A 57,671-nucleotide genomic window follows, 5' to 3' on the forward strand; every position below is an offset into this window, starting at 1 on the left:
GCGGGCGGGCGGGCCCGATACGCTACGATGCTGCCGGTCGGTCGGAAAGGTGTTTAGACGTGCATCACAGGGTGCGTTTCCGCGATGTACGAATAACAAGTATTGGGCGGCGCGGGGCCGGATAAAACCGGAGCGCCATGTCGCATAACGCGCACAGACTACGATGGCGGCCGTTGCGCGTCAATGACTTACGTTCCAGGCGCGTGTTTATCCGCCAGCGAGCCGCAGAATCCCTATGGCCACATCGACCCGCTCCCCCTTGCTCGACGCGGTGCGTACCGCCTGCCGCATCCGGCATTACTCCATCCGCACCGAGAGCGCCTACGTCTCCTGGGTCAAGCGCTTCTGTCTCTTCCACCGCGACGACGAGGGCAGGCCCCGCCACCCCAAGATGCTCGCCGAACCTGAGGTCGTGGCCTTCCTCGCGTATCTCGCCGAAGATCGCAACGTGGCCGCGTCGACCCAGAACCAGGCCCTCGCCGCCATCCTCTTCCTCTACGACGCGGTCCTGGAGCAGCCCCTCGGCGACGTGCGCGAGTTCCCGCGCGCCAAGCGACCCCGCCGGTTGCCCGTCGTCTTGACCCGTGCCGAGGTCGAGGCGGTCCTGGCCCGCCTCGGGGGCGTCGACCGCCTGATCGTCTCCCTGCTCTACGGGTCCGGGCTGCGGCTGCTCGAAGGGCTCCGCCTCCGGGTCAAAGATGTCGAACTCGATGCTGGACGCCTCGTCGTGCGAGAGGGGAAAGGCGACCGGGACCGAATCACCATGATCCCGTCGGCTGTCGAGGTCCCCCTCCGTGCCCAGTTGGATGTCGTCCGGGCCCGCCACGCCCGGGACCGGGCCGCCGGATTCGGATCGGTGTACCTGCCCTCGGCACTCGACCACAAGTACCCCGGCGCCGCCACCGAGGTCGGGTGGCAGTACGTCTTCCCGGCCGCGTCCCTCTCCGTCGACCCGCGCACAGGCGAGCGCCGTCGTCACCACCGGACCGAGTCCCCCGTTCAGCGGGCCGTCCGCAAGGCCTCGCGGGCAGCGGGGATCGAGAAGCCAGTCAGCCCCCACGCCTTCCGACACTCCTTCGCCACCCACATGCTCGAACGTGGCGCCGACATCCGCACCGTGCAGGAGCTGCTGGGCCATAAGGACGTGCGCACCACCGAGATCTACACGCACGTCCTGAATCGCGGGGTGCGGGGCGTCGTCAGTCCTCTCGATGGGCTGGCGGTCGGGTCCGCTGCTGTTCGCTGAGGAGTCGCTGGTATCCCTCGTTCCACCACCTTGAGCGCCGTTCTCACAGGCTAGAGCGCCGTTCTCACGGGCTAGAGCGCCGTTCTCACGGGCTAGAGCGCCGCTCCCACAGCCTGGACGGTCGATCTCACGACCCGAAGCCGCTTTCAAACCTTCAGACGCTGCGCTCTCACGGTCTGTAGGGCTGTTCTCACGAACGAGAGTCTCGGGATCACGGCGTGATGCACGGCTCCCACGACCCGTCGAGGCGGGGCCACGACCGGAAGGCGTCGCGGCGACCGCACCCGCGCCACCGCCCGCCCCGGACCTCCCGAGGCGGGCGGATCCAGGTCAGCCCGCCTCGGGCGCCGCCTCCGCCGCGTCAGGCGTCGCCGGGTCCGGAGAGGGCACCGCCTCGGCCGGCGTCTCCCCATCCGGAGCAGGGGAGAGGGGCGCCTCCTCGTCCTCGATCACCACCCGCGCCACGTCCGCGATCGCGTCGTTGTTCTTCAGGTTGATCACCCGCACGCCCTGCGTGTTGCGGCCGTACTCCGAGATCGCGTCCACCGCCATCCGGATCATGATGCCCGCCTCCGTCGCGATCATCAGCTGGTCGTCCGGCAGCACGCTCTTCAGCGCCACCAGCGCGCCCGTCTTGGACGTCGTCTGGTGCGCGATCACGCCCTGGCCGCCGCGCGACTGCAGCCGGAACGTGTAGTTCGAGATCGGCTCGCCGTCGTCGTCCAGCCGCTCGACCGGGCTCCGCTTGCCGTAGCCGTTCTCCGAGATCGTCAGCACCTGCGCGCCGTCGCGCTGCACCGCGATCATGCCCACCACCTGCTCGCCGTCCGGCAGCTTCATCCCGCGCACGCCGCGGCTCTTGCGCCCCATCGAGCGCACGTCCGACTCGTGGAACCGGATCGCCCGGCCCCCCGACGACCCCAGCAGCACCTCCGTGTCACCGTCCGTCAGCTTCGCCTCCAGCAGCTGGTCCCCGTCCACGATGTCGATCGCGATGATGCCCGTCACCAGCGGCCGCTTGAACGCCGCCAGCGCCGACTTCTTCACCAGCCCGCGCTTCGTCGCCATCAGCACGAAGTGGGTCTCCAGGAACGCGTCGTCGCGGAAGTCCTCCTTCTTGATCGCCAGCACCGCCCGGACCCGGTCCTCCGCGTCGATGCGGACGAGGTTGCGCACGGAGCGACCCTTCGCCGTCCGCGAGCCCTCCGGCACGTTGTACACCCGGAGCCAGTAGCACTGCCCGTGGTCGGTGAAGAAGAGCAGGTAGTCGTGGGCCGAGGCCGTGAAGAGGTGCTCCACGAAGTCCTCATCGCGCGTGCCCGTGCCCCGGTGGCCCGTCCCGCCCCGGTGCTGCGCGCGGTACTCGTCGATGGACGTCCGCTTCACCAGCCCCTGGTGCGTGATGGTGACCACCACGTGCTCGTCCTCGATCAGGTCCTCCAGGTCGATGTCGCCGCCGCCCATGATGTCGATCTCCGTCCGGCGCGGGTCGGCGTACTTCTCGGCCACCTCGCGCAGCTCCTCCGCGATGATCTGCATCCGCAGGTCGCGGGAGTTGAGGATCGACTGGAGCCGCTCGACCTCCTTCAGGATGTCCGCGTACTCGGCCGCGATCTTGTCGCGCTCCAGGCCCGTCAGGCGCGAGAGCCGCAGCGCCAGGATGGCCTCCGCCTGCGCCGCCGAGAGCCAGGGCTGCGGCGTGAAGTCCTCCCGCGTCATCGCGTAGCCGGTCGCCTCGCGCTCGCCCGTGATCGCCACCGGGTCCGCCTCGGGAAGCCCGAGGCGGGCCTTCTGCTCCGCCGTCAGGCGCTGCGGGTAGACGCCCCGCATCAGGTTCACCTTCGCCGCGTCCGTGTCCTCCGACTGGCGGATGATCGCGATGATGGCGTCCAGGTGGTCCAGCGCCAGCGTCAGGCCCTCCAGGATGTGCGCCCGCTCCTCCGCCTTGCGCAGCTCGAACTCCGTCCGCCGCACCACGATCTCGTGGCGGTGGTCCACGTAGTGGCGGATCATGTCCTTCAGGCCCAGGGTCTTCGGCCGGCCGCCCACCAGGGCGATCATGTTCATGCCGAAGGTCTGCTGGAGCTGGGTGTACTTGAAGAGCTGGTTCTTCGTCACCTCCACGACCGCGTCGCGGCGCAGCTCCAGCACGATCCGCATGCCGTCGCGGTCGGACTCGTCGCGCAGGTCCGCGATGCCCTCGATCTTCTTGTCGCGCACCGCATGCGCGATCTTCTCGATCAGCGTCGACTTGTTGACCTGGTACGGGATCTCGGTCACGACGAGCGCCTCGCGCCCGACGCCGTCGCCGCCGCGCCGCTTGATCTCCTCCTCGTGCATCTTCGCGCGCATCACCACGCGCCCCCGGCCCGTGCGGTACGCCTCGCGCACGCCCCCGACCCCGAAGATGACGCCGCCGGTCGGGAAGTCGGGCGCCGGGATGTGCTCCATCAGCGCGTCCAGCTCGATCTCCGGGTCCTCGATGGTCGCCACGATGCCCTCGACCAGCTCGCCGAGGTTGTGCGGCGGGATGTTGGTCGCCATGCCGACCGCGATGCCGCTCGCGCCGTTCATCAGCAGGTTCGGCAACGCCGCCGGCAGCACGCTCGGCTCGTTCAGCGACCCGTCGAAGTTGGGCGTGTAGTCGACCGTCTCCTTGTCGAGGTCGCGCAGCAGCTCCTCCGCCAGCCGCGTCAGGCGCGCCTCCGTGTACCGCATCGCCGCCGCCGAGTCGCCGTCGACCGAGCCGAAGTTGCCCTGCCCGTCCACCAGCGGCCCCCGGACGGCGAAGTCCTGCGCCATGCGCACGAGCGCGTCGTACACCGACTGGTCGCCGTGCGGGTGGTACTTGCCGAGGACCTCGCCCACGATGCGGGCGGACTTCTTGTGGGCCCGGCCCGCGGCCAGCCCCAGCTCTTGCATCCCGTAGAGCACGCGGCGCTGCACCGGCTTCAGGCCGTCGCGCACGTCGGGCAGCGCCCGGCTCACGATCACCGACATCGAGTAGTCGATGTAGGAGGACTTCATCTCCTCCTCGATGTTGATCGGGATGATCCGGGAAGCGCTGTCGGGGATCTCTGCCATGGGGGCCGGTGGGGGACGAAAAACGAGGTCGGGGGATCTCAGCGAAGATACCGCCGCCGGGCGTCGCCGACCGGCTCCAGACCCCCCTCAGACGCCTCCGTGCACCGGCTTCACCGGCTCCCCGCACTCCCGCAGCGGACATCCGGGATCGGGCACCGGCGACCGTCGATTCAGCCCCCCACGAGCCCATCTTCGCCGTATCTCCAGAGCACGCTCAGGCTTCCCGATGATGCGCCACCTGCTCTGGATCGACAGCGCCGCGGGCGCCCTCGTCGGCACCGTCGTGCTGCTGGCGAGTGAGGAGCTGAGCGGCTGGTACGGTCTGCCGCGCGGCCTCCTGCTGGTCACCGGCGCGGCGAACGTCCTCTACGCGGCATACTCGGGCTCGCTGGCCGTGCGCGCGGTGCGGCCCCGTGCCGGGATCGTGGCGCTGGTCGTCGCCAACGCCGCGTGGGCCGTCGTCTGCCTCGCCCTCGTGTGGGCGTATGCCGGGAGGGGCGGCGGGCTCGGCCTGCTCCACCTCGGTGCCGAGGCGGCCGTCGTCGGCGGGCTGGCGGCGCTGGAGTGGCGCCACCGCGACGCCCTGCGCGTGGCGTGACGGCTACGGCCGCGGGATCAGCAGCAGCGCCTCCTGGCGCGGGTCCAGGTAGCGGACCGTCTCGCCGTCGAACACCGCATCCTCCTCCAGCATGAAGCGGACCACCCGGTCGCCCCACTCGGGCACCGAGGCGGCCACGTTGAGCTCGATGGAGTGGGCCGTGTTGGGGAAGAGCGGGTAGTCGCCCCGGCCGGGGACGCCGCCCTGCTGGTCCCACAGGCCGATGGTCGGGCCCGCCCCGTGCCCGTGGAAGCCGATCGGGTGCGTGTAGATGGTCGCCGCGAGGCCTTCGGCGCGAGCCGCGTCGAGCGCTGCGGCCAGGATGGCGTTGCCCGTGCGCCCGGTCGCGAACTGATCCGTCAGCAGGTCCTGGAGCCGGTTGGCGGCGGCCAGCCCGGCGACGAGCCCGGCCGGGGCCTCGCGCTCGCCCGGGCGGAGGACGTAGGCCATCTGCTGGGTGTCGGTCTGGAGGCCGAGGTACGAGATCCCGAAGTCGACCCAGAGGAGGTCGCCCGGCAGGATGGTGCCCGCGTCGGGGCGGCCCGAGAAGTCGCCGTCGGTGCCCGGCGCGTCGGCGCGTTGGATGGAGACGCTGGGGTGGAACCACGCGGTCAGCCCGAGCGACCGGACGCGGTCCCGGTACCACCACGACAGGTCGTCGGTGGTGGTGACGCCGGGCGTGATCGCGGCCCCGGACAGCCCCTCGTGCAGGATGCCCCGCGCCAGGCGGACGATGGTGGGGTACGTCGCCAGCTCGGCCTCGGTACGGGTCTCCAGCCAGCCGACGGCGAGACGTTCGGCGGACACCAGCCGGTCGCGGTACGTCTCGGGAAGCGCGGCCCACAGTGCCTCGTACTCGGTGCTGGACAGCCCGTCGGCCGTCGCGAAGGTTTCGGACCGGTCGACGCCGATGCGCTGCGGATCGCGCTCGGCCACGATCTCGGCGACGCGCGCCCACTGGTCCGGCTGCGTCTCGGGGTCCCAGGCCCGTGGGAACGGCCCCACGTCGTAGCGGGCGACCGCCAGGCGCTCTACCGTGTCGCCATCGTCCCAGAACACGAGCGTGGTCCGGCGACGCGCGGCGAGCCAGGTCGCGGGCAGCATCGTCTCGATGACCGGGTCCTCGTCGTACTCGCGCGCCGACACGATCCACAGGTCGATGCCCTCGCGCCGCATCAGCGCCGGGACGACGGTCTCCAGGCGGTCCGCCAGCCACCGGTCCTGGACCTCCGCGCGCTCGCGCATCGGCAGCACCTCGGGCAGCGAGATCTGGGCCTGGACGGCCGAGGCGGACAGGACGAGGGCGAGGAGGACGAGGCGCATGGTCGGCGGGAAAAGCGGTGCGAGACGGTCCGGCCGTCGGCTACGGCCTCGGGCCGCCGCGAAAAACGACCCAGCCGAGGAGGAGGGCGAGGACCACCATCACGCCTCCGAGGATCGAGGCGACGAGAACGCTGGGCGACATGGCGGTCAGCTCTCGTCGGGGACCGGGTCCTCGTCTTCGTCGAGGTACGGCACGCGGGGCGGGGCAGAGGCCATCCTCGACTCTGTGTCGTAGGTGCAGCCTGCCGCCAGCACGTGGACGCTCAGGCCGATCAGCGAGACCGGCTCGCCGCGCCGCGCCGAGTCCATCGACGAGTAGATCAGGTCCGACGGGTCCACGACGGTCACCGTGCCGCTCCCGATGACCTCGAACACGTTGTCCGGATGGAGCACGAGCGCGGTGTCCTCGTCGATGCCGACGCCGGTCGCGAACGGGTTGAACGAGACGGCCGTCAGCAGGCGCCCGAGGCGGTCGCGCTGGCGGAAGTGCTGGTCAATGATCAGGCGGTTTGTCAGCCCCATGCCTGGTGCCAGCGTGACGCTCTCGGTGGTGGGCGTGGGGCCGGTGCTGCCGGACGCGATCATGTGCTCCGGGATGACGGCCGCCCCCGCCGACGTGCCCGCGACGACGGCGCCGGAGGCGTTGCGGCGCCGGATCGCCCGCGCCAGCTCGGTCCCGCCCAGGATGGTCGAGAGCCGGAGCTGGTTGCCGCCTGTCATGAAGATGCCCGTGGACCGCTCGACGGCATCGACGGCGCCGGGCACCCGGGCATGGGCTCGCTCGGCGATCTCCAGCACGCGCACCTCGGCCGCGCCGAGGTCCTTGAAGAGCGTCGCGTAGCGGTCGCCCGTGTCGGGCAGCTCCGAGGCGGTCGGGATGACGACGATCCGGGCGTCCGGGCCGCCGGCCAGCGCGAGCACGCGGCGCAGCACGTCGCGCGTGCCGGTCTTCGCCTCAGCCCCGCCGATGGGGACGATGGCGCCGCGCGGAGTGTCGGTCGTGGGGGAAGGCATACGGAAAGAGAAGGTCAGGCGGGAGATTCGAACGTGCCCCAGGCGACCGGCTGGCCGTCGCGGACGTGCCAGCGCCCCCGCGCCATCACGTCGGACGGACGGCCGTCGTCGCCGAGGACGACGAGGTCGGCCTGGAAGCCCTCGGCGAGGTGGCCGACGCCGGGCAGGCGGAGGTGCGCCGCCGGGGTGGCGGTGAAGGGAGGGAGGGCGTTCTCCAGCGGGACCTCGCGGGCGAGGAGGTCCGCCAGCAGGTCGGCCAGGGCGCCCGAGGTGGCGAAGTCCATCCGGACCAGCTCGCCGTCGCGGAAGTGCGGCAGGCACCCACCGCCGTCGGACGAGACGGTCAGCCGCGCCGGGTCGAGGCCGCTGTAGAGGAAGCGGACGATGGCGTCGGCCGCGGTCACCTCGTCCGACTCGGCGAAGTCGGGCGGGAACGCGGTCACGTCGATGGTGACGCCCGCGGCGGCCAGGTCGAAGGCCTCGTCCAGCAGACCGGTGCGGCGGTTGACGTGGGTCGGGTGGAGGGTCCGCGCCGGGATCTCGGTCTCGGCCAGGATCCGGCGCAGCAGATCGAGGCCGCGCGCGCCGTCGCCGAGGTGGCAGTGGAGGACGCCCGCCTTGCCCGTCATCAGCCCCGCGACGTGGCAGTCGGCCGCGACGCGAGCAACCTCCTCGAACGTGGGCTGGGACGAGCGGTGGTCGGAGAGCGCCAGCTCGCCGAACCCAATCAGGGGCTCGACGGTGGCGAGGTCGGTGCGGACCGACCCCGTAAGGGTAGTGGGGGGGAGGTGGTAGCCGCCCGTCCACGCCCAGGCGCTCAGGCCCTCGCGGCGAAGGCCGTAGACCTGCCGGAGGAGGCCTGCCGTGGTCCGGGTCGTGTCGTCGGTGCCGAGGAGGCCCACCACCGACGTGACGCCCGCCCGCGTGTAGGCTGTCAGCGCGGGCGCCGGGGCGGCCGTCTCGGGCCCCGCCTCGCCGCCGCCGCCGGTGACGTGGACGTGTGCGTCCACCAGACCGGGGATCAGGCGCCGGCCCTCCAGGTCGATCACGTCGAGGGGGACCCCCGCGATTTCGGGCCTGGCTTCCAGCAGTGCAGCGACGCGGTCTCCCGCGACGAGCACGTGGCGCCGCCCGAGGGCCGCGGGCGCGTACACGTCGGCGTTCAGGAGCAGGGTCAGCCGAGGGGGCAGCGAGGCCAGCACGGAGGGTCCGGGAGGGTGGCGCAAGCTACCGAGCGCACACCGTCGTGCGTCCGAAGGCCCGGTGAGGTCGGACCGGTGGCTCAGCCGCCTGCGTCCTTCACCAGCTGCAGCACCTCGTCACGCTGGGTGAGCGCGAGCAGGATCACGAGGTCGCCCGCCTCGGCCCAATCGAGGGCGAACGCGGTGCCGGAGGCGGGGTCGGCGCGCTGGACGAAGGCGTCCGAGGGGACGCCGCGCTCACGCAGGAGGCGTTCGAGCAGGGCCGGCACGGCGCCTGCCTCGCGGCCCCGGAGGTAGCCCGGGATCTCGACCAGCACGTAGCGGTCAGCTTGGAGGCGGGCCAGCACGTCGCACATGGCCGCGAGGTCGGCATCCGACCGATCGCCCGCGCTGCCGAACAGCACCAAGCGGCGGCGCGCGTCCCAGGTGGTCGCGAGGTCGGCGAGGGCGCTCAGCCCGTGCGCGTTGTGGGCGTAGTCGATCACCACGCGCGCTCCGTCCACGTCGAACTGGTTGGCGCGGCCGGGGTTGTCGGTCTCGTCGCTGCGGAAGGCGCGGAGCCCGGCCGCGATGGCGTCGTCGCGGAGTCCCAGCGCCTCGCCGAGCGCGGACGCCGTGAGGGCGTTGCGGACGACGTGGCGCGCGGCCCCGCCCAGCGCGGCGGGGATCTCCTCGACGCGGCAGAGAGGGCGCCAGCCGCCGTCGGTCTGCAACGAGATCGCGCCGTCCACGACCGAGGCGGCGAGGGGACCGGCGACGGCGTCCGTGGGGTCGAGGGCGGTCCAGCGGATGGCGACACCGCGGGCGGCCAGCGCGTCGGCCTGGCGCCGGACGGCGGCGGTGGCCTCTGGCTCGTCGGTCGGGGCGACCAGCACGCCGCCCGGCCCGAGCGCCTTGGCGACGACCAGCTTGGCGTCGGCGAGGGCCGGCACGGTCTCGACGCCGTAGTCGCCCAGGTGGTCGGCGGCGACGTTGGTGAGCGCGGCGGCGGTCACGAGCGGGACCGGCACGCCGCGCCGGAGCAGCCCGCCGCGGGCGCTTTCGCAGACGGCCAGCGTCACGCGCTCGTCGCGCATCACGGCGCGGGCGCCGAGGGGACCCGAGAAGTCACCCCGGTCGACCACCTCGTCGCCTACGGTGACGGCGTCGGTGGTCGAGAAGCCGACCGTGTGGCCGGCCGCCCGCGCCATCCCGGCCAGCATCCGCACCGTGGTCGACTTGCCGTTGGTGCCGGTCACCAGCGCCGTCGGAATCGGGCCGACGGCGTCCCAGTCGAAGGCGTCCGGGTCGGGGAGGGCATCGGGCGCGAATGTCTTCCCACGGCTCCCGAGGCCTACCGTGACGGCGTCGTCGTCCCAGACGACGGGCATCCCGCGCGCCTCGGCGGCGGCGAGCAGCGCCTTCAACGGCGGGTCGGCCTCCTCTGCGGCCTCACGCGTCAGCCGCTCGACGGTCTCCCCGAGGTCGGGCAGGTCGTTCCCCTCCACCTCGGCGCGCGCGCGGGCCCACGCGGCCTCGTTGACCTCGGTGGCCGTGTAGAGCAGATCGACTGGCGAGCCGAGCGCGAGCGACAGCCCGCGTGGGAACGGGCGGACCGTGAGCGGGGCGTCGGTCCAGCCGAGCGCGTCGCAGAGCGTCCGCGCGTGGCGGCGCCAGGCGTCGGCCGCGGCCTCGCGGAGAGGCTCGGGGACGTGCACCTCCAGCGCCGCGCCGGGGCCGTCGAGGAGGGACCCGGCGCCGGTCTGGCGGCGGCTGTCGTGGGGAGAGGAGAGCAAGAGCGTAGGGCGTGGTCCGTGAAACGTGGGATCGGCCGGGGCAGGGAGGTGGGGCCGAGCCCACGGTCCGCGCCCCGCCGTCCGACGCTAATCCGCCTCCTCGTCCGAGGCCAGGTGGACGCCGCGGCTGTCGCGCACGAGACGCTGGCCGTCCGGGAGCTCGACCACGCGCGGCGCGTCGTCCTCGTCGTCGTCGATAGGGGAGACGACCGGGGTCGCGGGAGTGGACGGCGCCATCGCGGTCGGGTGGTGCGGGGTCAGCATCGCCTGCCCGTCGCCCCCGGCCTCGCCGTGGTGGATGATCTGCTCCCAGCACCGCGAGATCTGGTCGCCAAAGACGACCACGAGGTCGCCGGGCTCGGCCAGCGACAGCGCGTGGGCGACCGCCTCGGTCTCGTCCGGGACCAGCTCGATGGCCCCGTCGGCGACGCCCGCCGCGAGGAGCGTGGCCCGCAGCATCTCCGGGACCTCCGTCTCGCCGCGCCCGCGGAGTCGGTCGTCGCGCTTGCAGACGAAGTGGTCGAAGTGGCCCGCGGCGGCGCGCGCGATGGCGTCGATGTCCTCGTCGCGGCGGTCGCCGGGGGCGGCCAGTGCCAGGATGCGGCGCCCCTGCACCTCCAGCCGGTCCACGAGGTCGGCCATGGCCTCGACGGCGGCCGGGTTGTGGGCGTAGTCGAGGATGACGCGGAAGGGGTGCCCGTCGAACACGTTGAGGCGGCCGGGGGCCTCGTAGAAGCTCGTCGAGAAGGTCTGCAGGCCGTGGCGGATCTGGTCGAGCGTCAGCTCGACGGGCCCGTTGCCGAGCGCGTAGGCGATGCCCGCCGCGAACATCGCGTTCTGGACGTTGTGGCGCGCCTTGCCGTCGATGGTGGCCGGGATCAGGTGGGTCCAGATGAGCGGCAGGTGGCGCCCGCCGTCGTGGATCGTGATCATCTCGCCCGCGACGCCGCGCTCCAGCACGACCGCCCGCCCGCCCTCGCGGACGTGCTCGCGGACGAGCGCGTGCTCGCCGTCCATCGTCACGTAGCAGATGTGCTTGGCCTTGGCGTGCTCGGCCATCGCCAGCACCAGCGGGTCGTCGGCGTTGAGCACGACGGTGTCCTCGGCGACCTCGATCGGGATGCGCTTGATCTCGGCGAGCTGCTCCAGCGTGTCGATGCGGCCCAGGCCGAGGTGGTCGGCGGAGACGTTGAGGCACGCGGCCACGTCGCAGCGGTTGACGCCGAGCCCGGCGCGGACGAGCCCGCCGCGGGCGACCTCCAGCACGGCGGCGTCCACCATCGGGTCGCGGAGGACGGTGCGTGCGCCCATCGGGCCGGTCATGTCGCCCTTGACGGTCAGCCGCCCGTCCACGAACACGCCGTCGGTGGACGTCATGCCGGGCACGAAGGCCGCCATCTGGAGGATGTGGGACACCATCCGCGTGGTCGTCGTCTTGCCGTTGGTGCCGGTCACGATGGCGACCGGGATCCGGCCGGGCGAGCCGGGCGGGAACAGCATGTCGATCACGGGCCGGGCCACGTCGCGCGGCGTACCCTCCGACGGCGCCACGTGCATGCGGAAGCCCGGCGCGGCGTTGACCTCCACGATGGCCCCGCCCACGTCGCGCCACGACTGCGTCACGTCGTCCGACAGGAAGTCGACCCCGCCCACGTCGAGGCCGACCGCGCGCACGGCGCGGACCGCCATGTCGCGGTTGTCCGGGTGGACCACGTCGGTCAGGTCGATGGCCGTGCCGCCGGTCGACAGGTTGGCGGTCGAGCGGAGGTAGAAGACTTCGCCCTCGGGCAGGACCGTCTCGGCGGAGTGGCCTGCCTCGGCGAGGAGGCGCTCGGCCTGGGCGTCGAACTGGAGCCGCGTGAGCACCTTCTCGTGGCCGACGCCGCGCCGAGGGTCCTCGTTGACGATCTCGACCAGCTCCTCGATCGTGTGCTCGCCGTCGCCCACGACGTGGCCGGGCACGCGCTTGGCGACCGCCACGAGGTGCCCGTCGACGACCAGCATCCGGTGGTCGAACCCGGTCACGAAGCTCTCCACGAGGACGCTCTTGCCGGAGCCGTGCGCCTGGGCGTGCTCGAAGCCGGTCACCACCTGCTCGTCGGACGTCAGGCGGATCGAGACCCCGCGGCCGTGGTTGGCGTTGAGCGGCTTCGTCACTACCGGGTAGCCGATGCTGCGCGCGGCGCGGACGGCGCTCTGGGGGCCGTACACCAGCCGCTGCTGCGGGACCGGCAGGCCGAGCGACTCCAGCAGCGTCCGCGTGTCCTCCTTGTCGCTCGCGATCTCGACCGCGATGTGCTTCGTCTGGCCCGTGACGGTCGCCTGGATGCGCTGCTGGTACTTGCCGTGGCCGAGCTGGACGAGCGAGTACTGGTTCAGGCGGATCCAGGGGATGTCGCGCTCGACGGCCGCGTCGATGATCGACTGCGTGCTCGGTCCGAAGGCGATGCGCTGGGCGCGCTTGATGAACGCGTCGCGCTCCTCCTCCCAGTCGTAGTCGGCCTCCTTCTCCTCGTCGATGCGGGCCTGTACGTCGTCCGGCAGCAGGCGCAGGATGAGGCGGCGGGCCAGCTCGGAGGCCTCCAGCCCCACGTCCTTCTGCTGGTACTGGAACACCATGTCGTACTCGCCGACGGCGCGGCCGGTCGAGCGCGTCTTGCCGAACGTGACCTCGTGGCCCGCGATGCTCTGCAACTCCAGGGCGACGTGCTCCCAGACGTGGCCGAGCCACGTCCCCTCGTCCTCGACCATCCGCCGGATGAAGCCGCCGGGCGTGCGGTACGAGCAGCCGTGCTCCTGGAGCCCCGGCAGCGCCTCCACGAGTCGCTCGGCGAACCCGTCCAGCTTCGCCGTCGGGTAGTCCTCCAGCGGGCCGAGGTCGATGGTGTGCCGGATGACCGGGAAGTGGGCGTACGGGTTGGGACCGACGTAGACGTTGGTCGAGACGACGCGCATGGGAGAGCGGGGAGGGGAGGAGCGTCCAGAAGTGAACGGGCCGTTAAGGTCCGCACCGCCGGACCGATGGCGCAAGCGCCTCCCGCGGTAGACCGACGTGGCTCCGAAAAAACCCCGCCCGGCGGAAGCCGGGCGGGGCAGTCGCGGACGCGGAGCGGTGGTGGACGCCTCGGGTCTCGGCGTCTCAGTCCTCGTCGAGCTTCACCTTCTCGGCGGTAAGGACGCCGTCCCGGACCCAGCCCTCGGCCTCGGCGCGCAGGCCGGGGGCGAACGCGTCGCGCGAGATCGGGAGGTTGTCGTCGTCCAGCCAGCGGGTCGCGGCGGTCGTGGCGAACACGGTTCCGGAGACGGTGATCGAGGTGGGCGAGACCGCGTCGATGGTGCCCTCGACCTCGACCTCGTGCTCGTCGCCGGCGTCGTCGTCCAGGTCTTCGAGCTTGAGCTTCTTGGCGCGTACCGTGCCGTCGGACTGGAGGTGGCCCTCGGCCTCGACGACGGTGCCGACGGCGAACGTCTCGAAGGAGATCGGTTCGTTGTCGCGGCCGAGGAAGCGTGTCGACGCGTCGATCCGGAACACGCGTCCCTGGACGCGCACGCGGTCGGCGCTCAGGGCCTCAATGGCGCCCTTGACTTCGACTTCGTTCTGGCTCCGCTCACTCGGTCGCGAGTCGCTTCGCGCGCGGAGCCCCTGGTGCGTCGCCACCACCCTGCCGTCGATCTCGATGGTGGTGGTCACGGGCTGCCCGTCGGTCGAGACGGCGTCGAGCGACAGCACGTCGTCGGGCCCCGCCGTCAGCCGGGTCTCCCAGCGCCCGTCCGCGCGGGCGGTCGAGACGTCGTCCGCAGCCTGATAGGTGACGTTCGCCTGACCGTCGACGAGGAAGCGGACCGCGAGGGCATTCGAGGCGGGTGCCGAGGCGTCGCAGCCTGCCAGGAGGGCGACGAGGAACAGGGAGAGGAGGAGGCGCATGGCGGAGAGAGGAACGTGGAAGGTGTTCATCCCTTTCCAATCCGCGTGCCACCCTCCAGAACGACCTCTCTAGCTCGGGAATGGACCGTGGGCGTCGAGGAGAGCGGCACAGCGTGCGCGGGTGCGCAGCCCGTGCGCAGGGGGCTACCAGCGCGCTCGAACGCGGACGCCCGTCGGGGTGAGCCCGAGCGAGACACCCCCGCTCGGCCGCGTCCGCAGACGCGTTTCGGGCACCGTCGGCCCCCCCGACACGAGGGCATCCAGCGTCGCCGCGGTCCACACGGCGGCCGCTCCGATGCGGAACGCCGCCTGGGCCCGCTGCCACCGATTGTAGGCCGGGTAGCGGGCCACGGCCTCGTCGGGAGTCGTCGCGGCGAGGTAGTCCTCCCGGGCCGCGTCCCGGGCGAGCGTCGCCGACGCCGTGCCGAGGACGGCCGTCCCGGCGGCGAGCGCGAACACCCATCCTTTGGCCCGATCGCCCTTGTAGAACTGGCCCCAGCCAGGCATGGCCAGCGATCGCAGCGCCGCCGCCGGGCGCGGATCGTCGAGCACCACGTAGCGGATTTCTGACGGCGTCGCGGGCCGCTCGGTGGGTCCCGCCTCGGCGCGGAGGGTGTCGAAGAACTCGACCGTCTTGGGCGACACGAGCACCGAGTCGAGGCGGAGGCCGCGGTCGATGGACAACGCAGCCTCGAACTGCCGCCGCGCCTCCACGGGTTGGTTCTGGGTGTGGAGCAGGATGCCGAGCGTCGAGTGGACCGTGACGAGTTGGTCCGGCGTGAGCGTTTCGAAGCGGCCCAGCGCCTCGCGCGCCCGGGCCTCCGCGGCCTCGTAGTCGAGGCGGGCCACGGCGTCTGTCATGGCGCGCAGCAGGTCCGCGGCCTCGGTCGTCGGCTGGGCGACCGCGCCGACGGCGAGAAGGGCGCTGAGCCAGACCGCTCTCATCGGGCCACCGTGACCAGGAGCGTCTCGGAGACGCCGGGAGCCTCCAGCCAGACCCCGTACACGCCGGCGGGAACGTCGGCACGCCACCCGAGGCGGAGGGGGGCGGGGCTGGCGATGCCGTCCCACAGCACCGCGACCTCTCGGCCGAGGGCATCCAGCACGCGCACGCGGGCGGGGCCTGGAGCGGTCAGCCGTAGCATCACCGTCGTCGGGCCGGACGTGGGATTGGGGCCTGCGAGCGTCAGCGCCCCGCTCGTGGCGTGCGGGGGCAGGCCGATGGCGACGCCGTCGATCGGGAGGCGTACCACCGACGCGAGGACACCGCCGAACGCGTCCGAGCCGCCCGCCACGATCAACTCGGTTCCGATGACGGCGGCCACGGCCCCCTCGCGCGCCACGGGGAGCGAGGGGAGCGTCGTCCATCCACCGCCGACCTGGCCGAGGCGGTCGACCGTCGTCACGACGCCGTCGCTGGCGTCGCGGCCGCCGACGGCGAAGAGCGCAGCTCCGTCGGTGGCAACCGCGAGGCCCCCCCGAGCGGTCGGCAGTGGGGACAGCGCGGAGGAGGAGGCGCCGTCCGTGGTGAAGCGGTCGACCCGCTGAAGGGGCCCGAACGCGCTGAAGCCGCCGACGACGACCACGTCGTCACCGACGGTCACCATCCCGAAGCGCGCCCTCGCCGGGTCGAGGGTCCAGCTGTAGGGCCCCCAGTCGCCGGTGTAGCTCTCCGAGGTCGCGAGCAGCGACCCCTCCTCGTCGGCCCCGCCGAGAGCGATCAGGGTTCCGCCCAGCGTCGCGAGCCCGTGGCCCTCCCGCTCGGTCTCCAGTCCGTCGAAGGACTCCCAGCGGTCGGCCTCGGGGTCGTAGACCTCGATGTCGTCGGTGGGCTCGCCGTCGTCGTCGCGGCCGCCGGAGAGCACGATCCGGCCGTCGAGCACGGCCGCGGCGGCGTCGGTGCGGGCGCGGCGCAGGGCAGGCATCGGCGTCCAGCCCGAGGCGGGGTCGAACGCCTCGGCGGTGGCGAGGGGCGTTCCGGCGGCGTCGCGGCCACCCATCACCACGAGGCGGCCGTCGAGGACGACCGCGGCGGCGCCCGTCCGGGCCGTCCCCATGGACGGGGCGGCCATCCACGTCTGGGCGTGGACGCCGGCCGTGAGGGCGAGGAAGAGGACTGTGCAGACGGTGCGCATCGGAGACAGGATACTGGCGGGTATCGACCCGATAGACAAGAGCCGTGCCGTGGCGACCCTGCGTCGGACATCCACGCGGCTACTCCGGCCCGTCCATCCGCACGCGGACGGTCCGCTGCTCGCCCGCGGCGACGCGGAGGCGAACCTCTCGGGCCCCGAACGTGGGGTGCTCGAAGCCGAGCCGGTGGTCGCCGGGGATCAGGATCAGCGGTCGGGCCTGCGGCGGGATCGTGTCCCACAGCTCGCCGTCCACCGACACGCGGGCCCACGGGCTGACCTCGATCTGGATGCGCCCGACGGTGTCCCACAGCGAGATCACCTGCCTCGCCTCACGGCCGGGCTCGACCTGGACGCGGACCGTGTGCGGCGGGAAGTCGGGGTTGGTGAGGGTGAGGACGTGCTCGCCTGCCGGGAGCGCGACGCTCTGGAGGGGGGTCGTGCCCACGTCGCGGCCGTCGATCTGGACGCGCGCCCAGGGCTCTACGGCGAGGGCCAGCCGCCCCGGAGCCGGGGCCGACGGCGGGGGGACCGGCGCGGGCGTCGGTCCGGGAGACGACACGGCCGGTGACTCGGGCGGCGACGCAGAGGGCTCGCGGAGAAGAGGCGGACGCGCCTCGAAGGCTGGGTCGAGGCGCTGCGGCGGGGCTAGGAAAATGTCGGGAGTGGCCGCCTCGGGAGGTGCCTCGACCGAGGCGGTCGGCGCGCGGCGGTCGGCGATGGCCACGGCGGGAGCCGACCGGGGCTCGTCGGCGGGCTGGGCCGGGGCGGGATCGGAGGTGGGGCCGCGGAGCGCGACGATGGCGGTGACCACGACCAGGGCCAGACCCAGCGCCAGACCCGCCGCGCGCCACCGGACGCGTCGTTGTGGCGTGGTGGGCGCGGAGGGGGGGACAGCCGTCGGCTCCGGGGGGCGGTACGCCGCCGGGTCGTCGAGGAAGGCGGCGAGGTCATCAGCGTCGATGGGTCCGTACGGACCGAGGACCGCCGTGAACCGCCGGGCGACGGCCTCAGCGTCCTCGGGGCGGTCGGCGGGGTCTTTGGCGAGCAGCGTGGCGACCACCTCGACCAGCGCGGGCGGAATCCGGGGGTCAGCGGCGAGCGCGGCGGCGGGGTCGTCGTGGAGGACGGCGTCGAGGGTCGCCGACGGCGCGCCGCCGCCGAAGGCCGGGCGCCCGCTCAGGGCGTGGGCGAGGACGGCACCCAGCGAGAACAGGTCGGACCGGGCCGTCGCGGCCTCCCCGCGGACGACCTCGGGGGCCAGCGTGCCGAGCGTGCCCCGGACCTCGGCGTCGGTGGCGTCGGAGAGGGATGCCAGTCCGAAATCGGCCAGCTTGACGACGCCGTCGGCGCCGAGGAGGAGGTTGGCCGCCGAGACGTCGCGGTGCAGGATGCCCGCGGCGTGGACGGCGGCGAGGCCCCGCGCGGCCTCACGGGCGACGAAGGCCGCCAGTACGGGGGGCAGCGCGCCCGCCTCGGCGAGGATGCTCGCCAGGTCGGAGCCCTCGACCCACTCGGCGACCATCGACCCCTCCCAGGCATCCAGCACGCGGACCACGTTGGGGTGGTCCACCTGGGCCGCGAGGCGGGCCTCGTCGGCGAACCGGCGGCTCCGCTCCGGGTCGTGGCCGCTCAGCGTCTTCAGCAGGACGACCTCGCCGGTGCGCCCGTCCACGGCCTTGAAGACGGTGGCGACGGGGCCGCGCGCGATCTCGGCGAACGGCCGGATGTCGGAGGACGAGGGGACGATGACGACGTCGGGGGAGCGGGCGAGGGCAACCTACGCGGTCTCCGGGGCGCGCTCCCCGCCGTCCCATTCCTTGAGCCGGTACTGGATCCAGCGGCGCGAGACGCCGAGCGTCCGCGCGGTCGCGGAGATGTTGCCGTCGCAGGCGGCCAGCGTCCGCTCCACCGCAAGTCGCTCGACCTCCTTCATCGTCATGCCCGGCGTCAGGTCGAGCGCGTCGTCGGCGGGGAGGTCGGGCAGGCGGAGGTCCTCGGCCTGCACTGTGGAGCCGCGCGTGAGCACGACGGCGCGCTCGACGGCGCCCTCCAGCTCACGCACGTTGCCGGGCCAGCGGTACCGGCGGATGGCGTCCAGGGCCGCCGCCGAGAACCCGTCCACGTGGGCCCGCGAGCCCGTCGCGAAGCGGTCCAGGAAGTGCGTCGCGAGCAGCATCGCATCGGTGCCACGGTGCCGCAGGGGCGGCATCTCGACTCGGATCGTGTTGAGACGGTAGAGCAGGTCCTCCCGGAACGTGCCGTCCTCGACGAGGTCCGCCAGGGGTCGGTTGGTGGCCGAGACCACGCGCACGTTGACGCGGCGCGAGACGGTGTCCCCCACGCGCCGCACCTCGCCCGTCTGGAGGACGCGCAGGAGCGCCGTCTGCAGCTTCGGGCTCAGGTCGCCGACCTCGTCGAGGAAGACGGTCCCGCCGTCGGCGGCCTCGAACAGACCTTTCTTGTCGGTCGCCGCGCCAGTGAAGGCCCCTTTGCGGTGGCCGAACAGCTCGCTCTCCAGCAGCTCGTCGGGGAGGGAGCCGCAGAACAGCGCGACGAACGGCTGGGCGGCGCGCGGCCCCTCGTAGTGGAGCGCGCGGGCGACGAGTTCCTTGCCGGTCCCCGTCTCGCCCTCGACCAGGATGGTCGCGTCCGTGTCGAGCACGCGGCGCAGGGTCTCGAACAGGCCTTCCATGGCCGGGCTGGTGCCCAGGATCTCGGCGAACCCGTGGCGGTCGCGCGCCTCGGCGAGCAGGCGGCGGTTCTCGTCGCGGAGCGCGGTCTCGCGGCGGGCGGCGTCGAGTGCGATGGCGGCCTGGTCGGCCACGGCGCGCAGGAACGGCAGGTGGTCCCGCGTGAATCGCCCCCGCGTGCGGACCGCGTCCAGGTACACCGCGCCGACCTGCCGAGCGCGCAGCCGCAGCGGCACGCACGCGATGGACTGGATGTGCTGCAGCACGACGCTCTCGACGCCGCCGTAGCGCTCGTCGGCCTCGGCCTCGTAGACCAGCACCGGCTCGCCCGTCCGCAGGACCTCCTGGACGACGCTCGTGGACAGGGGGCGGACGCCCGCGAGGTCGTCGCCCGAGAAGTTGCGGCTGGCGCGGACCTCGAACGGGGCGTCGCGGCCTCCGTCGCCTTCCAGCAGGACGAAGCCGCGCTCGGCCCCGAGCGCGTCGAGCGTGGCGTCGAGGACGGCGTCGAGGACGGCCTCGGGCTCGCGCGCCGAGTTGAGGGCGGCCGCGATCTCGGAGAGGGCCGCGAGGGCGGCGGAGGCGTCGTGGGGAGGAGGGGCGGGCATCAGGAGGGGACGGTGGGCGTCTCGTGGGGACGAGGAGATCAGTGAGAGACCGCACGCCGGTCAGGGGGCGTCCGCCTCGGGCGGTCACGCCAGCGGCCTTCGTCAGGGCACGCGGAACCCGGCCTCCTTCGAACGGCTCCGGTTTCCCGCTGCATCGGTCACCCAGATCGTCCAGTAGTAGTCGCCAGGCGCGAGCGCGGAGGCCAGCGGCAGGGCCGTCGTGGCAGGGGAGAGGCCGTCCGCGGACTGGATCAGGTTGGGAATACCGGCGCCGTCGATCAGGAACACGTCGGCGCGGTAGGTGAACGCGAACGGGAGCGCGGCCGGACGCCACTCCAGCACGGGCGGGTTGGCGGCGAGCGTCACCAGGCCCTGCGGACTGGCCGTGAGCGGCGTCTGCTCGATCACGCGGACGAGCGCGAGCGGCGGGCCGAGGGCGACGGCACCCGCGACGTCGGTGACCTCGATGCGGAGCGCCTGGCCCAGCAGCGACTGGACCTGCCCGCCAGGCAACGCAGCCGCGTCGAGCGCGGCCTCGTAGCGCCCGGGACCGACCTCCGTGAGGGGGGCTCGGAAGCCGAGCGACTCGACGACGAGCGCGACCGCGTCCACGTCCGACGGCCGGTCGGGGTCGGTCACGTCCGCCTCCACTTCGAGGCGGAACACGGGCGCGTCGGGAAACCAACGTTCGATGTGGACCGTCCGCGCGGCCTGCGCCGTCACGACCGGCAGCGCGTTCAGCTGGAGGAGCACCTCGGACGTGGACCCCGCCACCACGTCGGTCTCGACGGACGCCTCGGCCAGCCCGTCCGCCTCGGCGACGACCAGAATCCGCCCGCCCGGGATGCCGTCGAGCGTGAACGTGCCATCCGTCGCCGTCGTCGTGACCCGCTCGGTCCCGCCCCCCTGCGGCATCACGCGCACGCGGACGCCTCCCCGGCCGTCGAACGGTGGGTAGATGCCCGTCACCCGCCCCGACACCTCGCCCGCCGTCACGGGCGCGTCCGACAGGGGGTCGAGCGGGTTGCTGTGCGGGGCGTCGCCCAGGCACCCGGCGAGCCCGACCGCGACGACGACGCAGATGGCGAGACGAGTCACAAAGGGCACGGCGTGGGGGAGAGAAAGGTAGAGCCGATGCAGCGGGGGTCGGGCCAACGGCCAACGGCGGGAACTCCCCGGAGGAGTCCCCGCCGCGGCGTGCCGCCGTGCGTGGCTTCAGCGTGCGACGGTCAGCGCCAGGGGCCCTCCTGCCGCGCGACCGTCGACGACCATGCGGACGAGGTAGACCCCGCTCGGGAGGCCGCTCAGGTCCAGCGTTGTCGTGTGGGAGCCCGCCGACTGCATGGCCGCGCCGAGGCGGGTGACCTCGCGGCCCAGCGTGCTGAACACCACGATCTCGACCTCCGCGGCCGTCGCGAGGTCGTACCGCAGGCGGCCGATCCCCGCCAGGGGGTTCGGGGCGACCGCCAGCGCCGTCACGGTCGCCTCGCGTCCGGTCTCGGTCGCGACGGCGGTCGCCTCCGAGAGCACGACGACGCGGGTCGCCAGCACGCCGTCGGCCCCGCTGGTCCCGTTCGCGGCGACCGTCTCGCCGGACGCGATGGCGGTCCGCGGCGCGCCCGAGGCGGACACGATGCGCGTGGCGGGCGTCACGTGCACCGTCACGCCGCCGACGCGGAAGCCAGTGGGCGTCACGCCGGTCGCCAGGCCGGTGGCGCGGGCGGTCGCGCGGACCTCGATCCGCGTGGCGAGCCACCCGAGGTCGGTCACGTCGGCCCACACCTCGACCGAGGCGCCGGGCGAGATGGCGTCGAGCGTCGTCGGCGTGCCGTCACGGCCAACGATGACCGTGGCAGCGTCGACGGCGAAGGGCACCTCGATCACGGCGAGCGAGTCGGTGCCGACGCCGGTGACGGGGCCGCGCAGCTCGACTCGCGTCGCGGAGCGGTCCTCCCGCTCGATTCGGGTCGCGCGCAGGGCCCCACCGGGCGCGATGACGGCGTGGAGCTCGACTACGTCGCCCGCTGCGAGACCCGCAGGCATCACGGTCGTCGAGTCGGTCGCGAAGGCGCGTCCGAGGAGCACCACCACGCCGTCGCCGACGGCATCGAGGACGGCGGTCACCTCGACCTCGTCGTCCAGAACGTCCTCGACCTTGATGTGCGTCGCGCGGCGGACGCCCGAGGCGACCACGTCGGCGCGGATCTCGACGAACTGGCCGACGACGAGCGAGGCGAACGGGATCGGGAGGCGAGCGTCGTCCAGCACGATCGTCGCGGCGGTCACCTCGAAGCGGAGCCCTGCGACCGTGAGCGCGTCGGCCTCCAGCGCCTCGATGGCGCCCGTCAGCTCGACCTCGTCGTCCGCGAAGTCCTCGACCTCGATTCGGGTGGCGACCAGCGACCCGTCGGCGGCGTAGGCCCCGTGGACTTCGACCAGCTGCCCGACGATGAGCGACTCGAAGGCGACCTCGGTCGCGCCGTCGTGGATGCGTGTCGCCTCGGTGACGGCGAACGTCCGGCCGAGGACGGTCAGTGAGGCCGGGCCGAGGTCCTCGATGGGGCCTTTGACCTCGGCGTCCTCATCGTCGCTGTCGTCGTCGTCCCGCTCGTCGATCTCGACGCGGTCGGCGACCACCTGCCCGGTGCTGTCGACCGTGCCGCGCACCTCGACGTGGAGGCCGACGAGCAGGTCGTCGAACGACGCCGTGCCCTCGTCGTCGCGGATCCGGGTCGCGTCGGTGACGAGGACCCACACGGCCCCGACGCGCACCGCGCTGTCGCCGCGCTCGGTGATGGGGCCTTCGAGGCGGACCTCGTCGCTGCCGTCGTCTTGGATCTCGATGCGGGTCGCCGTCAGCGTGCCCTCCGCGTCGGCGTCCCCGCGGATCTCGACGGTGAGCCCGACCGCGAGTGCGCCGACCGTCGTGTCTCCGTCGTCGTCCCGGACTTCGGTGTCCGCGGTGAGCACGAAGGTGAGGCCGTCCACCGAGACCGAGGCGTCGGACAGCGCCGTGATGGGACCGGCGGCCTCGACGTCGCCGAGGGCGAACGCCGGCGCGGCGGCGACGACGAGCAGAGCCAGGGTAGGCAGAAGGCGTAGCGAGAGCGGCATGGGAAGGAGGGCGTGGGAGAAAAGGGCGAGACGATCCCTCCCTTCCAAGACCGGTGCCACACTCGACCTCCCTCATTGGGACCCGTTTGGGCCTGTTCGTGGACCCGTGGGCGCGTCCGCCGTGCGCAGGTGCGCATCCGGTGCGCGGTCGGCCCGACAAAAAAAAGCCCCGCCGGGCCGAAGCCGGGCGGGGCAGGGGGGACGCGAGGCGTCGGCCGGGGCGCTCTCGGATCAGCTCCGGGTCTTGGACCGCTCGGGGCGGGCCGCCAGGAGGAGAAGGGCGAGGAGAGCCGCCGGCACTGCGAGCTGTAGCGCAAGAACCATGGCGTGCGGCGGCTGGTGGACAGGGACAGGTGGACATTCGTAAAGACGCGCCCGATGTTGCAGAAGTCACAACAGGTTGGGCGGATGGTCGTCCCCTCTGCCCGAACCGTCTCAGAGGGGGCGCGGCCGGTGCTCGCTTCGACGCCCGGGCGGCGTCGCGGACGTGGCGCGCGGTATCCTGGCCGTCTCCTCCCCGCACCCCGATGCCCTACTACTCCGGCAATCTCGACGGCCCGTTGCCCATCACGATTGACCTCACGCCTGAGTCCAACAGCATGGCGTTCCTGACCGTGTCGGGGTCGGTCTGGAGCGCGGCGACCAGCGTGCAGATCGGGATCGAGGTGACGTGGGAAGGGACCGCGCTAGGAGCGGCCACGATCTTCTCGAACGGCCCGAGCACGCACCGCGCGGTCGTCCCGAAGACCTTCGCCCTGGCCCTCGACAAGCCCTGGGATCCGAACGGGGATCCGCCGACGTACACCCTGACGCTGTCCCCGATGAACACGGACACGATCAGCGACCGGAACGACTCCTACCACATCGTCCTCGCCTCCTGACCCTGTGCCTCGTCACATCACGGCCCCGACCCGCATTCCCGGCCCGGGCGGCAAGACCATCGAAGAGCACGTCGGCCTCGTCAACACCGGGACCGCGAGCCTGTCGGTCGCCCACATGATCGCGCCGCCGGGATGGGAGGAGCCCGCCCAACAGCCCGCCTTCGACGAGGTGACCATCGTCCTGCGCGGGACGATGCGCGTCGAGCACGCGGGCGGCCACCTCGACGTGGGGGCGGGCGAGACCGTGCTCTGCGAGGCGGGCGAGCGGGTCCGCTACCTCAACCCGTCGGCTGACGACGAGTGCGAGTACTGGGCGGTCTGCACGCCCGCCTTCTCGCCGGACTCCGTCCACCGCGACCCCGAGGCGGGGTAGGGCACCGACGCCGGGCAGGGCGCGTTCGGGAGGCATGTCCGCCGACTTCTACGCGTCCCTCCCCACCGTCGCCCGCTTCGACCGGCTCGTCGACGACGACGCCTACACGCCGCTGCCCGGCGACTGGACGGTCGTGCTGACGGACGTGATCGGCTCCACGGAGGCCGTGAAGGCGGGGCGCTACCGGGACGTGAACTACGTCGGCGCGGCCTCCATCGCGGCCGTCCTCAACGCCGCCGACCGGGCCGACCTGCCGTTCGTGTTCGGCGGCGACGGCGCCACGCTGGTGGTCCCGCCCGGCGTGCTGGATGCCGCGCTGTCGTCGCTGGCCGCCCTGCAGGAGCACGCCCGCACCCGCCTCGGGCTGCCGCTCCGGGTGGGCGCGGTGCCGCTCGCCGAGGTCCGCGCCGCCGGGCACGAGGTGGCCGTGGCCCGGTACCAGGCCTCCGACACGTACGCGCAGGCGCTCTTCCAGGGCACGGGCCTGGCGTGGGCCGAGCACCAGGTCAAGGACCCCGCCACCGCCGACCGGTTCGCCAGCCACGCGTCCCCGACCGACGCCGATGACCCCTACGCGGGGCTGGAGTGCCGCTGGCAGGACGTGCGGAGCCCACGCGGCGAGACGGTGTCGCTGCTCGTCGAGGCCGTCGGCGAGGACCGCGACGCGACCTACCGGCAGGTGCTCGCGGCCATCGGCGAGATCTACCACGACGACGAGGCCCACCCGGTGGCCCTCGACCGGCTCCGGCTCGCGTTGTCGCCCGGCAAGTTCAGCCCCGAGGTGCGCCTCCGCCATCCCGAGCGCCGACTCCGCCAGCGGGCGACGCTCTGGGCGCTCAACGTGATCGGGCGCGTCCTCATCCGGTTCGGCATCGAGACCTCCCAGACCGACTGGGAGCGCTACCCGGTCCTCTTCCGGGCGTCGACCGACTACCGCAAGTTCGACGGCGTCCTCCGGATGGTGCTCGCGGGCGGGACTGCGGAGCGCGCAGCGCTCGAGTCTCTCCTGGAGGACCTCCACCAGGACCGGCGCCTCGCCTACGGCCTCCACGTCTCCGACCGCGCCGTGCTCACGTGTCTCGTCTACGAGCGCATGGGCCAGCAGGTCCACTTCGTCGACGGCGCGGGAGGCGGCTACACCAACGCCGCGGTCGGCTTCAAGAAGCAACTCAAGGCGCTCGGGGGCTGACGCCGTGGGGCGGCGCTCTGCTGCGGGATCCTGTCGCCTTCAGGTGACAACCGATCGGCCGATACACCGGGGACGTCTCTCTCTTCCCGATGGTCCTCACCGAGACCCGGCCGCTCGGGCGCCCCGCCGAGGCGCCCGAGGTCACCCTCACTCGCCTCCGCCGGCTGCTCGACGTAAGCGTCGCACTCAACGCGTTCGGCGACACCCGCCGCCTGCTCGACTACATCGCGCGCACGACGACCGAGGTGCTCGCCTGTGAGGCCGCCTCGATCCTCTTGTTCGACGAGGTGACGGGCGCGCTCCGCTTCGAGGCGGCCACGGGCGACGCCGGCGCCTCGCTCGTCGGCTCGGAGGTGCCGCTGGTGGGCAGCCTCGCCGGGACCACCTTCCGGGACAACCGCATCCTCCACGCGGCCGACGCCGAGGTGGACGCCCGTCGCCATCGCGAGAGTGACGAGCGGACCGGATTCGTGACGCGCTCGCTCGTCGGCGTCCCCATGCGCATCGACGGCCAGCCGGTCGGCGTGCTCCAGGCCCTCAACCCCACCCGCGACGCCTTCGACCGCGCCGACGCCGAGGCGCTGCTCATCATCGCGGCGCAGGCGGCGGTCGCCATCCGCAACGCCCGGCACGAAGAGGCGCTCCGACGCGCCAACGACCGCCTCGCGGAACTCGACCGGCTCAAGACCAACTTCCTGTCCATCGCCTCCCACGAGCTCCGGACGCCCATCACGGCGGTCCAGGGCTTCGGCCAGATCCTCGCCGAGGAGGTCCGTGGCGACCTCCACACGTTCGCCGACGCCGTCGTGTCGGCGGGGGCCCGCATGATGGATGTCGTGGAAACGATCGACGTGATGGCCGAGGCGCGGGGCGACCTGGGCATCCATCCGGGCTCGCTGATCTCGCTGGCCGCGATCCTCTCGGACGTGGCGGGGGAGGAGGCTCCCCACGCCGAGGTGACGCTCCCGCCGGGACCACTGCTCGTTGAGGGCGATGCGCGGCGGTTGCGGCTCGCCGTCCGCAACCTCGTCCGCAACGCCATGCAGTTTTCCGATCCGGGCGGACCGGTCCGCGTGCAGGCGCGCGTGCTCCACGGCGAGGTGCTGTTCGACATCGAGGACGAGGGGCGCGGCCTCTCGACCGGTGACCTGGAGCGCATCTTCGAGGCCTACGTGCAGGTCTCGGACCCCGACCACCGCGACCACGAGGGCCTGGGGGTCGGGCTGACGGTCGCGCGGGCGATCCTGATCCAGCACGGCGGGCGCCTCTGGGCGGAGAGCGACGGACCCGGCCGCGGGGCCACGTTCCACGCACGCCTCCCTCTGGCCTCGGCGGCGCCGGGAGGGGACGGCGCGCCGTAGCCATACGCTCGTGTCTCGCTTTGCCGTTCGTGGATGCTACGAGGCTGCAGAAGGGTGGGCGGCTCGTCCGCTCAGGGCACGACGACCTCCCGGACGACAGGGTGGAGGCATCATCGAGAGAGGCGGAGAACGCTGGGGGTCAGAGGCGACCTGCCATCGCGGGTCACACCGCCCGGCCGGTCAGGGTGAGGACTTTCTCGTACCACCGATCCGGTGTCATTCGATAGGGCTCCAGTAGCTCCGCCAGCCGGACACTCAGCTTCGAGGAGTACCCGCCTTTCTCCGTCCACGACGACGTTTCGGTCCACCCCATCGCCTCTGCGACCCTGACCGCCTCGGGGTACGTCAGGGCGAACGTCTCCGCCTCGTCGGGCGAGCGGAGGTTCCAGACGTATGCGAGGAGGAGACCGGGGAACTTGGCGTACTTCTGGTGGACTCCGAACCGCCTGCCCGAAGCGGCCTTCATCTGGATCGGGCAGGCCACGAACTGACCGGCTTGCTCGTCGAGGTCGGCGTAGGCGATGACGTCGACGCCGCGATCGCGGGCGGGGTAGGCGACTTCGAGCCCTGCCATCAGCAACTCGTCAGCCAGTCGATGTCGGCCGAGCAACTCAATGACTTGACTATCCATCGGGCAGAGGTCGAAGGCGGTGGAACAGGGCCCGCTCAGCCGACGAGGGCGACTGGCCAGAAGGGTTCGGGCGAGCGACGTAGGCGCCGGAGCCTGGTCGAAGCGAGAGCGCTCACGCTCCGGGGTGGCCTCCGGCGGCGGAGTATGCCGCGCGGTCGTTCTAGCGCTTCAGCGCGAACCCATGCCACAGCAGTCCGGCAGCGATCAGAGCCGGCAGACCCACTTCGGCGAGGTACAGACTCGCGCCGCCGCCCTCGTCCTGAGCGCTCAGGAACCCGAGAACAGCCATCACGGCCGCGAATCCGGCCAGGAGAAACGCGAAGCTGGGGCGACTGGCGATGGGCTTCGGGTCCATGGGTCCTAGTGGGTGTGGGCGAGCGGTGCGGTCATGGCAGTAGGACGAAGCTATGACTGGCGGTGCCGCTCAGACAGAATGCCCTCCCGGTCGGCCTGCAGGCGTGGGTTGGCTGGCCCGGGCGCGCCGGTGGGCCAGCAAGAGCAGGAGGGCCACTCCGAGGACCACGTTGAGACCGAGGCTCCACCAGGACGCCCGGCCTTCCATGCCCTCCTCCGCTGCCACTTCGCCAGTCCGCTGGCTACTCGGGTCGCGCAGGGGGGGGCGGAACGTCGCGGTGTCCGCTACGGCACGAACCCGGGCGACGGCCTCCGAGTCGGGGCTGAGGACTTCATTCGGGGCGCAGTAGCCTGACCTTGCGAGCTGGTCGTCCGTCCACCAGGCGAAGACGAGGTAGCGGACGCCGGGCTCGAATGCGGCGTCGCAGTTGTCCTCGCTGTGGGCGAGCGTGACTCGCCCGGCGTCCCAAGACCTCAGCGCGCTCTTGAACGTCTCTTCCACCTCGAAAGTGGTCGTCCGCAACCGCCAGCCGGGAACGAGCCACACGTCCGGTGGGGCGATGTCAAGGGCGGTGCCGACAAACACGAGGTCTGCGTTTTCGAAGCCTTCCTCTATCGTTGCCCCTCCACACGAGCAAGCGGCCGCTGCGGGGACCGATGCGATCAAGAGGACGAAGAGGAAAAGTGACTTCAAAGGTCAGCTACGAGACAAGATGCCGCTCAGCGGCTGGGGCAAAGGGTACGAAGAGTGGTCCGAGCCGTATAGGCGGGGACGGCCGGACGGCGCGAGAACGCGTACGCCCGCGCTCGCTTCCGCACGGTGGCCGAGGCCGACCTGCCCGACTGCTCTGCGTCATCCCGCCTCGGTCCCCCAGCGAGCCACTAGCGCGTGCGTGTAGGCGAGCGTCCGCTCCAGGTTCTGGACCGTGTTCCACTCGAAGCGGCTGTGGAAGTCGTAGCCCCCCGTGAACACGTTGGGGCAGGGGAGCCCCTTTTCGCTGAGCCGCGCCCCGTCGGTGCCGCCGCGGACCGGCTCCAGTTCCAGGTCGATGCCCATCGCCCGCCCGGCGTCGAGCGCCACCGAGATCGCACGCGGGTCGACGGCCTCGATGTAGCTCCGCATGTTGCGGTAGCTCTCCGTGACCGCCAGGTCCACGGTCGCGCCAGGAAAGCGCGTCGCCACCGTGTTGGCGAGGGCACGGACGCGAGCCCGTTTGGCCTCCATCCCCGCGTCGTCGAAGTCGCGCAGGAGGACACGAACGGTCGCGTGCTCGGCGGTCCCGGTGATCGTGTGGGGATGGAGATAGCCCTCCCGGCCGTCGGTCGTCTCGGGCGCCGGGTCCGTCAGCCCGTCCACGAAGGCTGCGGCGACGCGGGCCGCGTTGACCAGCACGTCCTTCGCATAGCCGGGGTGGACGCCGACGCCCTCGACCGTCAGCACCGCCTCGGCCGCGTTGAACGTCTCCACGTTGAGGCGGTCCGTGCCCGAGCCATCGAGCGTGTAGGCGATGTCGGCGCCGAGCCGCTCCAGGTCCAACTCGTCGGTCCCCTTGCCGATCTCCTCGTCGGGTGTGAACAGCAGCCGGAGGGTGGGGCGCGGGGCGGGGCGCTCACCCCGCGCGACGGCGTCCGCCTCGGCCGCGACGAGGTCGTGGGCGAGTTGCATGATGGCCGCCACCCCGGCCTTGTCGTCCGAACCCAGCAGGGTCGTACCATCGCTCGTGATGAGGTCGTGCCCGACGTGCGCAGCGAGCGCGGGCTGGCGGTCGGCGTCGAGGACGAGCGAGGCGTCGGCGGGGAAGGTGACCGCGGACCCGTCGTAGTTCGGGTGGATCTGCGGGCGGACGTGCTCGCCTGGCGCGTCCGGCGACGTGTCGACGTGGGCCACCAGGGCGACGACCGGCAAGGCTGCGGCCTGCTCGCTGGGCAGGGGGGAGGGGAGCGTCGCGAACACGTAGCCCCACTCGTCCATCTCGGCCTCGACGCCGAGCGCGGTCAACTCGTCCACGAGCAGGCGGCTCAGGTCCTTCTGCCGCTCCGTCGACGGGAAGGCCGAGGCGGACGGGTCAGAGGTCGTGTACACCTCGGCGTACCGGCAGAACCGCTCGGCGACGGGGGGGAGGGCGGCATCGCGCCAGGGCAGGGGGGACGTCATGGGGCGCAGGGTGGTGCGGGTCAAGCTACGTGGCGCCTCGTCCGCCACCAGCGTGTTCTGAGTCCACCTGCACGAGGCTCAGTCCCACTCGAAGACGGACGCGAAGGCCGCCTGGGAGTCGTAGATGTCCTCCCGGAGTCGGAGGATCACGGCGTACCGAGCGGGCTCGAACTCAGGCGCCGTGAATGACTCCACGAAGCACTCCTCGGCCGGCCCCTCGGGTCCCGGTCCGGGCGTCAGCGAGGTCAGCCTTGGGGATGGCGTCGTGACTCCTCGGCACACCATTCGCCAGATCCGACGGCCAGTGGCGGCGGCACGGTTTGCGGTCTCCGCCATCTCGTAGATCTCGACCTCGTACACGCCACCGAACGTCTCTACGACACTCTGGGGCCAGGAGAAGGTGACCGCGTCGCCCGAGCGCTCGACGCGGACGACGGCCTCTGGCTCGTTGACCTGGAACGTCGCGGACCGCAAGCGACGGATCGTGTTGCCCGTCGCCTGGACGTTCGCTGCCACCACGTAGGCAGACATCTGCCGCCCCGGCAAAATCCCGTCGGCCCGGGTGGTCTCCTGGCATCCGTTCGGGACGAATCCATACTCGAGCGATCGTGGGAGCGCCGTCATCTGGTCGCAGTTGAGTTGCCAGAGCGTCCTCTGCTCGGCATGGGTCTGGTTCGGCAGCCGGGCCGTCTCAACGACCACGGTCGCCCGGTAGCCGTCGAACGGCGCCTCATAGAGATCCTCCGGAACCGAGAAGCGGAGGTTGCCCGCTGGGCCGAACGCCACGCCGAGCGCGGCACCCTCCTCGACCTCGAGCGGGGGACCGTCGAGCAGTGGAGAGCCATCGAACAGGTCGCAGCCTGAGAGCGAGAGGAGGACGAGGGCGAGTGGCCAGCGGAGAACGAGACGGAGCATCGCGCATCGGAGGACGAGACAACAGCCTACCGGCAAGACGTGTCCGACGCTATCCCCCGAGCCGGGGAATCGTCTTCGGGGACGTCTCTGGACCGGGCTACCTTGCTCCTCTCGTTCTCCTGACCTCGTGGCCGCCTCCGCCTCCGTTCCTGCCCGTCGCGCCGAGACCGACGCCGACCTTCGGCGCGTCATCCTCGACCACGCCCGCCACCTCCTCGTCGCCGACGGGTACGATGCGCTCTCGATGCGCAAGATCGCGGGGTCTGTCGGGTGCAGCGCCACCAGCATCTACCTCCACTTCGACAACAAAGACGCGCTCACGCACGCGCTCATCTCCGAGGGGATGGCCCTCCTGTACGACGCCCTCCAGGCCGCCACCGAGGGGGTGTCCGCGCCCGCGGACCGACTCCTCGCCCTCTCGCAGACCTACGTTCGCTTCGGCCTCGACAACCCCGAGTACTACGAGGTCATGTTCCAACTCCACCCCGAGCGGATGGCGCGCTATCCCGCCGAGGAGTACCGCCGCGCGCGGCGCAACATCGAGCGCTTCGGCGAGACCATCGCCGACGGCCTCGCCGACGGGTCGCTGACCTCGCCGAACCCGCCCGATGTCGCCTCGGCAGTGCTGTGGACGGCCCTGCACGGCCTCGTGTCGCTGCACCTCGCCTCCCGCGTGGACGTCCGGCTCGCGGGCGACGAGTTCGTCGATGCGGCCGTCCGCCAGTCGCTCGCGCCGTTCGTCCACGCGACCTGACGGCGCGATCCTGGGGCGCGCGTGGAACCTTCGCGGCCCCTTGACAATAGGTCTCTGTCCCGCGGAAGCCCTTCCGTTCCACCGGCTCGCCCCCCACCTATGGCCCTCCAGATCCACACCGCTCCGCCCACCACCACGGGCGAGGTCGTCCTCGGCAAAACGATCCCCCAGTTGCTGGACACCGCCGTCGAGCAGTATCCCAACCCGCGCGCCTTCAACCAGCCGCAGCCGGATGGGTCCTGGGTGACGTGGTCCAACGCCGAGATGCAGGACGCCGCCGACGAGGTCGCCCTCGGGCTGCTCGCCAACGGGCTGGAGCGAGGCGACCACGTCGCCTTCTTCATGAACAGCGACATGTACTTCGTCCTGGCGGACCTGGGGACGCTGGTCGCCGGAATCGTGAACGTGCCGTTGTACACCACGTACGCGCCCGACAACCTCGTCTTCGTGGCGACCCACGGCGAGGCCAAGGCCATGTTCGTGTCGAACCCCGAGATGCTGGCCAACTTCGCCACCTGGGCGGGCGACCTGCCCGACGTGACGCTGGCGATCCTGGCCGAGGGCTCGGGCGACGGCGTCACCCTCCCCGATCACGTCCGCCTGATGACGCTCGACGAGCTTCGGCAGCAGGGACGCGCGGCACGCGACGAGGCGCCCAACCGCCCCGACGAACTCCGGGACCAGATCGAGGCGACCGACCTCGCGACGCTCATCTACACGTCCGGCACGACGGGCCAGCCGAAGGGCGTCATGCTGACGCACCAGAACATCTCCTCGAACGTGCTCGCTGGGCTCCCCACGCTGGGCGCGCTCAAGAACCAGGAGGAGTCGATCCTGACGTTCCTCCCGATGACGCACATCTTTGCGCGGACGCTCACCATCGGCCACGTCGCCTGGGGCCAGTCGCTCTACTTCACCGACCCCGACCGCCTCGTCGCCCACCTCGCCGAGGTTCAGCCGACGATGTTCTCGACGGTGCCGCGCGTGCTGGAGAAGGTCTACGACAAGGTCTCCCTCGGCGTCGCCGAGGCGAGCGGCCTCAAGCACAAGATCGGTACCTGGGCGCTGGCCCTCGCGAAGCAGTGGGACCTCGCCAAGATGGACGGCGGCGTCTCCGGCTGGCAACATGCCCTGGCCGACAAGCTGGTCTACTCCAAGCTCCGCGAGAAGCTCGGCCTGACGCGCGTCAAGACCGTCGCCACCGGCGGCGCCGCGCTCCGGGCTGACCTCGCGCAGTCGTTCACCGCCTTCGGCGTCCCCATCGTGCAGGGGTACGGGCTCACCGAGACGAGCCCGATCATCACGATGAACACGCCGACGGAGAACCGCGCCGGGACGGTCGGCCAGCCCATCGCGGGCGTCGAGGTCGCCATCGCGGAGGACGGCGAGATCCTGTCCCGCGGGCCCAACATCATGGTGGGCTACTACAAGGCGCAGGACAAGACCGACGAGGTGATCGATAGCGACGGCTGGTTCCACACCGGCGACATCGGCGAGTTCACGCCGGACGGCTTCCTCAAGATCACCGACCGCAAGAAGGCGCTCTTCAAGCTCTCGACGGGCAAGTACGTGATCCCGCAGCCCATCGAGAACGCGCTCACCGAGAGCGCGCTCATCGAGCAGGCGGTCGTGGTGGGCAACAGCCAGAAGTTCTGCACGGCGCTCATCTTCCCGAACATGGAGCAACTGCCGATCTGGGCCAGCAACCACGGCGTCACGAAGACCGGGGAGGCGCTCCTCAAGGACCCGGCCGTCCAGGCCGAGTTCGAGCGGCTCGTCGCCGAGGCGAACCAGGGCATGGACCACTGGAGCCAGGTCCAGCGCTTCCGCCTCGTCCCCGAGCTGATGACGGTCGAGAACGAACTGCTCACGCCGACCATGAAGGTCAAGCGCGGGGCCGTCAACAAGGCCTACACCGACTCCATCGACACGATGTACACGGCGTCGGTCGACACGAGCAAGCACGTCGCCGCGGTCGCGTAGCGAGCCGGTGGGCCTCGGGGCGACGCTGCTCCGGGGCCCGTCTTGGCTCTTCCGGTCCTCGCCCTTCGGGGAGGCGCGTCGGAACGGCGGCGACGGCTGAGCATCCAATCGCCCCCGAGGAGAGCGTGCGTGGCGGCGTGAACCTCGTCGGCTTAACAGTGTTAACCTCTCGACCCGACCCCGAAACGCATGGCCCTCCCCACGATCGACTCCGCCCCGAACGGCACCGCCGTCGCGCCCGACGCCCTCTCCGCGCTCGCCGAGAAGGGCGTCGACCTCGACCGCCTCGCCGCCGCCTTCGGCCAGATGGACGAAGCGACGGTCGCCGCCTCGATGAAGGGGCTGGAGCGCGCCTCCCGTCCGGTCGCGGCCGCCGAGCCGCCCGCGCCCAACGGTGACTTCTTCGACATCGACGGCCTCATCTCGGACGCCCAGCGCCAGAAGATGTCCGAACTGCGCACGTTCATGGAGACGGAGGTCGAGCCCGTCATCAACGAGGCGTGGCTCGGCGACCGGACGCCCCTGGAGGTGCTCGTGCCCGGCTTCCGCAAGCTGGACCTGCTGACCGCGATCTACGGCGAGGACCTCGAAACCCGCGAGGCCAATGGCTCGGTCATGGAGGGCCTGCTGACGATGGAGATCGCGCGCGTCGACGTGTCGACGGCGACCTTCTTTGGTGTCCACTCGGGCCTCGCGATGCAGTCGCTGCTGGTCTGTGGCAGCGACGAGCAGAAGGCCGAGTGGCTGCCGGCCATGCGCGCTTGGGACCAGATCGGCGCGTTCGGCCTGACCGAGCCCGAGGTGGGCAGCGCCATCGCGGGCGGCGTTACCACGACGGCCCGCCGCGAGGGCGACACCTGGGTCCTCAACGGTCAGAAGAAGTGGATCGGCAACGCCACCTTCGCCGACCTCGTCATCATCTGGGCGCGTGATGAGGCCGACAATCAGGTCAAGGGCTTCATCGTCCGCCCCAAGAACAACCCCGGCTACGCGGTTGAGAAGATCCGAGGCAAGATCGCCCTGCGGGCCGTCGAGAACGGGCTCATCACGCTCACCGACTGCCACGTCCCGGAGTCGGACCGCCTGCAGAAGTGCGACGGGTTCGCGGACGTCGCCGAGGTGCTCAAGCTGACGCGGGCGGGCGTCGCGTGGCAGGCTGTCGGCTGCGCGATGGGCGCCTACGAGCGGAGCCAGCGCTACGCGACCACCCGGATGCAGTTCGGCCGCCCGATCGCCCGCTTCCAGCTCATCCAGGACAAGCTGGTCCACATGCTGGGCAGCGTGACGGCCATGCAGACGATGTGCTTGCGCCTGAGCCAGCTTCAGGACGCCGGCGAGATGAATGACGCCCAGGCGTCGCTCGCCAAGGTGTTCACCGCCGCTCGGTGCCGCGAGGTCGTCGCGCTGGCCCGTGACCTCCACGGCGGCAACGGCATCCTGATCGAGAACCACGTCGCCCGCGCCTTCGCCGACACGGAGGCCATCTACTCGTACGAGGGCACCAACGAGATCAACTCCCTCATCGTCGGCCGCCACGTCACCGGCCTCGGCGCCTTTGTCTGATTCGGTTCGGGGTTCAGGGTTCGGGGCTCGTCGCCCATGGCTCTGTGCTCCGGCCCTGCGAACCCTGAACCCCGACCGCGCCAGCGACGGCGCAGCCAACCCTGACCCCTCGAAGCATGGAAACCCCGACCCTGACCTCCTCCGGCACGACGCCCGCCTGGGCGCTGAAGCCGTTCCGCACCGCCGCCGTGCTCGGCGCCGGCGTCATGGGCAGCCAGATCGCCGCCCACCTCGCCAACGCTGGCCTCCACGTCCTCCTGCTGGACGTCACCCCCGAGTCCATCGGGAAGGAGGGCCCCAAGAACAGCCTGGTGGAGGGCGCCTTCAAGGCGGCCACCAAGATGAAGCCCGACCCGTTTTTCACCGCTGAGGCCCAGAAGCGGATCACGCTCGGCAACTTCGACGACGACTTCGACAAGATCGGCGAGGCCGACTGGGTGATCGAGGTGGTCGTCGAGCGGATGGACATCAAGCAGCAGGTGATGGCGCGCATCGAGAAGGCCGCCAGCGACACGGCGGTCATCTCGACCAATACGTCGGGCCTGCCCATCGGGGAGATCGCGGAGGGCCGCTCGGACGCGTTCAAGGCGCGTTTCCTGGGCACCCACTTCTTCAACCCGCCGCGCTACCTCAAGCTGTTCGAGGTCATCCCGACGCCGGACACCGACCCGGCCGTGCTGGACCGCGTCGCGGCGTTCGCCCGCGTCCACCTCGGCAAGGGCATCGTCATCGCCAAGGACACGCCCAACTTCATCGGCAACCGCATCGGCACGTACGCCATGCTGGGCGCCGTCGAGCAGTTCGAGTCCGGCGACTACTCGATCGAGGAGATTGACGCGCTGACGGGTCAGTTGATCGGCCACGCCAAGAGCGCCACCTTCCGCACGGCCGACGTGGTCGGACTGGACACACTCCGCCACGTCACGGCCAACCTCTACGACGCCATCCCGGACGACGAGTCGCGCGACCGTTTCCTGGTCCCGGACGTGCTCCAGCGGCTGGTCGACCTGAAGTACCTCGGCGCCAAGTCGAAGGCGGGCTTCTACAAGAAGGAGGGCAAGGTCATCAAGTCGTTCGACCCGGCCACCGGCGAGTACGCCGACCCGAAGGAGGTCGGCTTTGACGCCAAGTCGTTCCGTGGCGGCTCGCTCGCCGAGACGCTCCGCAACCTGTGGGCCGACGACGGTCGCGCGGGCCAGTTCTTCCGTACGACCACGCTCGACCTGATCGGCTACACCGCCCGTCGGACGCCCGAGATCTCGGACTCGCCTGCCAACATCGACCGCGCGCTCCAGTGGGGCTTCGGCTGGGAGATGGGGCCCTATGAGATGTGGGACGTGCTCGGCATCGACACGGTCCGCGACGCACTCGCGGAGCACGACATCGCCGTCCCGGACTGGGTCGCGGACGTGCCTGCCGAGGGCTTCTACCGCGAGACCGAGGCGGGCATGCCGCAGGTCTGGATGCCCGGCACCGGCGAGGTGGCCGACGACCCGCGCCCGGCCGACGAGTGGGGCCTGACGTTCCTCAAGCAGGACGAGGCCAACACGCTGTGGCAGAACGACGACGCGGCGCTCCTCGACGTGGGCGATGGCGTGGCCGTGTTCGAGTTCCGCTCGAAGTCCAACAGCCTCGGCCAGGAGGTCATCACGGGCGTGATGGAGGCCATCGACAAGGTCGAGAACGACCGCGACCTGCGCGGCATGATCATCGGCAACGAGGGCTCCAACTTCTCCGTCGGCGCCAACCTCGGCGAGGTCGCGATGGCGGTGATGATGGGCCAGCTCGACGAGCTCGGGCCGTTCATCGAGGCGTTCCAGAAGGCCGTCTTCAAGATCCGCTACGCCACCAAGCCGGTCGTCGTGACCACGCATCAGCGCGTGCTGGGCGGCGGCTGCGAGATGACGATGGCGTGCCCGAACCCCGTGCTCGCGGCCGAGACCTACATGGGCCTCGTCGAGCTGGGCGTCGGCCTGATCCCGGCCGGCGGCGGCACCACCATGATGACCGCGCGGGCCGCCGAACTGGCGACCGACGCGAGCTTCCCGTCCGAGGTGCAGCCGTGGCTGCGTCAGCACTTCGAGCAGATCGCGATGGCGAAGGTGGCCGAGAGCGCCGGGCAGGCGCGGGCGATGAACTTCGTCGGCGAGGACGCGATCATCGTGATGAACGACGCGCGGCGCTTCCACGTCGCCAAGCAGGAGGTGCTGCGGCTCAGCGAGCAGGGCTACCTGCCGCCGGCCGTTCGCTCCAACATCATGGTGCTCGGCGCGCCGGGCCGGGCCCAGTTCGACGTCGCGCTGGAGCAGTTCGTCAAGGGCAACTACATCTCCGAGTACGACCGCTTCCTGGCCCAGCGCCTCGCCTGGGTGATGACTGGTGGCGACCTCTCGGCCCCCGCCGAGGTGCACGAGGACTACCTCCTGGAGCTCGAGCGCGAGGTCTTCCTGTCGCTCCTGGGCGAGGAGAAGACCCAGGCGCGCATCCAGAGCATCCTCACGACCAACAAGCCTCTCCGGAACTAGGACGTGGGACGTGGAGCGTGGGCAGAGATCGTTGACCGATGACTGTGCCCTGCTCCCCCTACGCACCACGAACCACGCACTACGAACCATGCAAATCAACGAAGCATATCTCGTCGCCTCCGTCCGCACGCCGGTCGGGAAGGCGAAAAAGGGCGCCCTGAAGGACGTCCGCCCCGAGCACCTCGGCGCGGCGGCCATCAACGGCGCCATGGCCCGGGTGCCCGGGTTGGAGCATGCCATGATCGACGACGTCGTCATCGGCTGCGCATACCCCGAGGGGCCGCAGGGCAACAACATGGCCCGCGCCATCGCCCAGATCGCCAAGATGCCGGACTCGGTGCCCGGCGTGACCGTCAACCGGTTCTGCTCCTCCGGCGTGCAGACCATTGCGCAGGCCTACAATTCCATCGCGATGGGCCAGGCCGACGTGATCGTGGCCGGCGGCGTCGAGTCGATGTCGTCCGTCCCGATGGGCGGCTTCTACTTCGCCCCGGACCCCGCGCTCACGGCCGACGACCCCGAGTTCTACACCTCGATGGGCATCACGGCCGAGAACGTGGCCGACAAGTACAACGTCAGCCGGGAGGATCAGGACGCGTTCGCGGTCCAGAGCCACCAGCGCGCGGCCGACGCCATCGCCAACGGCCGGTTCGACGACGAACTGGTTCCGGTCGAGGTCGAGGAGACCGTCTACGACCCGGAGACGAAGGAGGCCGTCACGCGCACGTTCACGCACGACACCGACGAGGGGCCGCGCCCGGACACGTCAGTGGAAGCGCTCGCCCGCTTGCGGCCGGTGTTCAAGAACGGCGGCAGCGTCACGGCTGGCAACGCCTCGCAGATGAACGACGGCGCCGCGGCGACCATCCTGATGTCGAAGGCGCGCGTCGACGAGTTGGAGGTTGAGCCGATGGCCAAGATGCTCGGCTTCGCCGTCGCCGGCGTCGCGCCGGAGCTCATGGGCATCGGGCCGATGGAGTCGATCCCGAAGGTGCTCAAGCAGGTCGGCATGAGCCTGGACGACATCGACCTGATCGAGCTCAACGAGGCGTTCGCGAGCCAGTCGCTGGCCATCTTGCGCGAGCTAAACATCAGCCAGGACAAGGTCAACGTCAACGGCGGCGCCATCGCGCTGGGCCACCCGCTCGGTTGCACTGGCGCCAAGCTGACGGCGACGCTCCTCCACGAGATGGGGCGCCGCGGCTCCCGCTATGGCATCGTGACGATGTGCATCGGCGGCGGCATGGGGGCCTCGGCGGTCTTCGAGAACCTCCGCCGGTAGATCCAGGCGCTCCGCCTCGGTCGCCCCACCGGAGCACCGAGGCAGCTGACCGCAACGCGAGCGGCCCCGCCCCTCCGAGGAGAGGCGGGGCCGCTGTGGGTCAGTCTGCAGGACGCGATTCGGGACGTCCGCGTCGCGTCTGGACGCTAGTTGCTGAACGGATACGTGACCGACTCCGAGTAGCTGAGCGTTCCGGTCCACGTCTCGACCACCTCGCCGCCGCGCCGGAGCGTCACCGTGTAGTCCGCGGGGCCCTGGTCGCACGCCGTGTAGTAGTTGACTCGGATGCCGTAGTCGCCCTGCGGCGCCGTCCCGGTCCAGACGATGTTCTCGACCGTCTCGGGCGTGGCCTGGCAGGACCGCCGGGCGTCGACGTCGAGGACTCCGCCCGAGGGCACGCTGGTGTTCTGGTAGGAGACTTCGTCGCCGGCGGGGTCCGTTACGTACAGGTCGAGGTCCACCGGCGTGCTCCACTGGAGCGTGACCTGAACGTCACCGGTCAGGATCACCGTCCCGTCGACCTCGATCGTCTCCGACGTACCACCGACGTTGGACCAGAGGCCGTCGCGCTGCGAGCGGAGTTGGAGAACACCCCGGCGGGTCAGGCCGAGTCGTGTCCGAGCGCCCCCGCCGCTGGTCAGCGCCGACCAGATCACGTTTCCTCCCGAACCGTAGGCCACGAAGTTGCCGTCGGACGTCACGGAGACGCTCGTGATCTGGCTGTAGCTGGAGGTCACGGACTCGAGTCCCCAGACGTACCCGTTGTCAGCCGTGTAGACGACGACGTTGCCGTCGTCCTGGAAGATCATGTAGTGCGTCCACGACTCGTTGTAGTACCGCTGGCCCCGGACGAGATCCGTGCCGGCCAGGAGCGGAAACATCGTCGCGCCGCCGCCGACCATGCCGCCCTCGACGGTCGCCCCAGCCGTCTGGACCGTCACCTCGGCAGAGACGGCGCTGGCGGTGAACGCCGCGCTCCCGGTCCCGGCGACGTCGAGCGTGCAGCCGCCGAGGAGCGCAGGCGTGGTGACCCCCGCTGCGACACACGCGGCCCGCGCGCGGTCGCGCTGGGTCGGGTTGAGGTCCGTCAGCAGGAGCGGTTCGGTGGACGTCCCGTTCTGGTTGTAGGTCGCGGTGCTGGAGCCGCCCGCGTAGCGGAAGAGCGACTCGCTGGCGGTGATGCGCCAGCTGTCACCGAACTGGCTGTACAGGGCCTCGAAGGCGAGCGGTGACGTGAGGACGCTGCCGCCGCGAACCCGCATGTCGTTGGCGCCATTGCCGTCGAGGTCGCCGATGAGGCCCGAGAAGCCCATCGACCCGCTGCCGCCGCGGGCCACGCCCACGTCGATGTGCGAGCCCGCGAACGCGCGGACGCCGACGGTGAACCCACTGGCCCACGTGATCCGGTACGACGCCGTCCCGCCACCGCTGACCTCGCAGATGGAGCCGCCACCTGGCAGCACGGTCGGCGTCCCGGACGCGACCTCGACGCGGGAGTCGCCGACGTAGACGACAGGGCCGGGCTCCAGGTAAACTCCGACCCGCGTTCCGGCGACGTTCAGCGCGACCGCCTTGTTGACGGTCACGCGCGGGTTGCTTTCCCACGGCTGCTGACGGGACTGGACCACCACCTCGCCGTCGTTGGACGCCAGGAGCAAGAACTCGCCCGCGGCCTGGAAATCGTAGACCGTGCCGTCTGGCGTCGAGATGTGGACGTCGCCCCACGAGTTCGCGCCCGGGAGCGCCGCGCAGGCGTTGGCCGGGGCCTCGGCGGTCGGCTCGGTCTCGACTACTGATCCGTTGAGGACCACCGTGGCGCTCCGGAGGTTGTTCTGGTTGGCGCAGTCGTCCATCTGCGTCACGACGATTCGGTTCCGGCCCGTCGCGAGGTAGCGGGCGAGGTCGGCCGTGCCGGTGCCGCCCAGCTTCACGTAGCTGCCCTCGTCCACGATGCCCTGCGGGTGGTCCGCGTTGAACACGGTCACGCGCGACCCGTCGTCCATCCCGTCGAACGCGATGGTGAACGTGTTGACCTGCCCGTTGGCCGGGACGTCGACGAACGTCTGGAAGTAGGTGAAGTCCACCGCCTGGAAGCAGGCGACGGTCGAGCTCTCACTGAAGCCGATGGTCTCCGGATTCGGGGCCGGACCCCAGTTCGGGTCGCTCTCCGCTGGAATGGTGGCGAGCGCGTAGAAGGCAGGGTTGCCGTGTTCGTTGCCGTGGGCGATGCTCGAAGCATCCAGGTGCCCCTGGCCGCGGTTCATCTGCCAGTCGCTGCGCGTCTGAGCGGAGGCAGGCGAGGCCGCGAGGGCGACCGCCGCGAGGAGGAGAGTAAGTAGGGAAATACGCATCGCGATGGGGAAGGGGAGCGTGTGAGCGGGAGGTCACGGGGCGATCCCGGACGAAGCCGGGGCGCACCTGACGGAGGCGGAAGACCGCCTTCGCTTCTCAATCCGTCAGCGTCGCGTACCGACTGCCACAGGGCCCAAAAAAATGTGCGCCCCCGTCCATCTCGGCGCTCCTTCGCGGGGGAGCCGACCCGTACCTGGCGAGGAGCGAGCAGGACGTGCTCCCCAGACCTGAGGCCGTTACCTTTTCTGAGCCCCATTCGCTCCCCACGTGGACGCATCTGACACTCTTGCCCTGATCAACGCCGTCCGAGGCGGTGACGACCGTGCGGCAGATGTCCTGTTCTCGAGGGTGTACGGCGACCTGCGCCGCATCGCACAGCGCCGCATCTCGTCGCAGAGGGGCCCGGTGACGCTCTCGGCCACCGGGCTCGTCCACGAGGCGTACGTCAAGATGGTCGATGGCGGCGACTGGGTCGACCGGTCTCACTTCCTGGCGGTCGCGGCGCGGGCGATGCGCGAAATCCTGATCGATCGCGCGCGGGCGCGGAGCGCGGCCAAGCGAGGCGGCGGTGCCCGCCCGGTCACGCTCGACGCCGACCTCGTCGGCGCCGAGAACGATGTCCTCGATCAGGTGCTGGCCCTCGACTTCGCGCTGGGGCGTCTCGCCGAGCGGGACGCCGATCTCGCCCAGATCGTGGAACTGCGCTTCTTCGGTGGCTTGGAGGTGGAGGAGGCCGCCCAGGTGCAGGGGGTGTCCGTGCGGACCGCAGCGCGCCGGTGGGCGCGGGCCAAGGCGCACCTCCACGCGCTTCTCGCTTGATGTCCGCCCGCTCTGCCGACACCGGTCCCGATTGGGTCGCCCTCGACGCGGCCCTCGACCAGGCTCTCGACATGAACGAGAGCGAGCGGGACGGCTTTCTCGCGTCGCTCGACCCTGCGCTACGAGCAGCCCTGGACCCACTGCTCCGTGACGCGCTGCGCGCCGACTCGTTTCTGGAGCGGGCCGAGGCCATGCTCGCCCCCCTGGTGTGCGCACCCGAGGCGGTGGTGGAAGAGGGCGTCCGCGTTGGACCCTATCGCATCGACGCCCTGATCGGGGAGGGGGGGATGGGGCGGGTGTACCGCGCCCACCGTGCCGACGGTGCCTTCGACCAGACGGTTGCCCTCAAGGTGGTTCGCCAGTCGCTCGCGCTCGCCGGGACCGACGTGGCCGCCCGGCTCCGGTGCGAGCGCGACTTCCTCGCCACCCTCGATCACCCCGGCATCGCCCGCCTCATCGACGGCGGCGAGACGAGCGACGGCGTGCCCTACCTCGTCACTGAGTTCGTCGACGGCGCACCGATCACGACCTGGGCCGACGCCCACGCGCTCGTCGTCCGCGACCGGGTCCGTCTCGTGGCCGAGGTGGCCCGGGCCGTGGACCATGCCCACCGTCGGTTCGTGGTACACCGCGACCTCAAACCGTCGAACGTGCTCGTGACGGAGCGTGACGGCGCGCCGCGGCCGGTCGTCCTCGACTTCGGCATCGCGAAGCTGCTGGCGGAGGCCGAGGAAGGGACGGGCGCGTTCCCGCTCACGCGCACCGGCATGCGGATGCTCACGCCGGCCTATGCGGCGCCCGAGTTGTTCGACTCGACGCTGGGCGTCACGGCCGCTGCCGACGTCTACGGCCTCGGTGCGCTGCTCTACGAGTTGCTGACGGGGGCGCGCCCTCACGGCGACGCGCCTGTCGTTCCCGTTACGGAGCCGACGCGTCCGTCGCAGGTGGTACGCGAAGCCAGGGCGCAGCCGACATCGAGCACGGGGGCGCTCGCCCGCTCGCTGCGGGGCGACCTGGATGTGATCTGCCTGAAGGCGCTCCACCCGGACCCGGCCCGGCGCTACCCCAGCGCAGCCGACCTCGCGGTCGACCTGGAGCGCCACCTGGACGGTCGCCCCGTCGAGGCGCGACCGGACTCTCTGTGGTACGTCGCCGGACGATTCGCGCGGCGCAACCGGGCTGCCGTCGCCGCCGGAGCGCTGGCACTTCTCTTCCTCGTGGGAGGGCTCGTGATTTCGCTGGTCTCACTCAACGCTGAGCGGGCCGCGCACGCCGAGGCCGAGGCCGAGGCGCGGCGCGCCACCGAGTCGGTCGCCCTGCTCTCCGATGTCTTCCTGGAATCCGATCCCTACCACGCCGGCCAGGACGTGACCGTCCGCGAGGTCCTCGGTACCGCCCTCGACCGTGTGCGCACCATGAGCACGCCTGAAACGCGGAGCCGAATGCTGGTCATGTTCGGCCATCTCCACAACCAGTGGGGGGAGTTCAGCCAGAGCGAGGACCTCTACCGCGAGGCCGCCCAGGCTGCCAGCGGCGGGTCGGTGGAGCAACAGGCAGAGGCGCGCTACGGCCTCGGGCGCTCGCTCGGAGCGCAGGGGCGGTACCGCGAGGCGCTCCCCCTCTTCGAACAGGTCTACGCCGACCTCGCCACCGAGTCCGACCTGGTGCCGCTGCGGTTTCGCGTCCTCCGAGACGTCGCCTGGATTCAGCGCGAACAGGGGAACGTGCAGGGCGCCATCCGAACCGCAGAGCGAGCCGTAGAGATCGGGCGAGCGCTCGACGAAGAGGAGACGTCGTTGGCCCTGTACGAGTTGGCCTCGACCCTCCTGGCTGCCGGACGCGCCGACGTGGCGCTGCCGTTCGCCCAGGAGGTCTATGATATCGACACGCGACTGTTCGGGCGCCTGCACGCCGAGTCGGCGCACGCCATCGGACTGCTCGGCGAGGTCCAGTACCGCCTCAGCCACCTCGACGAGGCGGCGAGGCTCCAGTCGGACGCCCTCGCCATCCAGCGGCGCGCGCTCGGGAGACAGCATCCCTACACGGCGCAAGCGCACGTGGCGCTCGCCCGGACCCTGCTCGCGGCAGGGGACGCCCGAGGCGGGGTCGCCCAGGCCGACTCCGCCCTGGCCCTCGCGGCGGGTATCCGCGCCGACTCGTCGTTGTGGCAGTCCGTGCTGGGCATCCGCGCGGCGGCGCTCAACCAGGCCGGGCGGTTCGTCGAGGCGGAGCAGGTGGCCCGCGAAGGACTCGGGTGGGTTCCGCAGGAGGACCCCGCCGGCACCGTGGAGTTGGACGCGCACTGGGCACTCGCCCGGCTTGGCCAGGGGAGAGCGGTGTCTCCCTCGCTCCGCGCGACGATGGAGGCGCTCGACCGGTCCGACCCGCTGCTGAGCCGCCTCCACGCGCGGCTGACCCAACTCCAGGGCGGCTCGCGCTGACTGGGCCTGCCTCGGTCGGGCTGTGAGGGCACCGAGACGGAGAGGCCGGTCGTCAGTACTGGGCCGTGAGCGGCGCCGCCACCCACCCTGAGGGTCACGTTGACGTCTGAGGAGCGGCCGACTCGGGCGTCACGTCGAGCCGGAGCGAGTTGGGCAGGGACGGACCGCAGAGGCCCGGAGCCACCCGGACGATCTGGGGGGGCGCGGGGGAGTGCGTGGGGGAATGGCCGCTCGGAGCGGACGGCGCTAATCTCCGGGTTTCCTATCGCCCCGACCTATACGCATGGACCCCACTGCTGCCCCCGCGCCCGCGCCCTCTCAGACTGGCATCCTCGGCTGGATCGAGCGCGTCGGCAACCGACTGCCCGACCCGGTCTTCCTGTTCCTCTACCTGATCGGCGGGCTCGTCGGCATCAGCCTGATCGCGTCGTGGTTCGACTGGTCGGCGCTGCACCCGACGAGCGTCGGGGACGACGGGGCGCCGTTGGTGATCGCAGCGGAGAGCCTCTTGTCGGCCGCGAACATCCAGCGGCTGTGGGTCGAGATGCCGACGACGTTTACCCACTTCCACCCCCTGGGCTACGTCCTCGTGGTGATGCTGGGCGCGGGCGTCGCCGAGCGGACGGGCCTGTTCGGGACCGCCATGCGCGCGGCGGTCCGCAACGCGCCCACGCTGCTGCTGACGCCGGTCGTCGCGCTGGTCGCCATGATGGGCAACCTGGCGGCCGACGCGGCCTACGTGGTGCTGATCCCGCTCGCGGCCGTGATCTACCACGCGGCCGGGCGTCATCCCATCGCCGGCATCGCGGCGTCGTTCGCGGGCGTCTCGGGCGGTTTCTCGGCCAACCTGCTGCCGGGCCAACTCGATGCATTGCTGTTCGGCATCACCCAGGAGGCGGTCGAGACCATCGTGCCGACCTGGGAGGCCAACATCGCGGGCAACTGGTACTTCATCGCCGCGATGGTCTTCGTCTCGATCCCGGTGATCTGGTACGTGACCGACCGGATCATCGAGCCGCGGCTGGGGACCTACGTGCCCGACGCCGACCACGCCGAAGACCCAGACGCCGATCAGGCCATCACGGCCGACGAGTCGAAGGGCCTGCGCTGGGCGGGGCTCGCCAGTCTCGCTGTGATCGCGCTCTGGGCCTTCTTCACCCTCGGGCCCGGCACGCCGCTGATCGACGAGGCCGCCACCCCCGAGGCGCGCCTGTCGCCGTTCTACCGGTCTCTCGTCGCCGGCTTCTTCGTGCTCTTCCTCGCGGCCGGGTGGGCCTACGGGCGCGCCGTCGGCATGGTGAAGAGCCACCGCGACATCGTCAAGATGATGGCCGGCTCGATGGAGGACCTCGCCTACTACCTCGTGCTCGCGTTCGCGGCCGCCCACTTCGTGGCCATGTTCAACTGGTCCAACCTCGGCCTGATCGTGGCGGTGCACGGGGCCAACGGCCTGGAGCAGATGGCGCTGCCGACGCCGATCCTGCTGATGCTGATCGTGCTGTTCACCGGCGTCACGAACCTGTTCGTCGGGTCGGCCAGTGCCAAGTGGGCGCTGCTCGCGCCGGTGCTGGTGCCCATGCTGATGCTCGTCGGCATCAGCCCCGAGATGACCACGGCTGCCTACCGCGTGGGCGACGGCGCGACCAACATCATCACGCCGCTGATGGTCTACTTCCCGCTGATCCTGATCTTCTGTCAGCGCTGGGTGAAGGGCTTCGGCCTGGGAAGCCTCGCGGCCCTCATGGTGCCGTACTCGTTCGGGCTGATGGTCGTCGGGCTCGTGCTCGTCGGGATGTGGGTGGCGTTCGACATCCCGCTCGGACCGGGCGCGGCTGTCGAGTACGTGCTGCCGTCCGCCCCGTAGCCCATCCGCTCCGCCCGCCTCGGTGGCTCCACAGGGGCACCGAGGCGGGCCGGGGCTACTTCTTTTTCTTGCCGCCGACGAGGCCCTGGATGAACGCGGCGAGGAGGCCGTAGGCGAGCGACCCGATCAGCGCGGCCACCGGGCCGTCTACGTCGAACCCGTCCACGAACTGGGTCGCGAGCCAGAACAGGACGGCGTTGATGACGAGCGTGAACAGGCCCAGCGTCAGCCAGCGGATCGGGGTCGTGATCAGCTTGACCACCCAGCCGATGGTGGCGTTGACGAGACCGATCACGAGAGCCGCGATCAGGGCGGCGACGAAGCCTGCGACGACGACGCCGGGCACGAGGTAGGAGACGGCGAGCAGGGCGGCGGCACTGGCGAGCCAGCGGAGGAGCAACTTCATGGGCCAGGGGAGGGGGGAGGAGCCGGCTCCTACGGCCGTCGGCGCCCGCCGGGTTCAGTCGACCGGCACGTAACGCATGCGGAGGCCCGTGTCGCCCCGGATGACCGCGCGGAAGCGGGCCACGCGGCCCGACTGGTTCCTGAGCCGCGCCGATGCCGAGCGACCGCATGTCAGCTGGACGGTGAAGAGGGCGGCCAGCAGGGCGGGAATGGTGAGGTCGAGGGTCACGGCGGCGGCAGGTCTGTTCAACCTACCGTCATGTCACCGTCGCTCCGCCCGCAGCCCCAGGTTCCGGAGGACCCCGATGGCCGCGTCCGCCGCCGGGCCATCGGCGAAGGCGAGGCGGAAGGCGCCGCCCTCGTTCTCGCGCACCCGGAGCAACTCCATGTCCTTGATGTTGAGCCGCGCCTCAGCGAGCGCACCCGTCACGGCGGCCAGGAAGCCGACGCGATCCTCGGCCCAGAGCGTCACCTCGGCGAGCGGCGTCAGGAAGCCTTTCGCGTGCGACGGGATCGCGCTTCGGGTCGCAGCCGAGCGCTCGAAGGCGACTTCCAGCGCAGACAGGTCCCCCGAGCGCACGGCGTCGTGGAGCGCGCCCAGGCCGTCGGTGTAGGTCTCCAGCATCGCGAGGACCGCGTCGCGGTTGGCGCCCAGGATATCGCCCCACATGCCGAACGGCGAGCTGGCGATGCGCGTCATGTCGCGGAAGCCGCCCGCGGCGAGCGCCAGCGCGTCGTCGCCCACCTCGGCCGCGAGGCGGACCAGGGCGACGGCGGCGAGCTGGGGCAGGTGGCTGACGGCCGCGACGACGGCGTCGTGCCGGTCGGGCGCCATCACGACCGGGCGGGCGCCCACCGACCGTGCCAGCCAGACCGCCCGCGGATCGGCCTCCGCGCTGCCGGTGGGAGTCAGGACATAGACTGCGTTCTCGAACAGGAGCGCGTCCGCGTGGGCCATGCCGCCGCGCTCGGCTCCCGCCATCGGGTGCCCGCCGACGAACGTGACGGTCTCGGGCAGGCAGTCGCTCGCAGCCTCCGCGACGGGGCCTTTGACGGATGCCACGTCAGTGACGAGGGTACCGGGGCGGAGGGCGGGCGCGATCTCGGCGAGAGTGGCGCGCATCGCGCCGGTCGGCACGGCGAGCACCACGAGGTCCGCCTCGGCGGCGGCGTCGGCGGGGGAGGCGGCGCCGGACGTGGCCGCGGCTCGTTCGATGGCGAGCGACAGCTGGTCGGCGTCGCGGTCGAAGGCGACGACCTCGACGTGCGGCTGGCGGTCGCGGAGTGCCAGCGCGAGCGAGCCGCCGATGAGGCCGGTCCCGATGACTGCGACGCGGCGGGACGTGTCAGGCACGGGCGAGGCGGCCATCGGGGCCGCGGCGGAAGGGGACCCATGCGAGGGCCATCTCGGCGACGTGCATGGACGTTTGCGTGGCCTGGATCTCGACCGTCTCCAGCGGGGCCGACTCGGGGCTCGCGGTCAGGTCGATGTCGTCCATCTCCCGCTGGAGCTGCGCGTCGAGGTCGGCGTAGTCGGCCTTGAGGGCGTCGAGCTTCTGCTCGGCTCGGGCGACGTCGCTCGACTCCTTAGACATCCGCCCGGCCGATCGCGCGGTGACGCCGATCTGGCTGAGCGTGGACCGGCGGGAGCGCCCGCCGAGGAAGGCACCCAGGAGGGTCGTGCCCACGCGGACGAGCGTGTCGGTCTTCCGCTGGCTCGCCTGCGCCGCCTCGCGGTCGATCGCGTCCTGCGCCGACGCCATCCGCTTTTCGAGGGTCTGAAGCTTGGACGCATACCGGGTCCGGAGGTCCTCCTTCTGGGCGTCGCGCGCTTCGCGGGCCAGTTGCCCCAGGCGGATCCGGAACGCGCGCTCGTCCTCGCCGGGCTTCGAGGTCGCCTTCAACTCCTTGTTCTGGAGGAGGCGGAGGGGGTGCTCCTGCTGGAGCCACCGCCTCAGGTCGGCCTCCCAGCGGCCGAAGCGCGACGCATCGGTGCCCTCGGGCAGTGGCGCGAACGTGGCCCCATCGGCGGGTGTCGTGCGGGTGGCCGGGCGCTCGGCGAGCGGCTCGGCTGCGCCCCACTGCGGGTCGCCGTCGGCGACCTCGATCAGGACGGTAAAGCGCTCCGTGTGGTCCACGTCGAGACTCTTGCGCTGGTACGGCACCTCCGCGCGAGCCAGCAGCATCGGCACGTAGCGGTCCGCGGGCTCCCCAGCGAGGAACACCTGGGGCACGTCGACGCTCGGCGGGCCGGACGCCTCCGCCTCGGACGTGTCCTCGACCGACGCCGGTGCGGTCGATGGGGTCGGCGCGGGCACCGAGGCGGGCGGGGCCGCGGCCGCCTTGCGGTCGGCCATCAACGTCCCGATCTGCGTGCGTGTGAGCGGACCGGCGAGATAGCTCAGCACCCAGCGCGTCGCCAGCAGAGTCGGCGCCTTCTCGTGGACGTTGTGGAGCAGGAAGCGCCGCTTGCCGATGCCGGACAGCATCCGGTCGACCTCCGCGCGGTCGAACCCGGTCGCCTGCGACGCCCCCTCTAGGCCGTCGAGTAGCCGCTCCTTGTCGCGCTCGGTCTGCAACCGTCCGACGAACCAGGTCCCGCAGTTCGAGAGCGCCTTGTAGTCCATGTCGACCGGGTTCTGGGTCGCCAAGACGACGCCCAGCCCGAACGCGCGGGCCTGCTTCAGGAGCGTCAGCAGGAGCGTCTTGGTGGCCGGGTTCGCGCTCGGTGGCAGGTAGCCGTAGATCTCGTCCATGTAGAGGATCGCCCGCAGCGAGCCCGTGCCCGACTGGCGGCGCATCCACGCGAGCACCTCGCCGAGGAGGCGCGTGACGAAGAACATCCGCTCCTCGTCGCCGAGGTGGGCGATGGACATCACCGAGACCTGCGGCGTGCCGTCGTCGCCGTAGAAGAGGCGGTCGGCGTCGAGCGGCTCGCCCTGCGCCCAGGCCGCGAAGCCGGGCGAGGCGAGGAGCCCGTTCAGCTTCATCGCCAGCCCGGTTCGGGTCCGCGCCGGGAAGAAGGCGTCGACGGGGAGCACACCGATGGTGTCGAACGGCGGGGTCTGGAGCGCGCCGATCAGGTCGGCCAGCGTCAGGCTCCGGCCCGCCGCCCAGGCGTCGCCGACCACCTTGGCCAGGAAGACGTGCTCCGGGCTCGACATCGCATCCGCCTCGACGCCCAGCAGCGACAGCAGCCCGCTCACGGACGCGTCCACGCGCTCGGTGAAGGCCTCGCCCGAGCGGGCGTCCGGCGGAGGCGGGTCGAACGACCCGAGCACGGAGACCGGCACCCCGGCATCGGAGCCGGGCGTGTAGAGGGTCACCGCGGCGGCGTCGCGCAGGCGCTGGATGCGGTCGGCGGGCTGGTCCCACTGCGTGAGCCCATCGCGCCACATGGCGGCGGTGCGCGCGGCGAGGTCGTCGGCCGAGATGCCCTCGCGGGTGGCCTCGCCCTCGTCCACCCACGGCCGGAAGTCGGACGCCGCGAGGTCGGGGAACTGGAGCGCGAGGTTACCGAGGTCGCCCTTCGGGTCGATGGCGATGACGGGGATCTTGTCGAGCGCCGCCTCCTCGATGAGCGAGACCCCCAGCCCGGTCTTGCCCGAGCCCGTCATGCCGACGATGAAGGCGTGGGTGGTCAGGTCGGCGGAGTCGTAGAGGATCGGGGCGTCGGTGACCTCGGCCGTGGCCGGGTCGACCTCGCGGCCGAGGTAGAAGACGCCGAGGCCTTCGTAGGGGGCCACGTCGGGCATGGACTGCGGAGGTGAGTGCGGGGGGAGTCTACGCGGATGCCGGGCGCGCGGGCCACCCCGCCCGCCCCGCGTGCAAGAGCCCGGGCCTCGGGAGCGGGGTGGAGGATGCGGCTCGCCGCCTACTTTACCGTCCCTGCCCGTCCGTCCCATGCGTCCCCTCCTCCTGTTGACTGCCCTCGCCGCCTCTGGCCTCGCCGCCCAGCCTGCCGACGACTTCCTCTGGCTCGAGGAGGTCGAGGGCGAACGCGCCATGGAATGGGTCCACGCCCACAACGCGACCACCGCTGCTGCGCTCCAGGCCGAGCCCGTCTACGATGCCCTCTACGCCGACGCGCTGGCGGTGCTGACCTCGGACGACCGCATCGCGATGCCGTCGATCCTCGGCGACGCGATCACCAACTTCTGGACCGACGAGGACAACCCGCGAGGGATCTGGCGACGCGCCTCCTGGGCGAGCTACCTCACCGGCGACCCGGAGTGGGAGACGCTTCTGAACATCGACGCGCTGGGCGCGGCGGAAGACGTGCCGTGGGCGTTCAAGGGCGCGACCTGCCTCGCGCCCGACTACACGCGGTGCCTCGTCCGCCTCTCGCGCGGCGGCGCCGACGCCGTCGAGACCCGCGAGTTCGACCTGACCACGAAGACGTTCCCCGAGGGCGGGTTCTTCCTGCCCGAGTCCAAGGGCGTCGCGGCCTGGATCGGGGAGGACGACCTGCTGGTGTCGACCGACTTCGGAGAGGGGTCCATGACCGACTCCGGGTACCCGCGCGTCGTCAAACGCTGGCGGCGGGGCACGCCCCTGGCCGACGCGGAGACCGTGTTCGAAGGCGAGACGTCGGACGTGGGCGCGTGGGCGGCGTCGTACCGCCGGGGCGACGAGATCCTTCCCGCCGTCGTCCACCGGCCGAGCTTCTTCGAGGGCAGCACCTACGTGCTTCGCGATGGCGACTTCGTCCGCCTCGACGTGCCGCTGGACGCCGACCCCGGCTTCGTGGGCGACCAGCTGACGCTCTACCTGCGGTCCGACTGGGAGGTCGGCGGGGAGACGTACGCGGGCGGCTCGCTCGTCGCCATCGGCGCGGGCGCGTTCTTCGACGGCGAGCGGGCCTTCACCACCGTGTTCGCGCCGACGGAGCGGCAGACGGTGGAGGGGACCGCGTCCACCCGCAACACGCTGCTGGTGGCGCTGCTCGACAACGTGAACGGCGAACTCCGCCGGTTCCGGTACGAGGGAGGCGTGTGGCAGAGCGAGACGCTCGACGCTCCGCCCCTCGGCAGCGTCGGCATCGTGACCGCTAGCGACGACGACGACCGGTTCTTCTTCTCCTACAGCTCCTTTCTCCAGCCGACGACCCTCTTCCTGGCCGAGGCGGACGGCACGACGCGGTCGGTCACCCAGCTTCCGCCGTCCTTCGACGGGTCCGGCCTGACCGTCCAGCAGCTCGAAACCACATCCGAGGATGGCACGCGGGTGCCGTACTTCGTCGTCCACCGCGAGGACGTGACGCTGGACGGCTCGAACCCGACGCAACTCTATGGCTACGGCGGCTTCGAAGTCTCGCTGACGCCGTCGTACAGCGGCATCAACGGGTCGCTCTGGTTGGAGCGCGGTGGCGTGTTCGTGCTGGCCAACATCCGGGGCGGGGGCGAGTTCGGGCCGGCCTGGCACCGGGCGGCACAGCGGGAGAACCGCCAGCTCGCCTTCGACGACTTCCTGGCCGTCGCCGAGGACCTGATCGCGCGCGGCATCACGTCGCCCGAGCACCTGGGCATCCGGGGCGGCTCCAACGGCGGCCTGCTGACGGGCGCGGCGATGACGCAACGGCCCGACCTGTTCGGGGCCGTCGTGATCTCGGTGCCGCTCCTCGACATGCGCCGCTACCACACGCTCCTCGCAGGCGCCAGCTGGATGGCCGAATACGGGGACCCGGACAACCCGGACGACTGGGCATTCATCTCGCAGTACTCGCCGTACCAGAACCTCCGCGAGGGCGTCGCCTACCCGCGCCCGCTGTTCACCACCACGACGCGCGACGACCGCGTCCACCCGGGCCACGCGCGCAAGATGGCCGCCCGGATGGAGGCCATGGGCCTGCCGGTCGACTACGTCGAGAACACCGAGGGGGGCCACGGCTCGGGGGTCACGCCGGACCAGCAGGCGACCATGTGGGCGTCCATCTACACCTACCTCTGGCGCCAGTTGGGTGGCGCCGAGGGGTAGGGGCTATGCGGAGAGCATCGACACGCCCGTGAGCGTCTCGCAGGCCTCCCACAGCCGCCGGCCCGCCTCGGTGTCGACGGCCTGGGGCGAGATGGCGGCCGGCGCCGGGTCGCCCCGCATCTCCTGGAACCCATCCGGGCCGATGTAGCCGCCGGGCTGGGGGTCGTACCCGGCCGCGGCGACGAGCGTCGGCAGCGCGCCCCGCCAGGGGGCCATCGCCACGAGACCCATCACGGGGCCCGCCAGCGCGGAGAGGACCGGCCGCCCCTCCATCATGTCCGTCGAGAGGTTCGTCGACGCCAGGCCCGGGTGGGCGGCGACGCTGATGGCGGGCTTGTTTTGCGCGCGGAGCCGGCGCTGCATCTCGATCGAGAGCACGAGGTCGGCCAGCTTGCTCTGCTGGTAGGCCCGCCAGGGGTCGTAGGCGCGCTCGCTCTGGAGGTCGTCGAAGTTGAGCACGCCGTTGCGGTGAGCGATGCTGCTCAGCCAAACGACCCGGGCGTCCGGCGCGGCGAGGACGCGGTCGAGCAACCGGGCCGTCAGCGCGAAGTGGCCGAGCACGTTGGTCCCGAACTGCATCTCGAAGCCGTCGGCCGTCTCGCGGCGCGTCGGAAGCGCCATCACGCCCGCGTTGTTGATGAGCAGGTCCACCGGCTGGTCGACGGTCTCGGCGAAGGCTGCGACGCTCCCGAGGTCGGCGAGGTCGAGCTCGCGTACGTCGAGATCGGCGCCGGGGAGGCTCCGCCGGACGTCGTCCGCGGCGGCGTGGGCCCGGTCGAGGCTGCGGCACGCCATGATCACGCGGGCGCCGAGGGCGGCGAGCCCGCGCGTGGCTTCGAGACCGATGCCGGAGTTGGCGCCCGTGACGAGGGCCGTGCGGCCCGTCTGGCGGGGAAGATTGCGGAGGGACCAGGAGACGGCGTCGGCCATGGGGGCAGAGAGGGGAGAAGGGATGGGAGAGACCCGCGCCGCGCGTCGGGGTTCGCTCGCTTGCGCCAGGGAGACGGAACGCGTAGACTCTTCCCTTGTTAACGGTGTTAACCTGTCCCGAGGCGGCCCCGCTCCAGGTCCGCAGTCCCCCGAACGCCCCCTTCGCCATGGAAGCCCTTCCGTTCTTCGCCGACGCCCCGCTGTGGGCCGCCGCCCTCGGCGTGCTACTGGTCCTCTTCGCGCTCGGCTTTACCGGCGCCCCGCTCTGGGCCTGGGCCGCCGCTGGTCTCGTCGCCCTGGTGGGCTTCGGCGCGCCGCTCTGGCTGACGGTCGCGTTCGGCGTGCTCGCCGCCGTCTTCCTGATCACCCCGATCCGGCGCGTGCTCTCGGGTGCAGTGATGGGGCTGATGAAGAAGCTGGAGTTCCTGCCCGTCATCTCCAGCACCGAGCAGGAGGCCATCGACGCCGGTACGGTCTGGGTGGAGGGCGAGCTGTTCTCGGGCAAGCCGGACGCCAAGCGCCTCCTCGCGCAGGACTACGCGGGGCTGACCGACGAGGAGCAGGCGTTTCTGGACGGCCCCGTCGAGGAGCTCTGCCAGATGGTGGACGACTGGGACGTGTGGCAGCGCCGCGACCTGTCGCCGGAGACCTGGCAGAAGCTCAAGGACGACAGGTTCTTCGGCCTCATCGTGCCCAAGGCCTACGGCGGCCACGGCTTCAGCCCGTCGCTCAACAGCGCGGTCGTCGCCAAGGCGGCCTCGGCGTCCAGCACGCTGGGCATCACCGTCATGGTGCCCAACTCGCTCGGTCCGGCGGAACTGCTGGCGCACTTCGGCACAGACGCGCAGAAGGACTACTGGCTCCCGAAGCTGGCGACCGGCGAGGTGATCCCCTCGTTCGCGCTCACCGAGCCCGGCGCGGGCTCCGATGCAGGCGCGATCTCCTCGAAGGGCGTGGTGTTCACCGGCGACGACGGCGAACTCTACCTCCGCCTGAACTGGCGGAAGCGCTACATCACGCTGGCCGCGATCTCGAACGTGCTCGGCCTCGCGTTCAAACTGGAGGACCCCGAGGAGTTGCTCGGCAAGGGCACCGACCTGGGCATCACGTGCGCCCTCGTCCCGACGACTGCCGAGGGCGTCGTCCTGGGCAAGCGGCACGACCCGCTGGGCGTCCCGTTCTGGAACTGCCCGACCGAGGGCCACGACGTGGTGGTCAAGCTGGAGGACGCCATCATCGGCGGCGCGGCGGGCGCGGGCCGCGGCTGGCGCATGCTGATGCAGTCGCTCGCGGCCGGGCGCGGCATCTCGCTGCCCGCCTCGGGCACCGCGGGGATCCAGCAGGCGGCTCGCGTCGCAGGCGCGCACGCGCTCATCCGCAAGCAGTTCGGGCTCTCGATCGGCAAGTTCGAGGGCATCGAGGAGCCGCTGGCCCGCATCGGCGGCTGGGCCTACATCGCCGAGGCGTCGCGGCGTTACACCTGCGGCGCGCTCGACGGGGGCGCGGCCCCGGCCGTGGTCACGGCCATGATGAAGTACAACATCACCGAGCTGTTCCGGAAGGCCGTCAACGACGGCATGGACGTGCTCGGCGGCAACGCCATCAGCCGCGGCCCGCGCAACCCGCTCGCCCACGCCTACATCGGCCTGCCCGTCTCGATCACGGTCGAGGGCGCCAACATCCTGACTCGCACGCTCATGGTCTTCGGCCAGGGGGCCATCCGCTGCCATCCATACGCGCTCAAGGAGATGCGGGCGCTGATGACGGGCGACGTGAAGGCGTTTGACTCGGCTTTCTGGCCTCACATCGGGCACGTCGTTCGCAACGCGTTCCGCGGCGTCGGCCTCTCGCTGACGCGGGGCTGGCTGGCGGGCTCGCCGGTCTCCGGCCCGGCCGCGCGCTACTGGCGCAAGATGGCCTGGACCAGCGCCACGTTCGCCTTCCTGGCCGACCTCGCCATGGGCACGCTCGGCGGCGACCTGAAGCGCAAGGAGAAGCTTACGGGCCGTTTCGCGGACATCTTCTCGTGGATGTACCTCGGCACGGCGGTTCTCAAGCGCTTCGACGCCGAGGGCCAGCGCGAGGAGGACCGCGCCTTCCTGGACTGGTCGATGCAGTACGCCTTCGCCCAGATTCAGGACGCCTTCGATGGCCTGTTCGCGAACCTCCAGGTGCCCGGCGCGACGTGGTTCTTCCGCGGCCCGCTCGCGGCCTGGAGCCGCTTCAACCGGATCTCTGATCTGCCGTCGGACGCGGTCGGTCACAAGGTCGCAGCGGCACTTCAGGTGCCCGGCGAGCAGCGCGACCGCATCACCCCGACTGTGTTCACGTCGATGGACCCTGAGCACGCGTACGGCCGCTTCGACCACGCCATGCGCCTCTGCTACGAGGCGGAAGGCGTCGTGTCGAAGATCAAGGCCGCCATCAAGCGCCGCGAGCTGCCCCGCCAGCACCCGGCTACGCTCATCCCGCTCGCCATCGAGGGCGGCGTCATCACGCGTGCCGAGGCGGAGATGCTGAAGACCGCCGAGGCCGCCCGCGCCGATGCCATTCAGGTCGATGCGTTCGACAACGCCGATTACTTCGCCTCGGCTGTGAAGCCGGGAGAGGTGACGTCGGCGACGAGCGGAGACGGCTCCGCGGTCGGGGAGGTCGGCTTCGGCGGCCCCGCGTCGACCGAGGCGGGCGCTACGGCCTGGAGCGGCGCGGTCGTCACCGAGGATCCGGCCGCCGAGCCGACTGCGTAGAGGGCTCGCGTCGACCGCTTTCAAGGGCGGCTCCGCACCGCGGGGCCGCCCTGTTCGTGTCAGACGACGGTTGACCCTGCGTGTCGGCCAGAACCTGACGGAGTGGCGCGCCGTCCTCGATGGTGGCACCTTCCGCTCCCGCTTCCGCCTCACTCTTGCCGTACCTCGACCACGCCGCGACGACCCCGCTCCGCCCCGAGGTACTGACAGCGATGCTGCCGTACCTGCGTGAGCAGCACGGCAATCCGTCGTCGCTACACGGGCCGGGACGGCGCGCGAGGGTGGCCGTAGACCGGGCGCGCGAACAGGTCGCGGACGTGCTGGGCGCCGAGCCGAGCGAGGTAGTGTTCACCAGTGGCGGCACCGAGGCGGATAACGCGGCGCTCCGGGGCGTTCTCACGGGTGAGGTCGCGCGCCAGACCGGACGGCGGGGTCTCGTGACCTCGGCGGTCGAGCATCACGCGGTGCTGCACACGGCCCAAGCGCTCGCGGCCGACGGCCACCCGGTCCTCATTCTGCCGCCCGACGCGCGTGGTGTCCTGACCCCCGACGCACTCGCCGACGCCCTCGACGCCTCGACCGGGCTCGTGTCCGCGATGCTCGTCAACAACGAAACGGGCAGCGTGAACCCGGTGCGGGAACTGGCCGACGTGGCGCACGCGGCCGGAGCCTTCTTCCATACCGATGCCGTCCAGGCGGCGGGCCTGTTGCCCCTCGATGTCGACCGACTGGACGCGGACCTGCTCTCGCTCTCGGCCCACAAATGCGGCGGGCCGAAGGGCGTCGGCGCCCTGTACGTGCGTGCCGGGACACCGTTCGCGGGCATCCAGACGGGCGGCGCGCAGGAACGCGCCCGGCGGGGCGGCACGGAGAACGTAGCCGGGATCGTCGGGTTCGCGGAGGCGCTGGTCCTCGCCGAGGCAGAGCGCGAGGCCACGGGGGCTCGCCTCAGTGCCCTTCTGGGCACCCTCCGCACCGATCTGGTGGCCGCCTTCGGCGACCGGCTGGTCATCCACACGCCGCCCGATGCGGCGCCCCACATCCTGTCGGTGTCGTTCCGACCCGCCCCGGACCCACTCGACGGCGAGATGCTCCTGGCTGCGCTCGACCTGGACGGCGTGTCTGTCTCGGCGGGCAGCGCCTGCACCAGCGGTGCGCTGGAGCCGAGTCACGTGCTGCTGGCGATGGGGGTCGAGCGCGACAGCGCGGGCGCCACGGTCCGGTTCTCCCTCGGCCACCCCACCACGTCGGCCGACGTCGCCGACGCGGTCGCGTCCCTCACCCGCATCGTCGCCCGGCTCGATGCTGTCACCGCCTGACATGCAGATCCTGACGTACGGACCGCCGCCCGCCTGGGCGACTTCCCTCGGGACCGCTACGCCCCTCTCCGACCTGGACGCCGTCGATGCCGCCACGGCCGACCTCGTGGTCGTCGGCGAAGGGGTCGACCTCGATGC

The 57,671-nt window shown here is 71.4% G+C and carries 42 protein-coding genes (1 of these 42 running past the window's edge); 18 read left to right on the top strand and 24 right to left on the bottom strand.

The window, feature by feature from the left end; translation table 11 throughout:
- Window positions 1-235 precede the first annotated feature (235 nt).
- The gene (locus B1759_RS10895; protein WP_095515110.1) at window positions 236-1,246 is read left to right on the top strand and encodes an integron integrase; all 1,011 of its coding nucleotides are present in this window, start codon (window positions 236-238) and stop codon (window positions 1,244-1,246) included.
- Between the two features lie 330 nt (window positions 1,247-1,576).
- Here B1759_RS10895 and gyrA read toward each other — a convergent pair whose 3' ends face one another.
- Complete coding sequence (gyrA, locus tag B1759_RS10900) at window positions 1,577-4,330, bottom strand: DNA gyrase subunit A (RefSeq protein WP_095515111.1); 2,754 nt, start codon at window positions 4,328-4,330, stop codon at window positions 1,577-1,579.
- Between the two features lie 229 nt (window positions 4,331-4,559).
- Between gyrA and B1759_RS10905 the strand changes: the two genes are divergently transcribed.
- Window positions 4,560-4,928: a hypothetical protein gene (locus tag B1759_RS10905; RefSeq protein ID WP_143537353.1), complete on the top strand. Its 369-nt coding sequence runs from the start codon at window positions 4,560-4,562 to the stop codon at window positions 4,926-4,928.
- Window positions 4,929-4,931: 3 nt separating this feature from the next.
- Here B1759_RS10905 and B1759_RS10910 read toward each other — a convergent pair whose 3' ends face one another.
- From B1759_RS10910 to B1759_RS10965, 12 genes are all read right to left on the bottom strand, one after another.
- A complete protein-coding gene (locus tag B1759_RS10910) occupies window positions 4,932-6,251 on the bottom strand; it encodes a M24 family metallopeptidase (RefSeq protein WP_095515113.1) in 1,320 nt (439 codons plus the stop codon).
- A gap of 147 nt (window positions 6,252-6,398) precedes the next feature.
- Window positions 6,399-7,265, bottom strand: coding sequence for a cyanophycinase (locus B1759_RS10915; protein ID WP_095515114.1), 867 nt, complete (start codon window positions 7,263-7,265; stop codon window positions 6,399-6,401).
- Window positions 7,266-7,279: 14 nt separating this feature from the next.
- Complete coding sequence (gene iadA, locus B1759_RS10920; protein WP_198948824.1) at window positions 7,280-8,467, bottom strand: beta-aspartyl-peptidase; 1,188 nt, start codon at window positions 8,465-8,467, stop codon at window positions 7,280-7,282.
- 80 nt (window positions 8,468-8,547) lie between these two features.
- Entirely contained in the window at window positions 8,548-10,242 is a 1,695-nt protein-coding gene (locus B1759_RS10925; protein WP_095515115.1) for a Mur ligase family protein, read from the bottom strand.
- A gap of 87 nt (window positions 10,243-10,329) precedes the next feature.
- Window positions 10,330-13,197 carry a cyanophycin synthetase gene (cphA, locus tag B1759_RS10930; RefSeq protein ID WP_095515116.1) on the bottom strand — a complete coding sequence of 956 codons (2,868 nt, stop codon included), beginning with the start codon at window positions 13,195-13,197 and terminating at the stop codon, window positions 10,330-10,332.
- A gap of 184 nt (window positions 13,198-13,381) precedes the next feature.
- Window positions 13,382-14,167 (bottom strand): DUF5666 domain-containing protein, encoded by a 786-nt coding sequence (locus tag B1759_RS10935; protein WP_143537354.1) that lies wholly within the window; start codon window positions 14,165-14,167, stop codon window positions 13,382-13,384.
- Between the two features lie 144 nt (window positions 14,168-14,311).
- Window positions 14,312-15,112, bottom strand: a complete 801-nt coding sequence (locus tag B1759_RS10940; protein WP_095515118.1) for a hypothetical protein — start codon at window positions 15,110-15,112, stop codon at window positions 14,312-14,314.
- Window positions 15,109-16,302, bottom strand: a complete 1,194-nt coding sequence (locus tag B1759_RS10945; RefSeq protein WP_095515119.1) for a kelch repeat-containing protein — start codon at window positions 16,300-16,302, stop codon at window positions 15,109-15,111. The genes B1759_RS10940 and B1759_RS10945 overlap by 4 nt, the downstream gene beginning before the upstream one ends.
- Before the next feature lie 79 nt (window positions 16,303-16,381).
- Window positions 16,382-18,049 (bottom strand): protein kinase, encoded by a 1,668-nt coding sequence (locus B1759_RS10950; protein ID WP_369811373.1) that lies wholly within the window; start codon window positions 18,047-18,049, stop codon window positions 16,382-16,384.
- A 30-nt stretch (window positions 18,050-18,079) separates the two neighbouring features.
- A complete protein-coding gene (locus B1759_RS10955) occupies window positions 18,080-19,600 on the bottom strand; it encodes a sigma-54-dependent Fis family transcriptional regulator (protein ID WP_095515121.1) in 1,521 nt (506 codons plus the stop codon).
- Between the two features lie 102 nt (window positions 19,601-19,702).
- On the bottom strand, window positions 19,703-20,698 hold the full coding sequence (locus B1759_RS10960; RefSeq protein ID WP_158225214.1) for a carboxypeptidase regulatory-like domain-containing protein: 996 nt from the start codon (window positions 20,696-20,698) through the stop codon (window positions 19,703-19,705).
- Window positions 20,699-20,815: 117 nt separating this feature from the next.
- The gene (locus B1759_RS10965; protein ID WP_095515123.1) at window positions 20,816-22,714 is read right to left on the bottom strand and encodes a DUF5666 domain-containing protein; all 1,899 of its coding nucleotides are present in this window, start codon (window positions 22,712-22,714) and stop codon (window positions 20,816-20,818) included.
- A gap of 527 nt (window positions 22,715-23,241) precedes the next feature.
- On the opposite strand from B1759_RS10965, the gene B1759_RS10970 reads away from it, so the two are divergent.
- The 4 genes from B1759_RS10970 to B1759_RS10985 all read left to right on the top strand — a co-directional run bounded on the left by B1759_RS10970 (window position 23,242) and on the right by B1759_RS10985 (window position 26,518).
- Window positions 23,242-23,595, top strand: coding sequence for a hypothetical protein (locus B1759_RS10970; protein ID WP_095515124.1), 354 nt, complete (start codon window positions 23,242-23,244; stop codon window positions 23,593-23,595).
- 4 nt (window positions 23,596-23,599) lie between these two features.
- Window positions 23,600-23,968, top strand: a complete 369-nt coding sequence (locus tag B1759_RS10975; RefSeq protein WP_095515125.1) for a cupin domain-containing protein — start codon at window positions 23,600-23,602, stop codon at window positions 23,966-23,968.
- Between the two features lie 34 nt (window positions 23,969-24,002).
- A complete protein-coding gene (locus B1759_RS10980; protein WP_095515126.1) occupies window positions 24,003-25,157 on the top strand; it encodes a DUF3095 domain-containing protein in 1,155 nt (384 codons plus the stop codon).
- An 89-nt stretch (window positions 25,158-25,246) separates the two neighbouring features.
- The gene (locus tag B1759_RS10985) at window positions 25,247-26,518 is read left to right on the top strand and encodes a GAF domain-containing sensor histidine kinase (protein ID WP_095515127.1); all 1,272 of its coding nucleotides are present in this window, start codon (window positions 25,247-25,249) and stop codon (window positions 26,516-26,518) included.
- Window positions 26,519-26,681: 163 nt separating this feature from the next.
- Here B1759_RS10985 and B1759_RS10990 read toward each other — a convergent pair whose 3' ends face one another.
- From B1759_RS10990 to B1759_RS11010, 5 genes are all read right to left on the bottom strand, one after another.
- Window positions 26,682-27,092 carry a hypothetical protein gene (locus B1759_RS10990; protein WP_143537355.1) on the bottom strand — a complete coding sequence of 137 codons (411 nt, stop codon included), beginning with the start codon at window positions 27,090-27,092 and terminating at the stop codon, window positions 26,682-26,684.
- Window positions 27,093-27,309: 217 nt separating this feature from the next.
- A complete protein-coding gene (locus B1759_RS10995; protein ID WP_095515129.1) occupies window positions 27,310-27,504 on the bottom strand; it encodes a hypothetical protein in 195 nt (64 codons plus the stop codon).
- A 69-nt stretch (window positions 27,505-27,573) separates the two neighbouring features.
- On the bottom strand, window positions 27,574-28,089 hold the full coding sequence (locus tag B1759_RS11000; RefSeq protein ID WP_095515130.1) for a hypothetical protein: 516 nt from the start codon (window positions 28,087-28,089) through the stop codon (window positions 27,574-27,576).
- A 267-nt stretch (window positions 28,090-28,356) separates the two neighbouring features.
- Window positions 28,357-29,658 (bottom strand): peptidase T, encoded by a 1,302-nt coding sequence (gene pepT / locus B1759_RS11005; protein WP_095515131.1) that lies wholly within the window; start codon window positions 29,656-29,658, stop codon window positions 28,357-28,359.
- A gap of 78 nt (window positions 29,659-29,736) precedes the next feature.
- Window positions 29,737-30,573, bottom strand: a complete 837-nt coding sequence (locus tag B1759_RS11010) for a hypothetical protein (RefSeq protein WP_095515132.1) — start codon at window positions 30,571-30,573, stop codon at window positions 29,737-29,739.
- 127 nt (window positions 30,574-30,700) lie between these two features.
- On the opposite strand from B1759_RS11010, the gene B1759_RS11015 reads away from it, so the two are divergent.
- The 5 genes from B1759_RS11015 to B1759_RS11035 all read left to right on the top strand — a co-directional run bounded on the left by B1759_RS11015 (window position 30,701) and on the right by B1759_RS11035 (window position 38,680).
- Window positions 30,701-31,327, top strand: coding sequence for a TetR/AcrR family transcriptional regulator (locus B1759_RS11015; protein WP_198948825.1), 627 nt, complete (start codon window positions 30,701-30,703; stop codon window positions 31,325-31,327).
- A gap of 99 nt (window positions 31,328-31,426) precedes the next feature.
- Window positions 31,427-33,310, top strand: coding sequence for a long-chain fatty acid--CoA ligase (locus B1759_RS11020; protein WP_095515133.1), 1,884 nt, complete (start codon window positions 31,427-31,429; stop codon window positions 33,308-33,310).
- 189 nt (window positions 33,311-33,499) lie between these two features.
- Window positions 33,500-34,873, top strand: a complete 1,374-nt coding sequence (locus B1759_RS11025) for an acyl-CoA dehydrogenase family protein (RefSeq protein ID WP_095515134.1) — start codon at window positions 33,500-33,502, stop codon at window positions 34,871-34,873.
- Window positions 34,874-34,989: 116 nt separating this feature from the next.
- Entirely contained in the window at window positions 34,990-37,398 is a 2,409-nt protein-coding gene (locus B1759_RS11030) for a 3-hydroxyacyl-CoA dehydrogenase/enoyl-CoA hydratase family protein (RefSeq protein ID WP_095515135.1), read from the top strand.
- A gap of 88 nt (window positions 37,399-37,486) precedes the next feature.
- Window positions 37,487-38,680, top strand: a complete 1,194-nt coding sequence (locus B1759_RS11035) for an acetyl-CoA C-acyltransferase (RefSeq protein ID WP_095515136.1) — start codon at window positions 37,487-37,489, stop codon at window positions 38,678-38,680.
- Window positions 38,681-38,826: 146 nt separating this feature from the next.
- Here the strand turns inward: B1759_RS11035 and B1759_RS11040 are convergent, their stop codons facing one another.
- Window positions 38,827-41,031 (bottom strand): VWD domain-containing protein, encoded by a 2,205-nt coding sequence (locus tag B1759_RS11040; protein WP_095515137.1) that lies wholly within the window; start codon window positions 41,029-41,031, stop codon window positions 38,827-38,829.
- A 268-nt stretch (window positions 41,032-41,299) separates the two neighbouring features.
- Here B1759_RS11040 and B1759_RS11045 point away from each other — a divergent pair, with 268 nt between their 5' ends.
- The 3 genes from B1759_RS11045 (at window position 41,300) to B1759_RS11055 (ending at window position 46,156) form a co-directional block, all read left to right on the top strand.
- The gene (locus tag B1759_RS11045) at window positions 41,300-41,851 is read left to right on the top strand and encodes an ECF-type sigma factor (protein ID WP_095515138.1); all 552 of its coding nucleotides are present in this window, start codon (window positions 41,300-41,302) and stop codon (window positions 41,849-41,851) included.
- On the top strand, window positions 41,851-44,292 hold the full coding sequence (locus B1759_RS11050) for a serine/threonine-protein kinase (RefSeq protein WP_095515139.1): 2,442 nt from the start codon (window positions 41,851-41,853) through the stop codon (window positions 44,290-44,292). The genes B1759_RS11045 and B1759_RS11050 overlap by 1 nt, the downstream gene beginning before the upstream one ends.
- 283 nt (window positions 44,293-44,575) lie before the next feature.
- Window positions 44,576-46,156 (top strand): AbgT family transporter, encoded by a 1,581-nt coding sequence (locus B1759_RS11055; RefSeq protein WP_095515140.1) that lies wholly within the window; start codon window positions 44,576-44,578, stop codon window positions 46,154-46,156.
- A 55-nt stretch (window positions 46,157-46,211) separates the two neighbouring features.
- On the opposite strand, the gene B1759_RS11060 is transcribed toward B1759_RS11055, so the two are convergent.
- Genes B1759_RS11060 through B1759_RS11070 form a run of 4 tightly spaced genes read right to left on the bottom strand, consistent with a single transcriptional unit; the run spans window position 46,212 to window position 50,316 of the window.
- Entirely contained in the window at window positions 46,212-46,562 is a 351-nt protein-coding gene (locus B1759_RS11060; protein WP_095515141.1) for a phage holin family protein, read from the bottom strand.
- Between the two features lie 54 nt (window positions 46,563-46,616).
- Window positions 46,617-46,790 (bottom strand): hypothetical protein, encoded by a 174-nt coding sequence (locus B1759_RS19705; protein ID WP_158225215.1) that lies wholly within the window; start codon window positions 46,788-46,790, stop codon window positions 46,617-46,619.
- A gap of 33 nt (window positions 46,791-46,823) precedes the next feature.
- The gene (locus B1759_RS11065; protein ID WP_158225216.1) at window positions 46,824-47,915 is read right to left on the bottom strand and encodes a prephenate dehydrogenase; all 1,092 of its coding nucleotides are present in this window, start codon (window positions 47,913-47,915) and stop codon (window positions 46,824-46,826) included.
- Window positions 47,908-50,316 carry a helicase HerA domain-containing protein gene (locus B1759_RS11070; protein ID WP_095515143.1) on the bottom strand — a complete coding sequence of 803 codons (2,409 nt, stop codon included), beginning with the start codon at window positions 50,314-50,316 and terminating at the stop codon, window positions 47,908-47,910. Before B1759_RS11070 ends, B1759_RS11065 begins: the two co-directional genes overlap by 8 nt.
- A 148-nt stretch (window positions 50,317-50,464) precedes the next feature.
- Between B1759_RS11070 and B1759_RS11075 the strand changes: the two genes are divergently transcribed.
- Window positions 50,465-52,537 (top strand): prolyl oligopeptidase family protein, encoded by a 2,073-nt coding sequence (locus B1759_RS11075; RefSeq protein ID WP_095515144.1) that lies wholly within the window; start codon window positions 50,465-50,467, stop codon window positions 52,535-52,537.
- Between the two features lie 3 nt (window positions 52,538-52,540).
- On the opposite strand, the gene B1759_RS11080 is transcribed toward B1759_RS11075, so the two are convergent.
- Window positions 52,541-53,467 carry an oxidoreductase gene (locus B1759_RS11080; protein WP_095515145.1) on the bottom strand — a complete coding sequence of 309 codons (927 nt, stop codon included), beginning with the start codon at window positions 53,465-53,467 and terminating at the stop codon, window positions 52,541-52,543.
- Between the two features lie 167 nt (window positions 53,468-53,634).
- On the opposite strand from B1759_RS11080, the gene B1759_RS11085 reads away from it, so the two are divergent.
- The 3 genes from B1759_RS11085 to B1759_RS11095 all read left to right on the top strand — a co-directional run.
- Entirely contained in the window at window positions 53,635-56,214 is a 2,580-nt protein-coding gene (locus tag B1759_RS11085; RefSeq protein ID WP_095515146.1) for an acyl-CoA dehydrogenase, read from the top strand.
- A 155-nt stretch (window positions 56,215-56,369) separates the two neighbouring features.
- Complete coding sequence (locus tag B1759_RS11090) at window positions 56,370-57,533, top strand: cysteine desulfurase family protein (RefSeq protein ID WP_198948826.1); 1,164 nt, start codon at window positions 56,370-56,372, stop codon at window positions 57,531-57,533.
- A protein-coding gene (locus B1759_RS11095; RefSeq protein WP_095515148.1) for a PAS domain S-box protein crosses the window boundary here: on the top strand, window positions 57,517-57,671 show its start. 1,603 nt of this gene lie beyond the right edge of the window; the window shows 155 of its 1,758 coding nt (coding positions 1-155); it begins with the start codon at window positions 57,517-57,519; its stop codon lies beyond the right edge, outside the window. The genes B1759_RS11090 and B1759_RS11095 overlap by 17 nt, the downstream gene beginning before the upstream one ends.

It is taken from the genome of Rubrivirga sp. SAORIC476 (genome assembly GCF_002283555.1).
In the GTDB taxonomy this organism is placed as follows: Bacteria; Bacteroidota; Rhodothermia; order Rhodothermales; family Rubricoccaceae; genus Rubrivirga.

What these genes read in the sequence shown, in the direction of transcription:
- B1759_RS10905 (WP_143537353.1), top strand. Translation starts at nt 4,560, where the DNA reads ATGCGCCACCTGCTCTGGATCGACAGCGCCGCGGGCGCCCTCGTCGGC.
- B1759_RS11030 (WP_095515135.1), top strand. Translation starts at nt 34,990, where the DNA reads ATGGAAACCCCGACCCTGACCTCCTCCGGCACGACGCCCGCCTGGGCG.
- B1759_RS10910 (WP_095515113.1), bottom strand. Translation starts at nt 6,251, where the DNA reads ATGCGCCTCGTCCTCCTCGCCCTCGTCCTGTCCGCCTCGGCCGTCCAG.
- B1759_RS10965 (WP_095515123.1), bottom strand. Translation starts at nt 22,714, where the DNA reads ATGCCGCTCTCGCTACGCCTTCTGCCTACCCTGGCTCTGCTCGTCGTC.
- B1759_RS10945 (WP_095515119.1), bottom strand. Translation starts at nt 16,302, where the DNA reads ATGCGCACCGTCTGCACAGTCCTCTTCCTCGCCCTCACGGCCGGCGTC.
- B1759_RS11010 (WP_095515132.1), bottom strand. Translation starts at nt 30,573, where the DNA reads ATGCTCCGTCTCGTTCTCCGCTGGCCACTCGCCCTCGTCCTCCTCTCG.
- B1759_RS11040 (WP_095515137.1), bottom strand. Translation starts at nt 41,031, where the DNA reads ATGCGTATTTCCCTACTTACTCTCCTCCTCGCGGCGGTCGCCCTCGCG.
- B1759_RS10985 (WP_095515127.1), top strand. Translation starts at nt 25,247, where the DNA reads ATGGTCCTCACCGAGACCCGGCCGCTCGGGCGCCCCGCCGAGGCGCCC.
- B1759_RS11055 (WP_095515140.1), top strand. Translation starts at nt 44,576, where the DNA reads ATGGACCCCACTGCTGCCCCCGCGCCCGCGCCCTCTCAGACTGGCATC.
- cphA (WP_095515116.1), bottom strand. Translation starts at nt 13,197, where the DNA reads ATGCGCGTCGTCTCGACCAACGTCTACGTCGGTCCCAACCCGTACGCC.
- B1759_RS11025 (WP_095515134.1), top strand. Translation starts at nt 33,500, where the DNA reads ATGGCCCTCCCCACGATCGACTCCGCCCCGAACGGCACCGCCGTCGCG.
- B1759_RS11020 (WP_095515133.1), top strand. Translation starts at nt 31,427, where the DNA reads ATGGCCCTCCAGATCCACACCGCTCCGCCCACCACCACGGGCGAGGTC.
- B1759_RS10895 (WP_095515110.1), top strand. Translation starts at nt 236, where the DNA reads ATGGCCACATCGACCCGCTCCCCCTTGCTCGACGCGGTGCGTACCGCC.
- B1759_RS10995 (WP_095515129.1), bottom strand. Translation starts at nt 27,504, where the DNA reads ATGGACCCGAAGCCCATCGCCAGTCGCCCCAGCTTCGCGTTTCTCCTG.
- B1759_RS11085 (WP_095515146.1), top strand. Translation starts at nt 53,635, where the DNA reads ATGGAAGCCCTTCCGTTCTTCGCCGACGCCCCGCTGTGGGCCGCCGCC.
- gyrA (WP_095515111.1), bottom strand. Translation starts at nt 4,330, where the DNA reads ATGGCAGAGATCCCCGACAGCGCTTCCCGGATCATCCCGATCAACATC.
- B1759_RS10970 (WP_095515124.1), top strand. Translation starts at nt 23,242, where the DNA reads ATGCCCTACTACTCCGGCAATCTCGACGGCCCGTTGCCCATCACGATT.
- B1759_RS10915 (WP_095515114.1), bottom strand. Translation starts at nt 7,265, where the DNA reads ATGCCTTCCCCCACGACCGACACTCCGCGCGGCGCCATCGTCCCCATC.
- B1759_RS11075 (WP_095515144.1), top strand. Translation starts at nt 50,465, where the DNA reads ATGCGTCCCCTCCTCCTGTTGACTGCCCTCGCCGCCTCTGGCCTCGCC.
- B1759_RS10935 (WP_143537354.1), bottom strand. Translation starts at nt 14,167, where the DNA reads ATGCGCCTCCTCCTCTCCCTGTTCCTCGTCGCCCTCCTGGCAGGCTGC.
- B1759_RS11070 (WP_095515143.1), bottom strand. Translation starts at nt 50,316, where the DNA reads ATGCCCGACGTGGCCCCCTACGAAGGCCTCGGCGTCTTCTACCTCGGC.
- B1759_RS10955 (WP_095515121.1), bottom strand. Translation starts at nt 19,600, where the DNA reads ATGCCCGCCCCTCCTCCCCACGACGCCTCCGCCGCCCTCGCGGCCCTC.
- B1759_RS11035 (WP_095515136.1), top strand. Translation starts at nt 37,487, where the DNA reads ATGCAAATCAACGAAGCATATCTCGTCGCCTCCGTCCGCACGCCGGTC.
- B1759_RS10980 (WP_095515126.1), top strand. Translation starts at nt 24,003, where the DNA reads ATGTCCGCCGACTTCTACGCGTCCCTCCCCACCGTCGCCCGCTTCGAC.
- B1759_RS10940 (WP_095515118.1), bottom strand. Translation starts at nt 15,112, where the DNA reads ATGAGAGCGGTCTGGCTCAGCGCCCTTCTCGCCGTCGGCGCGGTCGCC.
- B1759_RS11060 (WP_095515141.1), bottom strand. Translation starts at nt 46,562, where the DNA reads ATGAAGTTGCTCCTCCGCTGGCTCGCCAGTGCCGCCGCCCTGCTCGCC.
- pepT (WP_095515131.1), bottom strand. Translation starts at nt 29,658, where the DNA reads ATGACGTCCCCCCTGCCCTGGCGCGATGCCGCCCTCCCCCCCGTCGCC.
- B1759_RS11050 (WP_095515139.1), top strand. Translation starts at nt 41,851, where the DNA reads ATGTCCGCCCGCTCTGCCGACACCGGTCCCGATTGGGTCGCCCTCGAC.
- B1759_RS10990 (WP_143537355.1), bottom strand. Translation starts at nt 27,092, where the DNA reads ATGGCAGGGCTCGAAGTCGCCTACCCCGCCCGCGATCGCGGCGTCGAC.
- B1759_RS11080 (WP_095515145.1), bottom strand. Translation starts at nt 53,467, where the DNA reads ATGGCCGACGCCGTCTCCTGGTCCCTCCGCAATCTTCCCCGCCAGACG.